The sequence below is a fragment of the Agathobaculum sp. LCP25S3_E8 genome (genome assembly GCF_052117165.1).
Taxonomy (GTDB): domain Bacteria; phylum Bacillota; class Clostridia; order Oscillospirales; family Butyricicoccaceae; genus Agathobaculum.
On record NZ_JBQKJR010000025.1, the window covers coordinates 1 to 44,178 of the forward strand.

Below are 44,178 nucleotides of genomic sequence, written 5' to 3' on the forward strand. Positions count from 1 at the left end.
ACCATAACAAGCGGGTGTGGCTTTTGATATCTGGATTTATGGCCTTGTGGTAAACTTGCGGTTTTTGACTTTCGGGAAGAAATTGTTTTCGACCACAAGCTGTGGAAATGCCGTGCCCACTTGTGGAGTACGGTGTTTTACCGTACCCTTCTAGTGTCTCAGAAATCGCCGGATAACCGCGTAGCATGTTACCATCAATCTGTTTTCAAAGATGTGAGATTTGCGACACACCCTTTTGGGGAGTTGCAGGAATTGCGCACAATTTGTGCGACAGTCCTATTTGCAACCTTGCCCCAACCTTGCCCAAGTTTACCCAAGTCCTTTTTAGGGTCTCAGAAATCTCAGGATAGATCACAACACCCCCTTTCCCTCCAGATAAACCAGCGTCCTCTCCTCGACACTGCCGCCTCCATACTTCCATGCGCTAAGGCCTGTTCCGTGGTATGCGTGTTTGCTTATGATCATTTCGCGGTACTGCCGCAGCCGCTGTATATTTCGACCGCTGCGCAGCTTCCGCATTGCGTCGCGCTCCAGTTGTCCTACACGGCTGATTTACACCGAGCCGCTCCCCAATCTCGGATAACGTCTTTTCCTCAAAGTACCGGGCGCGGATCACAGTCGCTCGGTGTTCGTCAAGCGTGCTGATGCAGTCCTCCAGATCGGCGTGCAGCTGCTCCGTGTAAAGTCGCTCCTCTGCATCCTCGAACTGCCGGCCGGCCGCTGGATCAGGAACAAGCTCACCGCGTGGTGTCTGGCTTCCGTCCTCGCCGCTGATCGGTTCATCAAGGCTGGCACACTGCCCGAGCGGGTCGCGCTTTTGATGCTCAGTACGCCAACCGACCAAGTCAAAAAAGACCGCTTTCACAGGATAGCGCAGGAACGATGAGAACAGCACGCCCCGTTCCGGCTCGTACAGCCGCACAGCGAGTGCGACCGCAAGGAAGAAGGATTGTTCCACGTCCTCCCATGTCACGCCCGTAGCGGCCATTCTCGCGCCAGCCTTGCGTGCAAGCTCACCGAACAAGGTTGCCAGCAATCCGCGATTTTGCTCCCAGAGCTGCGCCAGTGCATCACGATCGCCCGTCTTGGCCTTCGTGACCAGCTCTTCATTTGTCATTGCGCATAACCTCCCGCTCGTGGTAGAATAAGCTCACAAGAGAAAATCGAGCGGGAGAGCGGCAGGCCGTGCAGGGCTTGCCGCTTTTGCTTTCCAGCCAAAGGTACCGGACATTTTGTCGGTACCCCAACAGTCTGCGTTTTGTATTGCTTCACTACACTGCGAAATCATCTACCTGTACGGTTATTTCGCTGTGTTTGCTGAAATGTACAGCATCAAGCAACCTCTCCGCTGTGCTGAGGAGAGGTGAAAAGCAGTCGCATTTCACGACTCCCCTAAATTTATCTCGCGCAAAAAGCACAGGACTTGCATGTCCCCAGCAAACAACCTTTATCCCATACAAGACACGGGTTATTCACCCGCCAAGGCAGGCGGGACCATACTTTGATAGAAGAAGGAATCGTTCTGGACAAATGCGCCGGTCATATCGCTCGTGAGCGCGCCGCTCATTGTTTCGCCCAGAACATCCGCAGCCTGCGCACGCATCGCTTCGGTGTAATATGCCCGGTCAATGTAGATATCGTGGTTGCTTGCATAGTCAAAGATCATGCGCAGCATGGTCATGTTATCAACCGCCGTATACTTGTCCACCAGCGCTTCGATATCGCCTTGCGCAAGCGGGATATTGCCGGTAAACAGCTTTGCGTCATCAGTAATGTCGCCACCTTTTGCACAATACCGAACGGTCAGATCCTGTTTATACCCATTTACGACATCAAGAATCTTGTAGCGCCCTTCATTTAGAATATCTTCTTGCTGCTTTACCAAATCACGACGCTTATCCAGATAAGTGCTCTGTTTGTAATTGGCGCGGTCATGATCGAGCGCTTCAATCTGCGCATTATGAGCAGCAAGTTTATTGATGTATTCAATGGTGGTTTCTCTCAGATTCTTTACAAAATTCATTTTAGACTTCCTTTCTTGTTCTATGTTTTTTGTTTACCTTGTTACCGCTGCCCCAGTTCGGTCAGACTTGTCGCAATATCTTTAAGCGCACAGTTCCCTTCTCCGGTATAATAACGCACATACCATGCACAGTGCTCTTTCAAGCACTCCCGCAAGTGTAAGCTGCCTGTTTCCGTCAGCAGCGGACAGTATTTCGTTTTTTCATCCATATCATCACCCCCGTTTCTCAGGCTACTTCATGATTACCACGTTATTATCGTGTATTGCGATCAAGCTGCACCCTTGTTCAAGCGCCGTGGTAAGCAGACAACCGCCTTCAGGCCGGTCGATATATCGATCCGGGCAGTTATGCTCGCATGGTCGGTTGTCGAGCGGGCAGGTTATGTCCTTGCTCATTTCTCGCCCTCCTCGAATAGCATCCGCTCAAACCCGGCGCAAATGTCATTTGCAAAGTCTACGCATCCGTCTACATCAATGCACATCGGCCGCACCTCCTGCCCCGATACACCATCCTCGACCAGCGCAAGGCAGACCACTGGGGCTATGTACTTCTCATTCTTCCCGCCCTCAACATCGAACTGTGCCCACATGGAGAAAGGCGCGGGAATAATCTGGATAATCTTGTCTTGCATAAATCCTCCTTTTCCCTATTTACCGTTAACCGTTCATACCGTTCATACCGTGCGTATCATTCGTTGTGCAGTAACGGTCATGAACGGTATGAACGGTAGTTTCACATAGTAACGGTTCACGATGAAAACGGGATTTCTTCCTGCTGATCCGGGTCGAGCTCAACGGTATCCTGCGACAATGCAGTATAGTAGAAACGGTGTTTTCCACCACCTGAACCGTGCTTTGTTCGCTCGTGGATAATCCCGTCAAAATTGAACAGTGACCGTTCCAGCTTTTTCACACTGTTGCTCAGCGCCCGCTCGTTGTAATCGATATAGGTCTGCGTGATATACTGCCCGGCCGTAAGGAGGTCTTTCATAGATCCTTCCCACCGACCACCGCCCTGCTCGAGCAGCTTCTTAATCGTCTTGACGATTGGGCTATCCTGATATTCCAAGCGGGTACGTTGCTCTGCGATCCAATCCGCGTCACCCTTGACAGACCACCTGCAGGAGTCTTTGTCAAACGAAATATAAATCTCCTGCATGTCCACATCGCGCCCCACAACAGACAGCAGTGTGTCCTCATCGCTGCGGGATTCTCTCGTCATGACCATGGAAGTATCGACCGCACCCAAGATACCATTTGTGCCACTGATCCGCTCAAAGGGATCGCCGGGGGATCCCATCTTGCGCAAGTGGTGCACAAGCAAGATGCACAAGTTGTTTTCGTCCGCAAACTTCTTCAGTGCGCCAACGTCCCGATAGTCTTTGCCGTACACATCTTTACCGTTTCCGGCAGAACGTACTTTTTGCAGTGTGTCGATAATAATCAGCTTTGTGTCGGGGCGCTTTTCGATAAACCCGCTCAGTTCATCCCGCAGCCCGTTGTCGATCTCGCGGGTATCTGTGGCAAAATAGAAATTATCCGGTGCCTTGCGCCCATTCAGTAGCTTATTCATGCGGGACTTCAGCCGTCGCTTGCTGTCCTCAAGCGCGAGGTACAGCACGCCGCATTTTTGCGTTTTGCGCCCGAGGAATTCTAGGCCCTCAGCGACTGCCAAACCTAAATCCAGTACGAACCAGCTTTTTCCGTATTTCGGCGGAGATGCCAGCATGTTAGAACCCTGCGGGAGCAGCCCCCGCACAATGAACTGTATCGGTGGAAGGTGTTCTTTTTGCAGATCGGCGGCGGAAATCATGGTCAGATTCAGCATGTCGAGTTGCGAGCTGTCTGTGGCCTGTGCTGTACCTGTCTCGCACCTGTTTGCCACTGGTCCGAAGTCCTGCGCAGCACTCGCCTGCTGCCGGTCTTGATAATTCAGATCGTCGTACTCTGCCGTGCGCGTGCAACCCTTGACCGCCTGTTCCGCAGTACGTTGTAAATAATCCTCCCGAATAACCGCTTTCTTCATGTGCTGATGGTCTTTCTGTTGGCAGTGCGGGGACTGCTTGAAAGCATTCATCATCGCCGATGCGTTGCAGTTGCACCAATAGGCCAGCTTATTCATCAGGGCTTGATCGTCCGCACTCTCGTTGCCGTGCGGACGGTGTCCGTCCCACAGCTCACGGAACCTGCTGTCTTTCTCAAGCCCGATTGCAAGATAGTCCTTGCCTACCTTGCTAGATGTCTGGCTACTACCTCCGATCTCCGCGTCCCAGTTGAGCGCGCTCGCCGGTGATTGCTGTATGTGGCTGTCCTGCCGGGAAAACCGTTGTTGCAGCGTTGCTATTGCCGCATCCGCTTCAGCCAGCATACCATACCCGCCGCAGACATTGCCGGTCATAGTGAAGTAGCGCCCTTCGGTATACATCTCGATTTCTGGCTGCTTGTACCGGGTATTGCCGTCCTTGTCGCGTCTGACCTCCCCCGTGGTAAGATCCACATCGACCCGCTTAATCTGGTTGACTGGCAGTTTGACCTTGTTCCACTCAAGAGCAGGCGTTCCCCGCGCTATGATGTGAAAGCCGTAGCCAGACGGTGAAATTTCAGTGTATGAATCGAGTTGGTCGATAATTTCCAACGCGAGCGGATCTGTCCAACCGGTTTCGGGATCACGCACCGTGTCGAGGTCTATGCCCACAAGCCCGTTTTCAGACATGAACTCGAAGCCGATACCATCATAGCCGCCTGTGTTCACTGCCTCACTGAAAGTCGCCCATGTTTTCGGTTGCCGCGCCTTTGCCCGATATCCAGTGCGTGGGTCATAAGGGCATTTTGCTTTATGTACAACCCATTGCGGTAAGGCGCGCAGTTCATCGGGGATTTTCTCATAGCCCAAAGGGATCACCGCCGATCTTGTCCTGTCAGTTCATCCAGTGCAGCCCTGGCGCTTTCCAACGAACGTAGGGTGTTGCTGGCGCGGGTATTGAGCGTGCGAATGAATGCCGCTATTTCAAGCGGGTCATCGGACAGGTAGTAGCCGCCGCCATCTGAGCAGGTGGACAAGATCACGGCACCAGACTGCCGCTCCCGCTCGACTGCCCTTTGCAGCTCCCGCACGGTATCGAAACCAAGCCGCGCCGCAAGTTCTTTGCTGGGAATCGCATTTTCTTTGCCGGTTGGTAAGTAATCGGTAATCTTCATAGGCTCACGCTCCCGCTCGCTCATCAATACGCCGAATGCCACGCACCTGCTCCGGCTTGTCCTCTGCCGGGTTCTCAAGATATGCCAGCAGTGCGTCATAATTGATTAGACGGCCGCGGCCTACCTGAACGCTGGGGATGTCGCCGCGGCGAACCAACGTGCGTATCAGGTTCAATGTAACCGGTGTGTTCGGGTCATCCTTACGCAGCTCCTCTAAAGCTTGCGCAGGAAATCTCATGCGTACTGTACTCATTACCGCCCCTCCTCTACAATATCGGTTACTTCAACTTTAAGTATTTGTGCCACTCTTCCGACCACATCCGGTCGCACGTCGCCGCCCTGTCTAATTTTCCGAAGTGTTTGTGGTGATACCCCTGCCCGCAATGCTGACATTGTCCGGCAGCGCTTTGCTAAGGCAATATCTAGTTTGGTTATATCGATCACCATGCACTCTCCTCCTTTCAATTGTTCCGTTCGGAATGATTTTAAAGTTATGTTATCACTATACAGAACAATTTTCAAGTAATATATGAAAAATAATTGTTCCATTTGGTTCTGATATGTGCTATACTAATTGTGCGAGGTGATTTTATGGAAGTGCAATTTGGAACGCAAATACGAAAAATGAGAAAAGCTTTTGGTCTTACACAAGCAGAATTTGCCGAAAAAAGCGGCATTTCTATGATGAGTTTACGCAGATATGAAACTAATGAGCGCCAACCAACTATGGCGATAATAACCCGCATGGCTGGTGCACTCGGTCTAGAAGTCGGTGAGTTTCTTTGGAATGATCCAGAAAGCAAGCGTCCATATTTTTGGAGCGCTGATTTAGAAATAAAATTGAAGCAAATTGGCTATAGTACTGGCTGGAAAGAAGATGATTGTTTCTTATGGATCAATTATCCTGACGGTGAATTAGAAGTATCTGAGGAAGATTTATGGAATCTTCATGAAAGCACGAACTCTTTTCTTAAATTCAAGCTGGAAGAGCTAAAACAAAAAAATATAGATCATTTTCATCAGCAAAAGAGGTGATCACATGGCCACAATACAGAAACGCGGCGACACCTACCGAATCACCGTATCCTGCGGTTACGATCTGAACGGAAAGCAGCTCCGGCGCACTATGACATGGGTGCCGCCCGATGGCATGACCGCAAAGCAGATCCAGAAAGAGGCTAACCGGCAGGCCGTGCTTTTCGAAGAAAAATGCCGCACCGGTCAAGTGCTGGACGGAAGCATTCGGTTTGCAGACTTTGCCGAAAGGTGGTTCGCAGGCTATGCCGAAAAGCAGTTAAAACCTCGCACGCTTGCCACCTACACCGCCTTGCTGCCCCGCGCCCTTGCAGCACTCGGGCATATCCGACTGGACAAACTGCGCCCGAACCATATCACAGCTTTTTATGCGAATCTTAGCGAACCAGGCGTGCGCGCTGATACAAAATACAGGTGTAAAACCAGCTTCAAAGAATTGATACCTTCAACACAATCTGCATTTGCCAAGTCCGCGGGCGTGAGCATCGGAACAATCGAATCCCTTTCGGCCGGACATAATATCAACCGCCATAGTGCCGAGAAGATAAGCGCCGCCTTGAATCGCCCGCTTGGGGAGGTATTTGAACCAACAGGCAAGGAAACACTGTCAGGGAAAACACTGCTGCATTATCACCGTCTGCTTTCGTCTATGCTGGAAACTGCGGTACAGTGGCAGCTTATCCCCTCGAATCCATGCAAGCGGGTCAAAGCGCCACGCGCTGAACGAAAAGAAGCCCGTTTTCTGGATGAAAAACAGGCTGCTCATCTGATTGCTTTGCTGGTCAACGAACCGATACAATACAGATCCATGATCTTGCTGCTGATCAACACCGGCCTGCGGCGTGGCGAGCTGTGCGCATTGCAATGGAAGGATATAGACTTTGCAAATGCAGTGCTGCAGGTTCGCCGCAACACGGTTTATCTTGCAGGACAGGGGTTGATTGACGATACGCCTAAAACTGCAAGTTCACAACGTGCCATTAAACTGCCAGCAAACTGCATCCCTATGTTGAAGGAGTATCGTGCGTGGCAGAGCAAGCAACGGCTGATGGTCGGTGACCAATGGCAGGATAGCGACCGGGTATTTACCCGCTGGGATGGTGCGCCGTTCAGGCCTGACACCCTAACCAACTGGTTTAGCGATTTTGTCAAGCGCAATGACCTCCCGCCCGTAACGATACACAGCCTGCGTCACACCAACGCAACGTTATTGATTTCAAGCGGGATAAACCTGCGCACTGTGTCGGCGCGTCTTGGGCATTCTCAGGCCAGCACCACGGCGAACATCTATGCACACGCAATCCAAAGTGCAGATGTAGCCGCAGCTGACACGATAAACGACATCCTAAGTCCGCTCAAACAGCAGGCATAGAAAAAGGGCGCTCCCGTAAGCGGGAACGCCCAATTTTGAACCAGATAAACACCAAATAAACACCAATGCACTTTTGCTATTTTACAAAAGGTACAACAAAGTACGAAAAAACCGCTATTTCGATTGAAATAACGGCTTTTCTTGGTACGCCAGAAGGGATTCGAACCCCCGACCTTTTGGTTCGTAGCCAAACACTCTATCCAGCTGAGCTACTGGCGCAAATCATTTACTTGTATTTTTCAGTCGAACTTTTTGCTCAGTTTCGACTGCCTAAATAGAATACCACAACACATCGCTTCTGTCAATCTTTTTTTCAAATTTTTCTTCAATTTCTTTTCATCTTCCACAGACAGTCTCCCATCCCTTCTCTCATTCTAATTAGAGCCGCCGAAAAACATATCCGGCGGCTCGCATAAAACGGATTGTATGGCCTATTCTGTCGGCAATTTCACCGCACCCCGCTCTTCGTTTTTAATCTCCCAGTGAATCAGAACGGTCAGCGCCGCGCGCAGCAGGATAATCGCACCAACCAGACCAATCTCTTTAAACTCGCGCACAATTACGGTGCGCAGAATCTCGCTGCCCAGCTTGAACTCCAGTCCAAGCGACAATCCCTTGGCAAGTGTCAAACGTGTCAGCGGATCGCGGCGCACATAGCGCCAGACGCCCTGTACACCAGCAGCCACTATCACTGCCACGCCAACATATTCAAATAACAGGATGGCCCAGGAAACAACAGATTCGAGCAGATGCTCTGCCATGTCCACGGCAGGCCTCACCTCCATACGAAATGGATTTTATTCCGGCTGTGCAGGCAGCGTGTCAAAACCGACCTGCAATTCTTCATCCGTCGGCACATGGTTGGTCATTGTACCATTGTGATACGCTTCGTATGCCGACATATCAAAGTAGCCCGTGCCCGTCAAACCGAACAGAATGGTCTTGGCTTCACCGGTTTCCTTGCACTTGAGCGCCTCGTCAATCGCACAGCGAATCGCATGGCTGGATTCCGGCGCAGGCAGGATGGTCTCCACCTTTGCAAACAGGGTTGCCGCCTCGAACACATCGGTCTGCTTGGCGGAAACTGCCTCCATGTAGCCATCGTGATACAGCTTGGAAAGAATTGGACTCATGCCGTGGTAGCGCAGACCGCCCGCATGGTTTGCCGCCGGCATAAAGCCGTTGCCCAGCGTATACATGCGCGCCAGCGGTGTCACATGGCCGGTATCGCAGAAGTCGTAAGCATACTTGCCACGGGTGAACGACGGGCAGGACGCGGGCTCGACTGCGACGATGCGCGGATCAGCCTTGCCCAGCAGCTTATCCTGCATAAACGGCGCAATCAGACCGCCCAGATTGGAGCCGCCGCCCGCGCAGCCAATGACGATATCCGGATATTCGTCCAGCATCTCCATCGCCTGCTTGCTTTCTAGACCGATAATCGACTGATGCAGCAACACCTGATTGAGCACCGAGCCGAGCACATAGCGGTAGCCTTCATGTGTGGTCGCCATCTCGACCGCCTCGGAAATTGCGCAGCCGAGCGAACCGCCTGTGTTCGGGTCCTGCGCAAGAATGGCGCGGCCCGCCTCTGTGGTATTGGAAGGCGACGGCGTTACATCCGCGCCAAAGGTCTGCATCACCGCCTTGCGGTGCGGCTTCTGCTCATAGGAAACCTTGACCATATAGACCTTGAGATCCAGTCCGAAATACGCGCACGCTTCGGACAACGCCGTGCCCCACTGGCCCGCACCGGTCTCGGTCGTCAGCCCCTTTAGGCCTTGCTCCTTGGCGTAATACGCCTGTGCGATGGCCGAATTGAGCTTGTGGCTGCCCGAGGTGTTGTTGCCCTCAAACTTGTAGTAAATCTTTGCCGGGGTGCCGAGCGCCTTTTCCAGATTATAGGCACGGCACAGGGGCGACGGACGGTACAGCTTATACATATCCAGAATCGGCTCCGGAATATCGATATAGCGATCCGTGCTGTCCAGTTCCTGATGCGCCAGCTTTTCGCAGAAAATAGGATAGAGCGCCTCCTCAGGCAGCGGCTGATGCGTACCGGGGTGGAGCAGCGGATCGGGCTGTTCCTTCATGTCGGCACGCAGGTTGTACCACTGCTTCGGCATCTGATCTTCGGTTAAATACAATCTGTGCGGAATCTTTGCCATGGTAGGTTCTCTCCTTTTTATATGAAATATGTGGGTCAGCAAAATAAAAAAACTCCTGTCCCATGAAAATCATGGGACAGGAGTTGATAAACAAACTCTTGCGGTACCACCCAGGTTGACGCAGAATACGCCCGCTCACTTTCACATATCCAACAATATGTGCTCCCCGGATAACGGGCGGAGTCCCCGTCGCAGTTACTTGGAGTTTCCTCCGTTCGCCTTGCCCTGCTAAAGTCCATTCACAAGGTCCTTCCCTGCCGCGATCTCACCACCCGCGGCTCTCTTGGAGGTTTGGTCTCCCTGCTACTCGTCTTCGTCATTGGTTTGTCGGTATAGTCACAGTATATTCGCAGCACCCCCATTTGTCAACCACTTTTTGAGAAAAAATATAAATTATTATCCTGATATTTTCTTATTACAAGAAGCATCCGCTGCGGCATGCCCGACATGCCTTGCCGCCCCGCTGTGCCTGTGCTATAATCAATCCAGACGAAAATCATCTGAAAAGGAGGGCGGGACATGCACGTAATCGACGGCGAAAACGACCTTTTACTGACCTGCGTGCGCGTGCCGGACGGCATCGCCGTGCTGCGGTGCGAGACGCGCGATGATACCGTGCGCGTGCCGGACGATATCGATGGCGTACCGATTACACAGCTCGGCCCCTACGCGCTCAGCGAGCGCGCCCCCGACCTTTCCGGGCGCGAGACGTTTTCTGTCCGCATCACCTGCGGCGGGCCGGAGCCTGTGCATGACGCGAACGCCATCCACGCGGTCTCGCTGCCTACCGCGCTGCAAAGCGTGGGTAGTTATGCATTTTACAACTGCCGCCGATTGGAAACCATCACCTTGCCCCACACAGTCACGGACTTCGGCGGCGGCGCGCTGATGAACTGCCGCGCACTGCACACGGTTGTACTGCGGGCTGAGCCGAATACGCCGACCTGCCTGCAAAAGCTGCTGGGTGCGCACGCGGGTGAGCTGGACGTGCGCTTCGACGGCGGCGCGCCTGCACGTCTGCTGTTTCCCGCCTACACAGAGGAACTCGAGGACCTCTCCCCCGCGCATATCTTTCAGCGCCGCATCCACGGCGCAGGCTACGGCTACCGTCAGTGCTTTGACGCGGGCGTCCTCAGTTTCCGACAATATGACCTTGCGCTCACCGGTCTGCTCGAACGGCACGACTTTGCGGTTGCCGCACGGGTCGCAGCACGGCGACTGGCTGTCCCGTATGCTTTGTCGGACGCTGCGCGCGAGGCTTACCTTGACTGCCTGCGCGCACATGGCGGCGTGCTGCTGCGTGAGTGCGCTGCCGCCGGCGAAAGCGCGGCGATTTCCTTCCTGCTGTCGCTCGGCGTGTTGACTGCCGCCGATGTGGAGGCCGCCTGCGATGCTGCCCGTGAAAAGGAACAGACTGCGGCGCTGTCCGTGCTGCTCGCTGCGACCGGCAAAACCGCCGCCCGCGGCCGCGCCAAAACCTTCGACCTGTAAAGGAGCTTTTCCATGCCCCAAAGCGAACGCTGGAACGCCCTCGGGCGCGAGATTTTGTTCTCCGCCCGCACCGAATTATATATGAGTCTGCCCTTTCTGGATGCCGCGCTGTCCGCGCTGGCTGTCTCGGACGGGTTTGATACCGCCACCCTTGCCACCGACGCGCGCAGCCTGTACTTCAACGGTGCGTGGCTGGCGCAGCAGCTCGAACGCGGCCGTTCACGCGTCAACCGCGCGTATCTGCATAGTGTATTTCACTGTCTGCTGCGCCATCCCGCCAAAACGCGCGGCCGCGACCGCGATTTGTGGGATTTAGCCTGCGATGTAGCGGTCGAAAGCATACTGGACACACTGGATTACCGCTGCTTGCAGGCGGACAAGCCCTCTGTGCGGCGGCAAAACCTGTACCGTAACCTGCGTGCGGAGATGCCCGTGCTGACCGCCGAAGCGATCTACCGACAATTCCGACGCGACCGGTTAAGCTCCTATGACTGCGCCACCCTCGCGCGCGTATTCGCGGTCGATGAGCACTCGCTCTGGCCCGAAGAAGGCGACGACGAGCAGGACAAGCAGTGGCAGCGCACCGCCGAGCGCACCCAGACCGCGATGGAAACCGTGTTCTCCAATCAGGCGATGGGCGGCGAAGCCGTGCGTGAGCAATTATCCGTCACCACCCAGCACACCACCGACTATCGCGCGTTTCTGCGACGCTTTGCCGCTCTGCGCGAGGAAGTCGCAGTCGACGCGGACTCCTTCGACTACGGCTACTACGCCTACGGCCTGCGGCACTTTGGCAACATGCCGCTCATCGAGCCGCTCGAAACGCGTGAGGTGCGCAAAATCGAGGATTTTGTCATCGCAGTCGACACCTCGATGTCCACCTCGGGTGAGCTGGTACGCAGCTTCCTCACACGCACCTACGAGCTGTTACAGGACAGCGAGAGCTTTTTCCGGCATATCAATCTGCGCATTTTGCAGTGCGACGACCAGATTCGCGCGGATAAACGCATCACAAGCGCTCGTGATCTTGCCGATTATATGGACCATTTCGAGCTGATCGGACAGTCCGCGACCGACTTTCGGCCGGTATTTGAATATGTTGCCCGGCTGGTGAGCGAGGGGGCGTTCCACCATCTGCGCGGGCTGATTTACTTTACCGACGGACTGGGGATTTACCCTAAAAAACGTCCCAAATACGACGCGGCCTTCGTCATGCTCGAAGGCGGCGCCTACCCCGAAAACGTCCCGCCATGGGCGATCCGCGCCGTGCTGCGTGAGGACGAGATAGGAGAACCACGATGAACATCAAACGAGCCAAAAACGAAATTAAAAACGCGCTGCGCGCCTATCTCGCGCGCGACGAATTCGGCGCTTACCGCATCCCGCCCATCCGGCAGCGCCCTATTTTGCTGATGGGCCCGCCGGGCATCGGCAAAACGCAGATTATGGAGCAGATTGCGGATGAGACCGGCGTTGGACTGGTGTCCTACACACTGACCCACCACACACGACAGTCCGCGCTCGGCCTGCCCTATATCGATCACGAGAAGTTTGGCGGGCAGGAATATACGGTCACCGCCTACACGATGAGCGAGATTATCGCCTCGGTGTACCGCGAAGTCGAGCGCACAGGCGTTTCCGAGGGCATTCTGTTTCTCGACGAAATCAACTGCATTTCCGAAACGCTGACCCCCATGATGCTGCAATTTTTGCAGTGCAAAACCTTCGGCAACCAGCAGCTGCCCGCAGGCTGGGTGGTTGTTGCCGCGGGCAACCCGCCCGAATACAACAAATCCGTGCGCGAATTCGACGTGGTCACACTCGACCGCGTCAAGCGCATCGACGTGGAGGAGGATTTCACGGTCTGGAAGGAATACGCCTACCGCCGCGGCATCCATGGCGCAATTTTGTCCTATCTGGAGATTCGACGCGACCATTTTTACCGTGTGGAAGCGACTGCGGACGGCCTGCAATTCGTCACCGCGCGCGGCTGGGAGGACTTATCTGAGCTGATGCAGGTATATGAAACACTCGGCTTACCGGTCGACCGGCAGGTGGTCGAACAGTATCTGCAATTGCCGCGCGTCGCCAGCGATTTTGCAAATTATCTGCAATTATACGATAAATATAAGCGCGTTTACCGCGTGGAGGAAATCCTCGACGGCTCGTGGGAGCGCGTGCGCGCCTCCGAGCTTGCCGGCGCACCGTTCGACGAAAAGCTGGGCGTGCTGGGACTACTGCTCTCGCGACTGGCCGACAGCGCACGCGAAACCTACCGGCTGGACGGTCTGACCGATGCGCTGCATCAGGACCTCATCCGCATCCGCGAGGGCGAAAAGACGCTCGGCACACTGCTGGACGACAAGCGTGCCGCGCTCTCCCGCCGCCGTGCTGCCGGTTCGACCGACCGCGACGCGCTGTTTATTGCGTCGCGCGAGACCGAACGGTTGGATGCCTTCCGGCAGGGACTATCACTTGAAAAGATTCCGGCTGGATGCGCATTCGACTATCTCAAGGAAAAATTTCAGACCGACGTGCAGGCGCGCGCGGACGCGGCGGACCAAACCGACCACGCGCTCACGAATGCCTTCGCTTTTCTCGACGAAGCCATCGGCGACAGTCAGGAGATGGTACTGTTCGCCACCGAGCTGACCGCGAATTACTTTACCTCGTGGTTCATCCAGAACTTCGGCTGCGAAGCCTATTTTGCACACAACAAACGCCTGCTGTTCGACGATACGCAAAAGCACCTGCTGGAGGAAATCCAACAAACCCGCGCCGCAGAACACTCCAACGAATAAATCGTACCACAAAGCGCTCATATAGCAAAAAGAAGGCCGCCAATGCGGCCTTCTTTTCATATCAGAAAACGCCGCAGAGCCTCAGCACTACGGCGTTTTCCATTCAAAGAAAGTAGAAAAGAGAATCAGGTAATATCAAAAGAAAACATATGCCTGCCTCAGAGCGTGACGCCATCCTTAAAGATGGCGATTTCTCGATAGCCGAGCTGCTCGCTCTTGGACTGCCGACCGCTGGCAACCTGCAAAACCAAATCGAACAGGCGCGCCGCCGCATCCTTAATCGGTTCACCGTCGGCCACCGGGCCGGCGTCAAAGTCAATCCAGCCTGACTTCTTTGCCGCCAGCTGGCTGTTGCTGGCAATCTTGATGGTCGGCGCGGGCGCACCGAACGGCGTACCGCGGCCGGTCGTGAACAACACGATATGCGCCCCCGCCGCCGTCATGGCTGTAGCAGAGACAAGGTCGTTGCCCGGGCCGTACAGCATGTTTAGGCCATGCGCAGTCACTGCATCTCCATAGCCGATCACGTCCACAATCGGTGCCGTGCCGCCCTTCTGCACGCAGCCGCAGGACTTATCCTCCAGCGTCGTGATGCCGCCTGCTTTGTTGCCGGGCGAGGGGTTTTCATACACGGTTTCATGGTGACTGATGAAATAATCCTTGAAGTTGTTGAGCATGCCGGTTGCCTTGTCAAACACCTCACGGCTGACACAGCGGCTGAGCAGCATGCCTTCGGCGCCGAACATCTCGGGTACTTCGGTCAGCACGGTTGAACCGCCGCGGGCGATCACCATATCGCTGAACGCGCCGACAGTTGGGTTGGCGGTGACGCCGGACAGGCCGTCCGAGCCGCCGCACTTCATGCCGATCACCAATTGGCTGACCGGAATGGGCTGGCGGGTAAACTGCGAGGCAAATGCGGCGCACTGCTCCAGCAGCGCACGCCCGGCTGCAAATTCGTCCTCCACGTCCTGACAGGTCAGGAACTTGACACGGTTCTCGTCATAGGGTCCAAGCTCTTCAAGGAACTGATCGTGCTGCAAATTCTCGCAGCCGAGGCTGAGTACCAGCACCGCCGCCGCGTTCGGATGACGCACGAGCGCCGCAAGCAGTTTGCGGGTCTGCGCGTGGTCCGCGCCGGTCTGTGAGCAGCCGTAAGGATGTGTGAAGGTATACAGGCCCTCAATCGATCCGGTCACCAAATCCTGATTGTCCGCGACCATCTTTTTCGCCACATCGTTGACACAGCCGACGGTCGGAATAATCCAGATTTCGTTGCGAACCGCGGCGCGGCCGTCTTTGCGGCGGAAACCCATGAAGGTTTCCGGCTCGACAGCCGATACCGACGGAACAGCAGGCGCGTAGGTATATTCCTCTTCACCAGACAGGTTGGTTTTCATGTTATGGGTATGCACCCACATACCGGTTTCAACCGCCGCTGTGGTGTGTCCAATCGGATAGCCGTACTTGACAACAGACGCGCCCTCTGCGATCGGTTCAAGCGCAATCTTGTGGCCTTGCGGGATGTCCTCGACTGCGGTAACGGTCACGCCGCCCGCGGTCAGCGTCTCGCCCTTGCTGACAGGATGCAGCGCAACCGCTACATTATCCCGCTCGTTAATGCGAATAAGTTTTGTCATAGCATATTTCCCCGCTTACAGACAGGAAGCAAACGCAGCCTCCGCACCTTCCGTGCGGATTTTTTCCAGATCTGCCAGAACCGCAGCTTCCACGCCGTCGATCTTGGTCAGGTCCTGATCCCACATCTGTTCATTGGTCAGAACAGCATGCACCAGATCGGCATCGCTGTCGTCGCGGTGCGCCCAGTAGAACTCGAGCGCCCAGCGGTCATCCGAGCAGGTGTAAGTGTTGCCCTTCGCGCGCTTGCAGACCAAGCCCTTGTCGGTCAGCTCCTGCACGTCGGTCGAATAGAAAGCGATATAGGCAGCAAGACTCATGGTCAGGCATACCGGCAGCTTGCCCTCCTTCTCGATGTACTCCAAAAAGCTGGGCATGTTGCGCGCCTTCCACTTGGAGGTGGAGTTGAGCGAAATGCTCATCAGCTCATGGTCTACAAACGGATTGTTGAAACGGTCCTCTACAGCTGCTGCGAAATTCTCCAAATCATCCTTATCGAGCGGCAGGGTCGGGATAACTTCCTCGTGCAGCATCTTATTCATGAAGCCCTTGATATGCTCGTTATGCATGCAGTCGCGCACGATGTCGAAGCCGGCAAGATAAGCGCCGAGCACAAAACCGGTGTGTGCGCCGTTGAGAATACGCACCTTGCGTTTTTTGTACGGGGTAACGTCCGGCACGACAATGCAGTTGAGCCCGGCCTTTTTAAAGGGCAGTTTGTCTTCCAGCCATGACGGACCTTCGATATTCCAAACACCGAACACCTCGCCCACATCGATCAGCTCGTCGTGATAGCCGTTCTCCTCATCCATTTTAGCCGCCTCGGCAGCGTCCTTGATGCGGCCGGGCACAATGCGGTCGACCAGCGTAGAACAGAACGTGCACTCACCGCACCAAGCCTTGAAGTCCGCTTCGAGGCCCCACTGCTCGATATACTGGCCGACGCACTTCTCCAGTTCCTTGCCGTTGTTGTCAATCAGCTCACAGGACAGGATCACCAGCGGCTTCTTGCCGGCCTGCCAGCGCTTGTACAGCACCTGCGTGAGCTTTGCCGGAAATGAGGACGGCGGGCAGTCATCCTTCCGGCAGGCGGGATCGTAAACGATACCGGCCTCAGTGGTGTTGGAGACGATGTATTCGAGGTCATCGGACACCGCAACTTCCATCATTGCGTCGTAGTCCGCCTTCTCATAGGGGTTGAGACAACGGGACACCGAGGAAATCACACGCTTGCGGTCGACCTTCTCGCCGTTTTCGCGGCCGCGCAGATACAAAGTATACAGCCCCTGCTGCTCATTTATCTGCTTTGCCAGACCCGGCGCGATCGGCTGCACCAGAACTGCCTTGCCGTTCCAGCCCACTTTTTCGTTGGCCATATCAAACCAGTAATCGACAAAGGCGCGCAGAAAATTTCCCTCACCGAACTGAAGGATCTTTTCCGGTGCATTTTCCAAAATATAGCCCGTATAACCGGACTTTTTCAGCACTGCATAATTGAGATTTTCCATCATCATTCTCCTCATACAACCAACCCGGAATCGGCGGAGAAACCTCCGCCGTACCGGACAATCACCTTATGGATGAACCAAAACGTTCAGCCGCCAAACATGACATATAAGCAGCTGACACGCGTCCTCCCTTGTCTTTTATTTATGGCACCATCGCCTTACCGCTCAGGTGAAGTCAATAACAACCTTCAGCATCTTGCCTGCGTTTGCAGCGAATTCCTCAAATGCCTTGGGCGCGTCCGTCAACTTATATGTATTGGTAACGATCTTGTCTAGTGCTACACCGCCGCCCTTGACCAAATCAATCAGTTCGAGGAAATCCTTCTTCATCGCATTGCGTGAGCCATAGATGTTCAGTTCCTTCTTCTGAATGATGGTGAAGAAGAAATCTTCGATGTTGCGCTTGGAAACACCGATTAGAACCACACGCGCGCCGAAGCAAGCGGCGTCAATGCAATTCTGGAAGGTGTTCGGCATACCGACCGCCTCGATAGTCACATCAAAGCCGTCGCCGTTCGTCAGTTCTGCAACTCCCTTTTCAAAGGCTTCCGGCGATTCGTTGAGCAGCTTATGATCCAATTGAAAAGTCTTGTAAGCATAGTCCAGCTTATCCGGCGCGACGTCGCAGATGGTAACCTCTGCGCCTTTCGCTTTAGCTGCGACCGCTGCCAGCACACCAATGGTGCCTGCGCCGACGACCAGCACACGCTCACCAGGCTTGACATCCGCACGGGATACACCATGATAGCTGATGCAGAATGGCTCAATCAGCGCCAACACCTTGGGGTCAAGCCCCTTACCATCATAGATGCGCTCGATCGGCATGGTGATGTACTCGGCAAAAGCGCCTTCGCGCTGCACGCCCATGGTCTGGTTATCCGTGCAGGCGTTGACCAAACCGCGCTTGCAGGAATAGCACTTGCCGCAATTGAAATACGGATTACAAGTGACAATCATGCCCGGTTTGAGGCCCTTGTCATTATCGTCGATCTCCATGATTTCCGCCGAAAACTCGTGACCCGGAACGCGCGGATAGGATACATAGGCATTTGCCCCCCGATAGGAACCCAAATCGCTGCCACAGATACCGCCGTACAGCAGCTTGAGCAATGCCTCTCCCGGTTTGCGGACCGGCATCTCCTGATCTATTATCTCAACCTTTCCCGGTGCTTTAATGCAAATTGCTTTCATTTTTTGTTTCCCTCCAAACTTTCTTTGCATGGGTTTTACCCTTCCAAAGAAATGACGCATCTTGTATATCACTTGTATACAAGTTCTTTTTACTTGTATCTTAGTCGTTGGAATTTGGTTTGTCAATTCCCGTTTCGCGCTTATCTCAAAAATCGTGAGTTTATCCAATCCGACTCAATACAATATGTTTATAATCACGAACATACCGTCTCTTTCTCCTCTTGCAAATTTTCGCCCATCCGATATAATAAATTTATTAGGGTGATTTTCGCCCCTTCGGAGGTATCAACATATATGTCTACTGCAAAAACATCCTCAATGCAGTCACAGGCTTATGATTTTATCAAACAAAAAATCACCATGTGCGAATATGCTCCCAATCAGCTGCTCAGCGAAGCTGTTTTACAGGCGGAACTTGGGTTTTCCCGCACCCCTGTGCGTGAAGCCATCGGCCGTCTGGAGCAGGAAGGGTTGCTTAAGGTGTTTCCCAAGCGCGGTATTGTCGTATCTGGCTTTACCATCAGCGATATCAGCATGATTTTTGAGGTGCGCCGTCTGGTAGAACCTTACACGCTGCGCAACTACGGCAGCCGACTTGATATGAATAAAATTGCAGAGTTCTCCAAAATTTTTCACGAGCATGCCGATGCAGAAGAATTCACAGGGTTTTACGAACTGGATGACCGGTTTCATTCCACACTGGTTTCCGTTCTGCCAAATGAATACCTGCGAGACCTCTATTCCCGCATCCGAACACAGATTATCCGCCTGCGCGTTATGAGCGGCCAGTTAATTGAAAGCCGTCTGCAGCGCACAATGACGGAGCATGCGGAAATTGCGGATGCCTGTCTGGAGCACAACTGGGAATGTGCAGCATTGGCCATGATACAACATCTGCACTATTCCGAAGAGTCCTCTCTGACAACACTGCTCAAGGGCTATAGCAACGCCAGCATTATCTGATTTTGATTCCAGCTCATGTCCGGGCAAGTCCTGCATACAGAAAGAATCGCAAAAATACGAAACCCGACAAAAAAAACGCCCGCTGCGGCCGAAGCCGCAGCGGGCGTTTGCTATTCTGTAGACTTATCCGAAGTGCCCCATCGCACCGTACATTTCCGGTCGACGGTCGCGGAACACGCCCCAACTGCGGCGCAACTCACGGATTTCGTCCAGATCGAAGGTATGCGTCAGGATACCGGTCTCCTCCCGTCCTGCCTGCTCGACCAGCGCGCCCGTCTCATCCGCAATGAAGGATGAGCCGTAAAACGTCAGGCTGGAGGACTGGTTCTGGTTGTCCGGCGAAGGAGACACCGTTTCCGTACCGACGCGGTTGGCCGCAACAAGCGGCATAATGTTCGCCGCCGCGTGGCCCTGCATACAGCGCCGCCAGTGCGGCATGGAATCGCAGTCGAGAATCGGCTCCGAGCCGATCGCGGTCGGATAGAACAGCAGCTCCGCGCCTTGCAGCGCCATGCAGCGCGCAGACTCCGGGAACCACTGATCCCAGCAAATGCCGACACCGATCTTGGCATAAGCGGTATCCCACACGCGAAAACCTGTGTCGCCCGGCGTGAAATAGAACTTTTCCTGATAAAAATGATCGTCCGGAATGTGGGTTTTGCGATACTGGCCGAGAATCGTGCCGTCCGCGTCGATCACCGCCACGGTGTTAAACGTAGTGTTGCCCACGCGCTCGTAATAGCTGACCGGCAGCACTACATGAAAATCATGCGCCAGCGTGCGCAGCACGTTAACCGCCGGATTTTCCTCCAGTGTGGTCGCCAGATGATAGTTTTCGTAATTCTTTTCCTGACAGAAATACCAGTTTTCAAACAGCTCGGGCAGCAGGATGATCTGCGCGCCCCGCGCCGCCGCTTCACGCACCTTTTCCGTCGCGGTTTCCAGCCCATAGGTCATCTGAACCGCAGCTACGGTCACTTTGCTCATTGCTTTTCTTCTCCTTTGTGGTTATCCGTTTCCGCTTATGCGCGGGGAATCTGCTGTGTGATGCAGTGGATGTTGCCGCCGCCAATCAAAATATCGCGCGCGGGAATCGCCACGACCTGACGCGTCGGGAACAAGTCCTGCAAAATCGCCTGCGCCTTTTCGTCCATCGGATCGCCAAAGGCCGGCATAACGATTGCTTCGTTTGCGATATAGAAATTGACATAGCTTGCCGCAAGCCGTTCGCCCGGTGTGCGCGTCGGCTCACCGTCGCACAAATCCAATCCCTCGCACTCCTCGGCCGTGATGGTCACGGGAGCGGGCAGCGGCAGCTTATGCACGCGAATTTTGCGTCCCTTTGCGTCGGTCGCCGCCTCCAGCACAGCCAGACTCGCCGCCGAAAGCGCATACTGCGGGTCGTTTTGATCGTCCGTCCACGCAAGCACAACTTCGCCAGGCGCGGTAAAGGCGCACACATTGTCCACATGCTCATTGGTCTCATCATTATAGATACCGCGCGGCAGCCAAATAACCTTCTTTACGCCCAGATACTCGCACAGTATGCGCTCGATCTGCTCCCGTGTCAAATCGGGGTTGCGCCCTTCGGACAGCAGACACGCTTCGGTTACGAGCGCGGTGCCCTCGCCGTCGACATGGATGGAGCCGCCCTCGCAGATAAAGTCCCGCTTGTCGTAGCAGTCGTTTTCCAGCAGGTCGCAGAACTTGCGCGCCACGCGGTTGTCGCGCTCCCAGCTCGGATATAAGCCATCGAACGATCCGCCCCAGGCATTGAAGCCCCAGTCGATGCCGCGGCGTTCGCCCTTGCCGTTGATGACAAACGTCGGCCCGACGTCGCGCGCCCATGCGTCGTCCGTCTCCATCACGACCAGCCGCACCCGCTCGGGCAGCTGCGCGCGCGCGTTGTCATACTGTCCTTCCGAGCATAAAACCGTCATCTTTTCGCTTGCCGAAATGGCCTCGATCACCTGTAAAAATGCCTTGCGCGCGGCATATGCGCCGTACTGCCAAGAGTCCGCGCGCTCGGGCCAGATCATCAGGCAGCCCTCATGCGGTGCAAACTCCGCAGGCATGAAAAACCCGTCCTCGGCGGGCGTTGTGTGTAAAATTCTCATACCGTTTCTCTCCGTCTTGTATTCTCCCTAATAGGGTACAACATTTCGATGAGACTTGCAAGATTTTCCCGGGTATGTTACACTAAATATACATATACTTCATCGGTTTATCAGGAGGAAATCATGTACAGCTATCCTTATTCCTATACGCATACTTATACATATACCCCGTTTTTCAGCTTCATTTTGCCGATTATTGCAGCGATTGTCGTCATTGCGGGCGGCCTTGCGCTGTACTTCTTATTTGCCCGCAAGGCCAATCATTTCCAGGGCATGATCGCCAAGCTGCATGACGCGCTCAACTTCCGCACCTTCTATACGGAAAAGATCATCCGCGCGCTGTACTGCATCACGGTCGTCGGCATCGTGGTATACAGCGTCATACTGCTGTTCTCGCAATTCTTCACTGCGCTGCTGCTGTTCGTGCTCGGCAATCTGACCGCACGCGTCGTGTATGAGTACGCGCTTTTGCTGCTTGTGCTGTGCCGTAACACGCAGGAAATCAACCGTAAGATGGGACCGCTCCCCGAAGAGCAGCCGATTCCCCCTGCCCCCGGTGCCGGCCCGGCACCGGCTGCTCCGCAGCAGTCTCCCGTAACGCCGGTCAACCCACAGCCGTCCGCCTCTCCGCAAACCCACGCTCCGGTACCGCCGCAGGAAGCTGCTCCGCAGACGCCCGTTCCTCCGCAGGACGGTCAGCAGCCATAACACAAGTTCATACTCCCCTTGGGAATTTTCTCAGCGGTGTGCAGAATGTCGATTAACTTCTGCATGCCGCTGTGCTATAATATACAAGCGAGTATCCACCGGTTGTACGACCGGTCAAAGAGGGGGATTTTTATGCAGTCAAAGCAAGCATCGGGTACCCAAAACACCCATCCGCAGAGCGGTTGGGAGCCGCCGCTCACCGGACAGGCACGCCGTCTGTTCCTCATCGTGCTGGCTTCGGTTGTGATGGCGGTCAACATCAAGAGCTTTGTCGATGCCGGCGGGCTGTTTCCCGGCGGATTTAACGGTCTGACCCTGCTCATTCAGCGCAGCGCACAGCAATTTGCAGGCATAGCGTTACCGTTTACTGCGATTAACCTGCTGCTCAACGCCATTCCAGCGATTATCAGTTTTCGACTCATCGGTAAACGCTTCACCCTTTATTCCTGCCTGATGATTGCACTGACCAGCGTGCTGACCGATATCATCCCATCCATGCCGCTGACCAACGACGTGCTGCTCGTCTGTATCTTCGGCGGCATCATCAACGGGTTTTCCATCAGCCTGTGTCTGCTTGGCCGCGCCACCAGCGGCGGCACGGACTTCATTGCGGTTGCCCTCAGCGAGCGGCTGAACGTGGACGCATGGAATTACATCTTCATCGGCAACTGCCTGATGCTTGTGGTTGCGGGCATGCTGTTCGGCTGGGACAAAGCGCTGTACTCCATCATTTTTCAGTTCGCTTCGACGCAGATCGTCCATCTGCTCGACCCGCGCTTCAAGCGCACCACGCTGTTCATTATCTCCAACCGCGCGCCGGAGATTTACGAGCAAATTAAAGACACTACCCATCACGGTGCAACGCTATTCCACGGCACCGGCCTATACAACGGCGAGGAACGCGACCTGATTTACTCGGTCATCACCAGCGATCAGGTCAAGGGGGTCACGCACGCCGCGCGCGAGATCGACCCGCACGCCTTCATCAACATTCTGAAAACCGATCAGGTGGCGGGCAACTTCTACCGCCGCCCGCATGACTAATCACAAACAACAAAAGCCGTTTCATTCCCAAAAGGGAGCGAAACGGCTTTTTCCATTGATTTCAGTTGCTTTCGCAGCGGTTGAGCAGCTTTTCCCACTGCTCATCAACATACTGCTGCGCAGCTTCGAGCGTCCACTCGTTGCCGGGCTTGAAGCAGTGCTTGAAACGCCCCTGCAATTTCATAAACTCGGTGACCGGCAGCTTGTTTTTCGGCATGTAATTCAAATGCCACTTACCCTCAATGACCTCATAGAGCGGCCAGACGCAGGTCTCGACCGCCATTTTGCAGATTTCGGGCAGCAGTTCGGTCGAATACTGCCAGCCGCGCGGGCAGGGCGACATAACATTGACAAATGCCGGCCCTTCGGTATAAATCGCACGATGCGCCTTCTCATGGAAGTCCTTGAAGTTGCCGAGGAAGGTGGTCTGCGCCACATACGGGATATTGTGCGCGACCATAATCTCGGTCAAATCCTTCTTATTCTGCTTTTTGCCAACCGAAACCGTACCCGTCGGGGTGGTTGTCGCGCTGGCAAAGCGCGGCGTGGATGACGAGCGCTGGATGCCGGTATTCATGTACGCCTCGTTATCGTAGCAGAAGTAAACCATATCGTGTCCGCGCTCCATCGCGCCGGACAGCGACTGGAAGCCGATGTCGTAGGTGCCGCCATCGCCGCCGATGGCAAGGAATTTATAGGTGCCGTCCAGCTTGCCCTTGCGCTTGAGCACATTGTATGCCGCCTCAACACCGCCGCAGGTTGCGGCCGCGTTTTCGAACGCGGAGTGGATGTAGGAATCCTCCCACGCGGTGTAGGGATACAGGAAGGACGAAACCTCAAGGCACGAGGTTGCGTTGCAAACAACCGCCTTGTCGCCCTCGTCGAGCGCACGCAGCATACCACGGCACACCAGACCCGCGCCGCAGCCCGCACACAGGCGGTGACCGCCGACGAAGCGCTCAGGCTTGGAAAGTTCTTTCTTATGATTGTACGCCATGTCAGAGCACCTCCGTTTCGCTACTGCGCTGGCCCATGTGGATGTATTTCGGTCCCTTGCCGCCGTTTTCGGTCAGCAGGAACAAGTGGTCGTACACGCGCGCAATATCCTCGGTCGCCACATCGCGGCCGCCCAGACCGTACACCACGTCAATCAGCACCGGACGCTTGTCCAAATCATAGCACGCGGCACAGGTCTCCGCGTAAATCGGGCCGCCGCAGGCCGAAAAGCCCTCGCTCTTATCCATGACGGCGACCGCCTTGACGTGGCTGAGTGCCTGCGCCAGTTCCTCTGCCGGGAAGGGACGGAACACGCGAATCTTGATAAGACCCACTTTACGACCCGCCGCGCGCAGCTGGTCAATGCAGGCCTTGGCCGTGCCCGCGGTCGAGCCAATCAGCACGAGCGCGACTTCCGCGTCCTCCATCTGGTATTCTTCAAAAAAGCCGTACTTGCGGCCGAAAGTCTTTTCAAAGTCCGCTGCAACGCCGAGAATTGCCCGCTTGGCATTCTTCATCGCCTCGGCCTGCTGTACCTTGTGCTCCATGTAATAGGGCGAAACGTCATATGGGCCGACGGCCAGCGGTGTTTCCCGGCCGATGAGCGCATGCTCAGGATGATATTCTCCGACGAATGCTTTGACCGCATCATCCTCCTCGAGCAGAATGTTCTCGACCGCGTGCGAGGTGATAAAGCCGTCCTGACAGACCATAATCGGCAGGCGCACGTCGGGCGTTTCCGAGATGCGCATCGCCTGCAAATAGTTGTCGTAGGCCTCCTGATTGTTCTCGGCGTACAGCTGAATCCAGCCCGCGTCGCGCGTGCCCATCGAGTCCGAATGGTCGTTGTTGATATTGATGGGGCCGGTCAGTGCGCGGTTGACGCATGCAAGCGTAATCGGCAGGCGGGCGGACGCCGCCACATACAACAGTTCGTACATATACGCAAGTCCACAGGACGAGGTCGCCGTCACCGCACGCACGCCTGCCGCCGATGCGCCGATGCAGGTGGACATGGACGAGTGCTCGGACTCGACCGTCACATACTCGGTATCAACCTGTCCGTTTGCCACATACTGCGCAAAATACTGCGGAATCTCAGTCGAGGGCGTGATGGGGAACGCGGCGAACACGTCCGGATTGATTTGCCGCATGGCATAGGCAACCGCCTCGTTGCCCGAAAGCCGGTCTCGAATGCTCATCACTTTTCCTCCTTCACAAAGTCGATTGCGCCGAAGGGGCACACCTTCCAGCAGATGCCGCAGCCCTTGCAGTGGTCAAAATCAAAGTCCGCGCGCTTGCCGTCACAAACCGGAATGGATGAGTCCGGGCAGAACGGCGCGCAAAGCAGACACTGCTTGCATTTTTCTTCATGCCAGACCGGGATATTGGCGCGCCACTCGCCGGTCATGGTCATGCGGGCGGTACCGCCCTCGTAAATCTCGCCGCCCGGAGTCAAATCCTGCCACGGCGACTGTTCGTTGATATCTTTTGCGCTCTTTGCCATTATCCGCGCACCTCCTTGAGAGACTGGGTCAGGCATTCCATATTGCCTGCGATAACCTGCGGCTTGGTCGCAAACTTATGCTTGAAGGAAACCTCCATATCCGACTGAAAACGCCACGGGTCGAGCACGCCGCTGACCTTGACAATCGCAGCCAGCATGGGCGTGTTGGGGAAATACTTGCCAAGCGTGCGCTCGGAGATCGCGCGCGCGTCGATGGTATAGACGCGTCCCTCATAGCCGCGCAGCAGCGGACGCACCTCGTCGGGCGATTTGTGCGTGTTGATGACGATGGCCCCCTTGGGGTTTAAGCCGTGCGTCACATCGACCGACTGCAAAAGCGTCTCATCGACGACCACGACATAGTCCGGCTCATATATATTGGAGTGAATCGTGCACCGCTCATCCGAAATGCGGTTGTAGGCCGTAATCGGCGCGCCCATGCGCTCCGGGCCGTATTCCGGAAAACCCTGTACATACTTACCCGATGCAAATGCGGCGTCCGCCAGCAGCAGGCAGGCGGTCTTGGCGCCCTGTCCGCCGCGGCCGTGCCAGCGAATCTCCACCATGTTTTTCATGCTGTTTCCTCCTCGTATGTTCTTTGTCCTGTCCATCCAAGCGCGGGGCTTTCCGCGGGTGAAAACAAAAAGGCTTTCGCCCCCGTAAAGGGACGAAAGCCTATCGAAAACTTACGTGTAACCACCCGTTACTGCATACCATCATACGCGCTTCCTGTAACGGGGAAAACCGTCAGCACCTACTCCCCAAAGGGGTTTCGGGCTGCAACTCCGGAGTGATCTTCGGTATCGTCCTACTGGCGCCGGGCTTACACCATGCCCCGGCTCGCTGCGGCGTTGGGATGCGATCCTACTGTCTCCCTCATCATCTTTGGCTCATTTATTGTAACTGCACTTTATTATAATAAAGGGGTGCAGCAATGTCAATCGTCATTTCGCACAAAAACAGATGTTTCTCCTGCGCGGACACGTCAAGCCTTGCCCGAAATCAGCCACGGGGCGGGCTCGGTGACAAAGGTGTGTTTGCTGGTCAGTTTGGAGACGGAAAGCTGGATCACCTCGGTTTCTCCGATGCCGTAGCGTGCAAACAAATCCGGGATGGACGCGGCGCAGCGGAAATCCAGCGTATAAATGACAAACTCCATGTGCGGATTGATGCGCAGCAGGCATTCGATCTCCTGCTCCATGCTTGCGGAAGCGACCAACATGGTAAGCGACGGCACGGGCAGGCCCTTCATCGTCTCGTCGTCCACATGGTCGATGATCTGGATGTTGTTCAGGCCGAACTGCTCGATATTTTCCTCCATCGTGCGGCGGTCGTTCTGGTTGTACTCAACCGCAATGACCGTGCCCTCGCCCGCGATGATCGCGGACTCAACCGCAATCGACTCGCCCGAGATGATGCAAACGGTATCGTCGTTTGCGATGTGCATTTTATTAAGAATGACCGCACGAATCTCGCTGCCGACATAATGAATCGACCCGCGCGAAAAGCTCGAGTTGCGCATGCCGATCTTGTAGGTCGAGCGGGCGTTCGGGTTGAGAATCAGCATGGCCGCCGAGGCATTGATGCCACGGTTAATCATGTCGCGCAGCTTGTTGTGCTCGATCGGGCCGGAGGGGTCTGAGCCGGTATTATACCACACGTCGCATTCGCCCAGTCCCGCGTCCCACATGCGGTAGAAAATGTCCGCGTGGCCGGCCTCGGTGAACACAAGCACCGCGTCGTTGGACTCCACGGTCGGGATCAGGTTCTTATTTTTGCGGGTGATGTCGAGAATTTTGACCTTTTCCAGATCAACCTGCGTGTTTTCCGAAAAATATTGCAGCCAAGCGAGAATCTGCGTATTGTTGAACAGCTGCTTATCCATAGCGGTCACCCCCTTTTTGTCGGTATAATTTATTATAGCACAGCGGCAAAGCAAATGAAAAGCCCCGCAGAAACGTTTTTGTCCTGTTCCGCCGGTGCGCTCCTGTTGCCAAAAAACGCGGGACATGCTAAAATAAATATACTATCCCAAAGCATCAAAGGAGGCCGCCCCCGTGAAAATACAGGAAAGCGCGGAAAACTATCTGGAAGCGATTCTCGTGCTGACGCAGCGCAACGGGCAAGTGCGGTCGATCGACGTGGCCCACTACACCGGTTTTTCCAAGCCAAGCATCAGCCGCGCGGTCGGCCTGCTGCGGGACAACGGCTATGTTTCCATCGACCAAAACGGTTTGCTCGGCCTGACGGAATCCGGTCTGCACATCGCGGAAACCATCTACGAGCGCCATACGGTGCTGACCGAGCTGCTGACCATGCTGGGTGTTTCGCCCGAAACCGCAGCCGAGGACGCCTGCCGCATCGAGCATGTCATCAGCACGGAAACCTTTGACAAACTCAAAGAGCATGCGCGCCGACATCGCGGCGACGCCGCACAATAACTCAAGTGCCCCAAGGCCGGCCGGTTAAGGTCGGCCTTTCGCATACGCCGCAAGGAGGAAACCCCCATGCCGCAAACCATCGAAACCCTGCCGAACGGGCTCAAGTTATGGCAGGATGACCGTTTTTTCAAGCTCGGACAGGACAGCGTACTGCTCTCCGCCTTTGCCAAACCGCGCCGGAACGCCAAGGTACTCGATCTCGGCTGCGGCACGGGCGCACTCGCACTGCTGATTTACCGTCCCGATCTGCGCATCACGGGGCTGGAATTGCAGGAGGAACCGCTTGCGCTGTTCCGCCGCTCAATTGCGGATAACGGCATAGGCGTTACCGCCGTGCAGGGCGATTTGCGCGCAATTCGCACGATTTTCCCGCATGGCACCATGGATTATGTCATCTGCAACCCACCCTATTTCGACCGCACGGCGGGAAAAAGCGCGCCCTCCTCCGAAAAGCGTACCGCCCGGCAGGACGGCAGCTGCACCGTGGAGGATGTGGCGGTCGCCACCTCCTTCGTGCTGCACACGGGCGGCAAGGCCGCCTTTGTATTCCGTCCGGAACGGATGTGGGTGCTGCTCGAAGCGCTCGACCGCGTGCGGCTCGTTCCCAAGCGGCTGCGTTTTGTGCATCAAAACACGGCTGCCGTACCCAGCGCCGTGCTGGTCGAATGCCGTAAGGGCGGCAGTGCGGAGGGCCTGAGCGTTGAACCGCCGCTGCTGGTCGAGAGCGAGGAATACCAAAGAATATACGAAAAATAATTTATTTAGGAAATATTACAATGAGTAAAGCTACATTATATCTGGTCGCCACGCCCATCGGCAACCTCAGCGATTTGTCGCCACGCGCGCGCGAAGTACTCTCCTCGGTGGATTTTATTGCTGCCGAGGATACGCGCGTCACCCAAAAGCTGCTGACCGCTTGTGCGCTGCCCAAAAAGCCGCTAATTTCCTACTATGAGCACAACCGACGCGCGCGCGGCGAGGAAGTGCTCGCTAAGCTGCTTTCGGGCGAAAGCTGTGCGCTCGTGACCGACGCAGGTACACCCGCCGTCTCCGACCCGGGCGAGGATTTGGTGGCTCTTTGCGCGGCGCATGACGTGCCGGTCATCCCGATTCCCGGCTGCTGCGCTGCGGTGTGCGCGCTGGCGGCTTCCGGTCTGCCAACCGGCCGCTGGTGCTTTGAGGGCTTTCTGTCGGTCAACAAAAAAGCGCGGCGTGAGCATCTGGACGCGCTCCAAGGCGAAAAGCGCACCATGATTTTCTATGAAGCGCCGCACAAGCTGTGCGCCACGCTGCGCGATCTTGCAGATGCCTTCGGCGGTGAACGCCGCATTTCGCTCTCGCGCGAGCTGACCAAACTGCACGAGGAAACCCTGCGTTTTACACTTTCCGAAGCTGTGCAGCATTTTGACCAGACCCCGCCGCGCGGCGAGTTCGTACTGATTGTCGAGGGCGCACCCCATATGCCGGACACGCCCGAGGATGCGGATGCGCGCCTGCAAGCTGCCGCAGATGAGGTACGCCGTCGTGTCGCACAAGGGGAAACGCAAAAGGACGCGGTCAAAGCGGTATCCGCCGAAGCTGGCGTCAAGAAAAATGCGCTGTACCGTCTTGTGCTGGAGCAGGAAGAGCAGGAAAACGCAGGCGATTGATCCACTGCTGCGCTGTTAAGACACACAACATTATTTCAAGAAATCCTCTATCCCTTTTCTATTTGTTCACACAACGGACAAACTTCCCCCGTATACTTTGCTATATATCAACACAGAGGTGGGATATGATGTCTACGATTTTAATTGCCGATGACGAGGCGCGCATTCGCCGCCTGGTCAGCGACTTTTTGAAGCGCGACGGCCACAACATTGTGGAAGCCGCCGATGGGAGCGAGGCCCTGCAAATACTGGAAAACCGGCATCCCAGTCTGGATCTTGCCATTCTGGATGTAATGATGCCCGGCATGGACGGCTTTGAAGTGCTGCGTGAACTGCGCGCACAGGAACGCGGGGACAAACACCTGCCCGTCATGCTGCTGACCGCCCGCGCGGAGGATGCGGATCAGGTGCGTGGATTGGAGGACGGCGCGGATGATTATGTCACCAAGCCGTTTTCCCCTATTGTGCTGGCCGCGCGCGTGCGCGCCCTGCTGAAACGAGAAGGCCGCACCGCCGCACCGGTCGAGCAATTCGGCGCGCTGTCCATCAATGAACTTCGCCGCGAGGTATTGGTCAACAACACCCCGGTTGACCTGACCCCGAAGGAATACGAACTGCTGGTCTATTTCAAGAACAACCGCGCTATTGCCCTGTCGCGTGAGAGCATTCTCAACGCGGTCTGGGGCTACGACTATTTTGGTGACCTGCGCACGGTCGACACCCATGTTAAAAAGCTGCGTGCCAAGCTGGGCGACTGCGGTTCGATGATTGCCACTGTCCGCGGTTACGGCTACCGTTTTGAGGGATAAAAATGAAACACGGTTCCATCCGGTTTAAGTTTTTTGCCGCAATCAGCGCAGTTGCGCTGGTCTTTATCGGCATGCTCTTGCTGCTCAACCTGTTTTTTTATGAGGATTACTATATGATGACGCGGCGTAATGAATTGCGCGACGCCTATCAGAGTATCCACAGCAGCTATACGGGCAGTGTGGATGACATCGCTGCCGTGCTGGACAACTACGAAAGTCGCAGCGTAATTCGTCTTTCCATTGTGGCAGCAGACGGTACAGTACGCTATTCCTCTTTCTTCTCTCCGGGCAACGGCGAACCGGCCGGCGGTGATTCCGCTTTGCAGGGCACCTTTCAATTGCCGGATTTTGATTTGTTCGACCAACAGCGACGCGGCTATGCCATCCTGCAAGCCATCGCCCAAAGCGTCAATCCGGATACGCTTGCCAAGCACAACTATCAGTTTTTAAACGTTTCTCTGTGGGACGGTGACCAGTATCTGTGCCTTGCCGGTGCACTGGACAGTCAGGGAGAAAACTGTCTGTTTGCCTATATGCCCTATGCCTATATTGAACAGAACTCTTCGCTCAATCTGGTATTTCTGCTGATTGCCGGCGGATGCGCGCTGCTTATTTGTCTGGTTTGCGGCTATTTTATCTCGCGCCAGTTCACCAGACCACTGATTGATATGGCAGGTGTTGCCGACCGCATGAGCGAGCTGGATTTTTCCACCAAATGTCAGGCCGGTGGCAGCGATGAAATCGGTCACCTCGGGCAATCGCTCAACCGCTTGTCCGCTTATCTGGAACAAACCATCGGAGAACTCAAGCAGTCCAACGATCAGCTTGCGCAGGAAATCGAAAAGAAAGAGCGCATTGACAGCATGCGGCGCGAATTTATTGTCAATGTATCGCATGAGCTGAAAACTCCTATCGCGTTGATTCAAGGCTACGCAGAGGGCCTGACCGCCGGTGTGGCAGACGACCCGGAGGATCGGGAATTTTACTGCGACACCATTGCGGACGAAGCTGACCGCATGAACAAGCTGGTCATGCAGCTGCTGAACCTGTCCAAACTGGAACTGGGCGCAGAGCAAACCTTCTATGAGGACATTGATATCCACGAACTTTGCGCAGAAGCTGTTCAAAAGACGAAAGTGCTTTGCGAGAGCCGCGGATTGATCGTGCATTTTGATGATACCTGTGTTACGGTTCGCACAGACGGCAACCTATTGGAGCAGGTACTGATGAATTATCTTTCCAATGCAATCCGCTACACGGTGGACGGCGGACATATCGAAATCTCTGCAACACGCACGGATTGCGGTATTCGGCTGACGGTATTCAATGAAGGCGAGGGCCTGCCGGAGGAAGAGCTTCCGAAAATTTGGGAGAAATTTTACCGCACCGACCGCGCCCGTACCCGCGAAGCAGGCGGCACCGGTATCGGCCTGTCCTTGGTACATGCCATTGCCGACACTCTGCATGGCTCCTGCGGTGCCGAAAATGTGCCGGGCGGCATTTCCTTCTGGTTTGAACTTCCCAATGCGCCGGAAAACAGCGAATCCAATGAGGAGACATAATAATTTTTCATATTTTTTTATTTTTCCCTTGACAGCAACCATATCCCGTGGTATAGTATATAAGCACTTCAAATGAAGGTCTTATATCGCGGGGTAGAGCAGTTGGTAGCTCGTCGGGCTCATAACCCGGAGGTCGTTGGTTCAAGTCCAGCCCCCGCAACCACATTGTGCGACCAAAAAAGATATCGCACCGGAAAACCCCGAAGCCACAAGGCTTAATAGTGATAAGGTACTATTTAGCTTTGCGAGGGGCAGAGAACGGTGTGACCATAATGGTCACGCCGTTTTTCTGCGTCCAGGGGTAGATTTCGCAACAACAGGCTCGGAAATCACAGGAATCTCTACGTCATCCACAAAATTGAAATAGATTTTTACCTTCTGTACACGCTTGCCGCTGGATTTGTCCGGCGCAAACACCTCAATCTTCTTGATATATTCATTGACTATCGTAGGTGTCAATTCCGGCACATCCACATACTTCTGGGTCAGGGCGACAAAGGCATCTACATCTGCATTCATGGTTTCCTGTGTTTCCAGCCATTCTTCCGTCACTTCGATTTCGAGTTTTAACCGCTCCTGTTCTGCCTCGTAATCGGCGGTCATTTTCTTGTACCGCTCCTTACTCAGATCGCCCAGGACGAAATCCTCATAGAGTCGGGACAGAAGAACATCCAGGTCAGTCAGCCGCTTCCTGGCCTGCTCCACTCGCTTCCGATCTTCACGGATGCTGCGTTCCTGATCGGAACGGCGGCATTGCAGCCATTCTTCCTGAAAGCCTTCCACATCCTGCCGGATATAGGCATTGACCGCACGGATGCGTTCCAACACCAGTTCTCGAAGTACATCTTCCCGGATATAGTGTGCAGAACAGGTGCCTCGGCCGCTTTTGTAGCTGGAGCATACATAATGGTCTTGCTTGCCGTCAAAGCTCTTGCAGGTAGCAAAGTGCAGCTTATTCCCGCAATCAGGACAGAACAGAAGCCCAGAAAACAATCCCTGCCGTTCCGCTTTTGTGGGACGGCGTTTGTTTTTTCGCAACTCCTGCACCCTGTCCCACTGAGCCTGAGAAACGATTGCTTCCTGCGTATCAGGGAAGATACACATATCTTCGATGGCATTGGGAATCCGCTTCTTCAGCTTATAGGACTTGGAATAGGTCTTGAAATTGCAGGTACAGCCGGTGTACTCCATCCGTTCCAGAATACCCGCAACCGATTGACCAATCCAATGGTAAGGGCGCTCCGGCATTTTCTTACGCTTTTTTGGGTCAGGATGGTCTTCCGACTGTTTGGCATACAGCGCCTTGGTAGTCAACACCTTATCCTTCTCCAGTATACGGGCAATCTGTTCCGGCCCCTTGCCGTCAATGGCCAAGTCAAAGATGCGCTTGACTACTGGGGCGGCATCCTCGTCAATGATCCAATGGTCTTTATCGGCAGGGTCAGTGCGATAACCATAGGGCGGTTTTCCCAGATGCTTTCCGCTGGTGCCTTTCTGCCGGAATACGACTCGGACTTTTTTGCTGGTGTCCCGTGGATACCATTCGTTGAACAAATTACGGATAGCGGCAAAGCCGTCGCTGTCGCCCCGCTCACTGTCCACACCATCATTGACGGCGATAAAACGCACATCGTAGCTGGGGAAAATGATGTCCGTGTACTGTCCAACGGTCAGGTAATCTCGGCCAAACCTACTAAGATCCTTGACCAGCCAGCAACCGACAAGCCCCTGCTTAACCAGTGCAAAGCCTTCCTGCACGCCGGGGCGGTCAAAATTGGTTCCCGTATATCCGTCATCCACCAGAATTTTCAGGTTGGTGTAGCCATGCTCGGCTGCGTACCGGGTTAAAAACTCTTTTTGATTCTGTATCGAATTTGATTCTCCATCCAGTGCATCCTCATTGCTGAGGCGGCAGTACAGGATGGTGATTTTCTGCTGATCCAACATAGCGTCCTCCTTTACGGTTGGGTCAGCTGACAGAATCGGTGTGCATGGTGATATTGTAGCATGAATTTGAGTCTGTGTCATGAACAAAGCGCCTCCTTATCCGAGAAAATGAGCCGTTTTACCTTGTGGGTAAGCGGCTCATTTCCGTCACATACAGTCTCCAGCAGATACCAGGTATTTCCGATTTTTCGTTCTACCGTACCTGTAAAAGGATTCATTAGGTTTTCCCAGCGTTTCCGGCATTCTTCCAGAAAATCAATCGGCGGTTCAAAAATCGGGTCAAAGCAGGATTCAATATCGATTTCAGCACAAGCGTTAATCAGCTTTTCCGAAGGAGAATCATCGAGCATCAGCTTATTGAGTTTTGTTGTCAGATTGGTCATAAGCAAAAATTCCTTTCTGTTAAAGTTCCATATCTTGCGATTTGCGGCGGGAAGGTTGATCGTGCTGCCTTGTTTGCCGGGTCCGGGTTAAAATGGCGTCAATAAAAGCCCGCACCTTCTCGGGTGCGAGCTTGACAGCTTCCAGATAGGGCCGCGCCTGTTCTTTCAGCGACTCATATCGCTGTTTCCAGACAGCGGCACTTTTTTGTGCGCTTTGCAGTTTTTCTTCCAAACGGCTGTTTTCCGCCTTGGCACGAATCCCGTTGACCGCATAATCCTTGAGTGTACTGCACTCGGATGGGGTCAGAGTGATGTTGCCGGTGATCGTCTTTTTCCCCATGGAGCGGATTTCCTGTACCGTCAGGGCGGCAGTACGCTGTTCTTTGGCCTGCTTTTGCAGGGATTGCAGCTCCTTGTGCTTTTTCTCAACGGCAGCCTGTGCGGTGTCCAGCGCCTGTTCTGTCTGAGCGATTTGGGCGGTCACATCTTCCAGACGCTGCTGCTCCTGTGCCACCTTGAACTGGGTCACAGTCAGATGTTCTTCAGTGCTGCCACGCTCTCCACGCTCCACATCGGTATATCCGGCAGCTTTCATATAGTTGAAGAAATCGTCTTGCAGGACACTGTACGATGTTCGCAGGACTTTCTTGCCCTTGGCGGTCAGAAGCGGATTGCCCTGTTCATCCAGAGCAACTTTTGACTCCCACTTTTTGCTGCGGCTGACCTGCATGATCGTTTCCTTGACTGTACCCACAAGGGACTTATCCTTGCACCGCTTCGACCAAAGAATCTGTTTTTCCACCACCGGGACATAGACCACATGAAGGTGGTAGTGGTACACATCCTGCCCCAGAGCTTCCGACATGGCCCGGTTGCGTTCATCTGCGTGCATGACGGCAGAGAGGATATACTGCTCACCGCCCACGATCTCTACGGCAGCTTTGTATGCGTCGGTGTAGAATTGCTTGGCATACTCGTATCCACCGTGGTTGTGGAAGTAAGCGGAATTCACATCAAAAATCAGTTCCCCGTATTTCACCGCATCGGCTTTCAGGCCACGGATGGAGATAATCCCATCGGCAATCATCTGATCGAACATAGCGGCATAGCTGCCGGTGGGAGCCTTGAAGTGAATATTCCGGTAGGTCTGGGTAGTATCAATATCCTGGTTGGAGTAGCTGTCCTTTTCTCGTTCATTGTGTTCCTGCACCTTTGCCACATCATCAAGCGTGGGCAAGTCCTGGTTACGGGCAAAGGTGCGGTCGATTCCGTCATTTCTGGCCATACAAATCAGCTCCTTTCCATTGTGCGGCAGACGGCTGGGGGACGGGGATGCACTTCCTGCGGGAAGTGTAATAACCCACTATGACACTTTCATCCCGAAGGGCTGCAAAGTGCCGTGGGCTCTCCGAGGGGGAATGCGGCATCTGCGGATGCCTTGCCGCCTTTAGAGGCTTGTGTGTAGCACCCAAATCCTCAAAAGGCGGTGTGACCGACAGCCTCTCCGCAATCTTGATTGCTTCAATTCTGCCGCCCACAGGCAGAGCAGATTTTGCAAATCCACTCTGCCATCCATCTCCAAATCTGCGGATTTTTCGATTGGGACGGGAGATACGGCGGGTAAGAACGGTGGACATTATTTGTCCCTCCGTTTCTGCCATACGAGGTCATAGCCAAGGGCATCGGCAAGCTGTACCACCTCTACATACCGCAGAGACTCCCGCTGGAGCTTATTGGACAGGTTGGAAACGCTGTCGCTCCAACCGTAATCCTCAGAAAGCCGGTCAACGACTTCCTGCATCGTGTAGCCGGAACGCACAATGTACGACTTGATTTCATTTCTCAAATTGGATTTCATAGAAAATACCTCATTCTTTCGTAAAGTTAGTTTGCCGTGGGGCACACACGCTGCACGGTACAGTAAATCTTGATTGCTTCTTAAAAATTACTCAGGATTGCGCCTGTGAAGAACTGTCCGCAACAGTACCCCATCGACTTTGCGATTAGGTGGGCTTGCAAGCGAAACCGTGAAAACAGCTACCTTTCCGCATACTACCATCACCGTTCTGTAAATCACCGAACGATGATTTGTGTTCTGCTTATGGTAGTGTTTTTCACTGTTTGCACAACCATTGATTGGGAAGTGCGGATTTTAGAGCGCCCTCTGAGCCGAACAATATAAAAATAAACTTTGATTTTTTGCGTTCGTGCGTTCCTTCGTTCCACAGGCTACACCCGATCAGGAACGCATGAACGCACGAACAGAAGGTTTTGAAGTTTCATTACAACTCCATAGGCGAGAGCAGAACATAAATGCCCATATACCCCCGGCACCGCTTTCCGCCGCCGATGTGCAGATTGCTGACCGGTTCCAAATGGTAGCGTTCTGCGTTTTGACTGAGCTGGTTTGCGAAACTCTTTGGGGACAGCGGGTTTTCTGCATTGTCCTCACACCACCGCTTATAGGCTGCATACAGATTTTTGGTGCTGGCTTCATAATCGGCCTTGAATGCCACATAACCCTCAGAATCGAGAAAGTCCAGAATGTTATTGGCATCCCGAACAGCGGAAGAGATATTGTTCTTGGCTCTCTGGCTGATGGTAAAGTGATAGCGATTGGCGATCAGCCGACGCAGCCCCTCCAGCATCCAGAGGAAGATTCCCTCTTTTTCGGCAATCAATTTCTCGGCAAGAAACGGGTCATCGAGCCGATCCGCAGGCTTGTCCTTGGTGGTTAGAATGATCTGGCGGCGAAAGAAACCGTCGCTGCGGTCATGAAGTGCAGTTAATGCCCCATTGCCCAAGCAGAGAAAACGCACATAAAGCAGCCCCTGGTAGCTCTGCTCTCGTTTCCGTTCCAAATCCATCCGCAGTTCTGCGGTCACGATGGATTTTACATAGTTGGTCTTGGTCAAGGCATTCATGTCCAAATCATCGTCCAGCATGAGCAGCTTGCCCTCCAGATCGGCTCTGGCGAAACGACTGTTCTCTACTTTCTGGATGGAAGTGGTGTTCATATTTAGCCCGAAAATGGCGTTCATCACCACACCGATCCGGCTTTTGCCCTCGCCGCCCTTGCCGATCAGCATGAGCATTTTCTGTCCTTTGGTGGACGGAATCAGGCAGTAGCCCAGATACTCCTGCAAGGCGGGAATATCCTCTGGCTCCAACAGTTCCGAAAGGAAACGCAGCCAGTGTTCCGGTGCCGGAGCATCAGCCCGATAGGATACCGACAGACGGTTGCTGCAATACTCTTTTTTCTCCGTAAAGATGCCCTCCAGAAAACAAGTGCCGTTCGCCACATGGATACGGTCACATTGCAGGGGCAACGGGTCTGCGTATGCCGCCAGCTTCAACGCTTTGATTACCTGCTCCACCGTCTGTGCAACCTTGTCATGGAGCCAGGGCGATATTTCCTCATAAATCGTCCGCTTCAATTTGTTCTCATCCGGCAGCGGGCCGTCCACGGTATAAAAACGGTCATTGATACAGCGCATTGGATGCCGGGACAGGAAATCCCGGCAATATTCCGGCTCGATGATTTTCCCTTTCTCATCAATCCAAACAGGGTTGTTCATGGTATCGCTCCTTTCTCAGGCGGGCCTGTAATTTGCGGATGTATCCGTCTGCCGTTAGTTCGCTCACGACTTCGCCTCGTTCATAGGAATCGCCTTGCAAAAGGATGTCCAGCTGATACTCTGCCCATGGCAGACGGTGGCAGGCTTCCACAAACCGCTCGTCCGGCACATCTTCCGGCGCTTGCGGTGCATACCGTTTTTTCCAATCCAGGAGCAGCCGCCGATACTCGTTCAAAACAGAAAAGCACAGCCGCTCGTTCTCACGAAGCTGCTGTGCTCTGGTTTTGTGTTCCTTTTTCCGACGAATGGCTTCCGGCAAGGGCTTGTCCGGCGCAAGGTGAAAGTCCGACGCCAGTTTTCGGGCCGCATCATACAGCCGAAGGTCAAACAGCTTGGCGGTCAGGTCGATCACATCCCCATGCTCCCCACAGGCGAAACAGTGGTAGTGGTCATCCGATACATACAGGCTCGGATGACGGTCATTATGGAACGGACACAGTGCCATGCCATGGTGGTTGACATCGATTCCATATGTCTGCGCTGCTTCCTGTGTGTTGATACTGGCTTTCACCACTTCAAACAAATTCATATAGATTCCCTCCATTTCCTTTTTGATGGGGCAGTTTTCTCACCCCTCTGTATAGGTTATGGGGAAAATCGAAAAAAACAGGCTAATGACATGACAAGCCGTTTTCAAAAAACATGACAAAAATTTAATTGTGTGCTATTATGAAAATAAAAAAACATGACAGGAGGGAGAAGATGGATCAGATCATCAACCATGCAGTTTTGTCGCTGGATTTCTGGCAGGACACCGTGACCTATGAGGGAAGCACCATGCCCACGGGAACCATTGGCTGCGAGGTGCTGAACATTCCAGACAGCACCATTGAGAAGCTGGATACTCCCTGCAATGTGCTGAACCAGCTGCTTCAGGGGATGAACACCGGTTCTTTGGATATGGAGCTGCTGCCACAGGTGCAGCAGGCCACCGGCGAGATCATCTCCTTTTTGCAGGCCACACCACCGTTCTCCCGCCTGAATCGAAGCTATTTTGAGCAAAAACTTGCAGCCATCTTTTCCGAGGAATATATGGAGGACGCCAAAGCCTATTTGCAGCTTACCCAGCAGGAGCAGCTGATTTGTGCTTTGACTGGTCAGCACAGCAAGGCAACAATGCTCGTCCGAATAGCGCAGGTGCTGGGGCATTTGAGTTATTCTCTGGGGCAATACAAGGAGGCTCTGACGAAATTTACAGAGCGGTTGAATGAACCCGGCTATGACCGTACCTCGGACGGTTATGCGGCAATGTTCGGGCAGTTCTTCAAAAGTGAGCCAACTCTGTCGCTGGATAACCCGGCTTGGATGACCCTGACCAATGCTTCGGTGCAGTATGTAGCCGCTACTCGACCCGGAAAGACGGAGCCTCAGCTGGTCAAGCGGATGCACTATGTCTCCTTTGTGGGGATGTTCCGTTCCGATCTGTTTGAGGGGCTTTGTGTGGGCCATGCACCCAAGAAATGTCCCATCTGCGGCAGATGGTTTCTCACCATTGATGCACGGCATACCAAATACTGCGGCGGTCAGGCTCCCGGCGACCAGCGGGGACGGACGTGCCGACAAATCGGCAATCTGAGAGGCCGGGAGCAGCGGGAGCTTGCAGACGATCACCCCATCAAGGCCATTTATACCCGCCGGATGAACACCATCCTGCAAAGCACCCGTCGTGGAAAGCTGGATGAAGGAACGGCAGCAGCTATGAAAAAGCTGGCAAAAGATAAGATGCTCCGTGCGCTTTCAGATCAGCGTTATGCCAGCACTGTCTATGAGCAGGAAATGACCCAGGATGCACTTTTAGAAGCAGTAAAAAAGAAATAAGTAGCAAAATATCAGAAAGGCGGTGAGGGAAAATGGATACAGCGTGGACATGGGATCTGTCTTCTTACTGTGCCAAATACAGCTTTCTGACGGAACCCAGGGGCGTGACCATGCGGGAAGTGGAACGCATCTTTCAGCTTGACCCCGAACCGCCTATCTTGGGAAACCTAAACGACTACATCCTTGAGGCTGTACAGCGCCATAATTTGCGCTGGTTTTCCTTTTTCCTGCACTGCTATGAAAATCGGCTTAATGGCCGTGTTCGCCGTTTCCTGCTGCGGGAGGGGCTGGATCGCTATGACCCGGAACGCTTTTTGTACTACAAAATGGGCTGTGTGCTTGCCATGCTGGATTGTCTCCGGGGATACGATCCCGCACAAGGGGCGGATTTTCTGACCTATGCCCATCATTTTATCGGGAACGCTCTTTTGACCTGCCGGATGCAGGAGGAGGCCGGTTCCTTTGAAAATGTGGATGAGTACAAGGCTGTTCGTGGGATTGCTTGGCTCTATAATCAATCCGGTCAGTCTAAGCAGGAGGCAATCCAGAAATATGCCCAGAAAAATAGTTACACCGAGGAAACCGCAGCAAAATTTTTGGCATTGGCCAAGCTAAACCGAAGCCGTGTTCCATTTTATCAGACCGTACAGGATGAGGATAGCGAAGAAACCGGCGAGGATGTCAGCCGGGATGACCACTGGGATTATGCGGGGATTCTCTGGAACGGCATTCAGGCTGAAGCCATCCGAGGAGCGTTTGAAAAGCTGAATTACCGGGAGCAGACCCTTTTGGAAAAGCGAAATGCCATCTGTATGACCTGTGGACGGGTCAGCCCACTCAGCACCCGGTTGACCTTTGAAGAACTGGCAATCCTCTTTGAGGGCAGCACAGCCAGCGGCGCAGAACGGGCCTACCGCAAAGCTGTGGAGCATTTGGCCTGTTTACTGACAGAAGCCAGGGTACTTCACATGATCCGGCTGAAGCGCAAATCCCACACCAAACGCAAAAAGAAAATCGCCGCCGCTGTCTACCTGTATCAGGTGGACAACGACGGCGAGTGGGGCGAGATTTCGTTTGATTTTGAAGCCAACATCGCAGAGATTGTGCGACTGGCGGAATGGGATACAACGGTAAGCAAGAAATTTGCAAAGGAAATCATCCAATCTCTGCTTTCTCCAAAAAAAGTTTCATTTGTAAACGACAATACGGTTGTGATTTCTTGATGGGATCGGTGTGTACTTACAAATTACTATTTTTACCAGGTGATTTCTCCAGCTGCGTATTGCGATAGAGTTGGTCAGCAAACTCCAGAATGGTTTCTTTTAACTCCAATGATTGCAGGTACTGATTGGGCAACTGCTTCAGTCCAAGGGAGGCTCCCAGCAAATTTCCTGTCACTGCACCGGTGGAATCGCTATCTCCGTTGTGGTTGACCGCTGCACAGAGTGCTTTTCCGAAGTTGTACCGATAGCGGATGGCGCAGTAGACCGCAATGGCCAGCGTTTCTTCTGCCACCCAACCCTCACCCAAAGAAGCTATGGCGATTGTATCGTCAATTTTTTCGTTTGCAAGCAAAATTGCCCGCTCTACCAGTTCCTCCAACACTGCATATTCTTGTGGCGCAAAGGAAAATTTCTTTTTTGCCCACACCAGTCCACTACGAATTGTCTCGACCAGCTCTGTTTTTTCGCCATGAGATAGCCTCGAAATGCACCAGGCTAAAATTCCCGCCGGAAGATACCCCAGAACATGACCATGCGTTTGTGCGGCAACAGTTGCAGCCAGTGTTCCGGCTGTATCAGGCTTGGCAAAGAAAAGACCAATGGGTGCCACACGCATCACTCCGCCACAACCCTTGCTTTGATTGATGGCGTTAGTAATAGAACCAACCCGCCCGGATTCAAGGGCATCCAGGCAGGTGTTACCCGGTGCCCGTCTTTGGTACAGTTCCGGCAAAGAAAGAAGCTGAGATGTGTGAATCTTATTTGGTGAAAATGGTTTCGTTTGGGTAATCAACCAGTCCTGATAACTGGCGGAAATACACGATGGGCAGGATAAAATAGGGTCACTCTGCTGGCATGTACGCAGTAAACCCTCGGCAGTGAACAGTGTCATTTGGGTGTCGTCGGAAATCAATGCCATCCCATCTGTACATTCATAATCTCGAATACCATCTGCGCCATAGCGTGCCCGGATTTCCTCCAACGTCAGAAATTCCACCGTATAGCCAAGCGCATCCCCAGCAGCCCCTCCTACGAGACAGCCTCGATACCGATCCCGCATACTTTTTTCATAGATAAATATCTGCATTGATCAGACCTTCCTTTCGTATGTCCGGACATGATACCATCCTATACTGGCGTAATCCATCCCCGTTCTATAAGCACCTGTTTGCGCTGCTGCAAAATGGTTCTTTGTGCCATCTCTATATCCTTTGTGTTAGCAGAACCGGAAAATTGGCTGCACATCGCTTGGAGTGTCTGTACTCGCTCCGGTGTCACCAGCTGTAAAATGCGTTCTTTTACAGCTGAGCTTGCCCCTGTTAACGCCAAAGCCAGTGTTTCATCTTGGATTTGAGAAAACAGTATTGCGGCATATGGTTTTGAAAATCCTGCCAGCTGGTCAAATTGAGGAACATGGGAAACAGCCCGCTCGTTCCCTAAAGAAATTTGATGATTGCAGCACATAAAAAGAATACCTCCTCTGAAAGTGCAGCCTATGACAAGCTCAGAACTCCGCATTACACGATAAAAGCAAAAGGTGGGATGAAGCCATCCCGCCTTGATTACCCTTTGCGAATCAGAGCGTGATCCAAAATCTGATAGGGCATACTGCCGACCTCGGAAAAATCGTGGCTGACATCATAGGCGTAACCGGTAGCCCACTGTTCGCCCATTTGTGCTCTTTCGTCCTCCCACTCCTCTGGATAGTCCATATCTACAGCCAACATGGTTACAAGCAGTCCCCAAACTGTTTCATTGCAGACAGCGTAGTAGACATGAGCGTGGTATTCCGCTTCGATTTTCTCAACGGCACGGCTTACCTTTGCCTCCTGACTGATTTCGTAATGCAGTACTGCGTTGTCTGCCACTTTGCGAGCAAAGTATCGTTTTCCGGTTTTGTAGCCTTCCACAACGGCTGGATCAAGTCCCTGACCGTGTAAAAGCTCCAATCGGCACATAGCCTCGTTTCTGATTTTATCGTTGTAATCCATAAAAAACTCCTTTCCGTTACTCATACGGTTCACTGATGGTTGGCTATAGTCAGTATAGCATCCGAATATCTGGAATAACGACAATAGTTTGTCATGGTAATTTGCACGACTTCTGCGATGCAAATAGTCTGGGGTGCTTATGAATATTAAAACGACATACTGTTGTCTTTATTGTTGATTGTATATATGCTACGATACAGTCAAACACATTCGTTAGTGAAAAAAGGAGCGTTATGGTTATGCAAATTACACTGGATGCAGGGTATTTATCATCACGGCTGTTATGCAGTCAGGAAGCGAAGCTGGAGTGTATGGAAACCGTCAAACAGTTATGGACACTCAACCAACTCGTCCGTAAAGAGGGGGTGATGGCTATGAGTGAGTTTGCAGATGTGGTGGATGACTCGTTCCTGAGTGCTGCAATGCACACCGCAACAGCCCATACAGAACACCTGGAAAGTATACTGTATGCCAGCCTGATTTCAGGTGATTATTACGGAAAAGACTTTTTGAAAAATCTTCTGATTGTATGTGGACTGCCTGCACTTTGTGAGGGGATTTCTTCCAAGGAATTGATTGCACAACTGCAAGGGTGGTTTGGTATGGACTTCCTTCCATTCTATCACAGTGAAATAGAGCAATTTTATATCAGGATGGCAAAACCTCAAAAACGAGAACAGTCCCTGATTTTGGAGTTTGATGCCTTTCTGACACTCCCGCAGGCCAGTTTTGATGTCGTGTGTAATGCACTGGTATTGGGCGAAGGGATGGATTTACACGACCTGGCCCTTGCACTCAAAGGTGGTGGGGATGCTGTTTGCCAGCGATTTTACAAAAACCTTACTGTGGAGTAGTACCCTGTAAGTGCAGTCGCAAATTCCCCAAAAATCTGTTAAACTGAACGAACAGAGACGGAGGGGATCGCAATGAAACGTTACAGCAAAGAATTTAAGGAAG

At 53.8% G+C, this 44,178-nt stretch carries 48 protein-coding genes and 2 tRNA genes; 17 read left to right on the forward strand and 33 right to left on the reverse strand.

All coding sequences use genetic code 11. The features are described 5' to 3' along the window. The 10 genes from ACTQ34_RS09675 to ACTQ34_RS09720 all read right to left on the reverse strand — a co-directional run. On the reverse strand, nt 1-187 hold a 187-nt coding region (locus tag ACTQ34_RS09675), incomplete at its 3' end, for a hypothetical protein (RefSeq protein WP_441363631.1). Nucleotides 188-424: 237 nt separating this feature from the next. Continuing rightward, nucleotides 425-1,117, reverse strand: coding sequence for a sigma-70 family RNA polymerase sigma factor (locus ACTQ34_RS09680; protein ID WP_441363632.1), 693 nt, complete (start codon nt 1,115-1,117; stop codon nt 425-427). A gap of 351 nt (nt 1,118-1,468) precedes the next feature. After that, complete coding sequence (locus tag ACTQ34_RS09685) at nt 1,469-2,023, reverse strand: hypothetical protein (RefSeq protein WP_441363633.1); 555 nt, start codon at nt 2,021-2,023, stop codon at nt 1,469-1,471. 41 nt (nt 2,024-2,064) lie between these two features. Beyond that, nucleotides 2,065-2,232, reverse strand: coding sequence for a hypothetical protein (locus ACTQ34_RS09690; protein ID WP_441363634.1), 168 nt, complete (start codon nt 2,230-2,232; stop codon nt 2,065-2,067). 22 nt (nt 2,233-2,254) lie between these two features. Then, on the reverse strand, nt 2,255-2,419 hold the full coding sequence (locus ACTQ34_RS09695) for a hypothetical protein (protein WP_441363635.1): 165 nt from the start codon (nt 2,417-2,419) through the stop codon (nt 2,255-2,257). After that, complete coding sequence (locus tag ACTQ34_RS09700; protein WP_441363636.1) at nt 2,416-2,655, reverse strand: hypothetical protein; 240 nt, start codon at nt 2,653-2,655, stop codon at nt 2,416-2,418. Before ACTQ34_RS09700 ends, ACTQ34_RS09695 begins: the two co-directional genes overlap by 4 nt. 116 nt (nt 2,656-2,771) lie before the next feature. Further along, nucleotides 2,772-4,916, reverse strand: coding sequence for a phage NrS-1 polymerase family protein (locus tag ACTQ34_RS09705; protein WP_441363637.1), 2,145 nt, complete (start codon nt 4,914-4,916; stop codon nt 2,772-2,774). A 5-nt stretch (nt 4,917-4,921) separates the two neighbouring features. Further along, complete coding sequence (locus ACTQ34_RS09710) at nt 4,922-5,263, reverse strand: hypothetical protein (protein ID WP_441363638.1); 342 nt, start codon at nt 5,261-5,263, stop codon at nt 4,922-4,924. Beyond that, nucleotides 5,226-5,474 carry an excisionase family DNA-binding protein gene (locus ACTQ34_RS09715; protein ID WP_441363639.1) on the reverse strand — a complete coding sequence of 83 codons (249 nt, stop codon included), beginning with the start codon at nt 5,472-5,474 and terminating at the stop codon, nt 5,226-5,228. Before ACTQ34_RS09715 ends, ACTQ34_RS09710 begins: the two co-directional genes overlap by 38 nt. Next, a complete protein-coding gene (locus tag ACTQ34_RS09720; RefSeq protein ID WP_441363640.1) occupies nt 5,474-5,668 on the reverse strand; it encodes a hypothetical protein in 195 nt (64 codons plus the stop codon). The genes ACTQ34_RS09715 and ACTQ34_RS09720 overlap by 1 nt, the downstream gene beginning before the upstream one ends. 144 nt (nt 5,669-5,812) lie before the next feature. Between ACTQ34_RS09720 and ACTQ34_RS09725 the strand changes: the two genes are divergently transcribed. Together ACTQ34_RS09725 and ACTQ34_RS09730 are read left to right on the forward strand one after the other, a co-directional pair. Further along, a complete protein-coding gene (locus tag ACTQ34_RS09725) occupies nt 5,813-6,256 on the forward strand; it encodes a helix-turn-helix domain-containing protein (RefSeq protein WP_441363641.1) in 444 nt (147 codons plus the stop codon). Between the two features lie 4 nt (nt 6,257-6,260). Beyond that, entirely contained in the window at nt 6,261-7,628 is a 1,368-nt protein-coding gene (locus ACTQ34_RS09730; protein WP_441363642.1) for a tyrosine-type recombinase/integrase, read from the forward strand. Between the two features lie 142 nt (nt 7,629-7,770). Here ACTQ34_RS09730 and ACTQ34_RS09735 read toward each other — a convergent pair. From ACTQ34_RS09735 to ACTQ34_RS09745, 3 genes are all read right to left on the reverse strand, one after another. Beyond that, nucleotides 7,771-7,847, reverse strand: a tRNA-Arg gene (locus ACTQ34_RS09735). 212 nt (nt 7,848-8,059) lie between these two features. Then, nucleotides 8,060-8,395, reverse strand: a complete 336-nt coding sequence (locus ACTQ34_RS09740; RefSeq protein ID WP_441363643.1) for a DUF1622 domain-containing protein — start codon at nt 8,393-8,395, stop codon at nt 8,060-8,062. 30 nt (nt 8,396-8,425) lie between these two features. Next, on the reverse strand, nt 8,426-9,796 hold the full coding sequence (locus tag ACTQ34_RS09745) for a TrpB-like pyridoxal phosphate-dependent enzyme (RefSeq protein ID WP_441363644.1): 1,371 nt from the start codon (nt 9,794-9,796) through the stop codon (nt 8,426-8,428). Nucleotides 9,797-10,315: 519 nt separating this feature from the next. Here ACTQ34_RS09745 and ACTQ34_RS09750 point away from each other — a divergent pair. Genes ACTQ34_RS09750 through ACTQ34_RS09760 form a run of 3 tightly spaced genes read left to right on the forward strand, consistent with a single transcriptional unit; the run spans nt 10,316 to nt 14,088 of the window. Beyond that, on the forward strand, nt 10,316-11,287 hold the full coding sequence (locus ACTQ34_RS09750) for a leucine-rich repeat protein (RefSeq protein WP_441363645.1): 972 nt from the start codon (nt 10,316-10,318) through the stop codon (nt 11,285-11,287). A gap of 12 nt (nt 11,288-11,299) precedes the next feature. Beyond that, nucleotides 11,300-12,589: a vWA domain-containing protein gene (locus tag ACTQ34_RS09755; protein WP_441363646.1), complete on the forward strand. Its 1,290-nt coding sequence runs from the start codon at nt 11,300-11,302 to the stop codon at nt 12,587-12,589. Further along, on the forward strand, nt 12,586-14,088 hold the full coding sequence (locus tag ACTQ34_RS09760; RefSeq protein WP_441363647.1) for an AAA family ATPase: 1,503 nt from the start codon (nt 12,586-12,588) through the stop codon (nt 14,086-14,088). The genes ACTQ34_RS09755 and ACTQ34_RS09760 overlap by 4 nt, the downstream gene beginning before the upstream one ends. 158 nt (nt 14,089-14,246) lie before the next feature. Here ACTQ34_RS09760 and ACTQ34_RS09765 read toward each other — a convergent pair whose 3' ends face one another. From ACTQ34_RS09765 to ACTQ34_RS09775, 3 genes are all read right to left on the reverse strand, one after another. Then, nucleotides 14,247-15,728: a UxaA family hydrolase gene (locus ACTQ34_RS09765; RefSeq protein ID WP_441363648.1), complete on the reverse strand. Its 1,482-nt coding sequence runs from the start codon at nt 15,726-15,728 to the stop codon at nt 14,247-14,249. Between the two features lie 15 nt (nt 15,729-15,743). Continuing rightward, nucleotides 15,744-17,234, reverse strand: coding sequence for a tagaturonate reductase (locus ACTQ34_RS09770; protein ID WP_441363649.1), 1,491 nt, complete (start codon nt 17,232-17,234; stop codon nt 15,744-15,746). A 165-nt stretch (nt 17,235-17,399) separates the two neighbouring features. Next, nucleotides 17,400-18,425 (reverse strand): zinc-binding alcohol dehydrogenase family protein, encoded by a 1,026-nt coding sequence (locus ACTQ34_RS09775; protein WP_441363650.1) that lies wholly within the window; start codon nt 18,423-18,425, stop codon nt 17,400-17,402. 294 nt (nt 18,426-18,719) lie between these two features. Between ACTQ34_RS09775 and ACTQ34_RS09780 the strand changes: the two genes are divergently transcribed. Continuing rightward, the gene (locus ACTQ34_RS09780; protein WP_441363651.1) at nt 18,720-19,388 is read left to right on the forward strand and encodes a GntR family transcriptional regulator; all 669 of its coding nucleotides are present in this window, start codon (nt 18,720-18,722) and stop codon (nt 19,386-19,388) included. A 123-nt stretch (nt 19,389-19,511) separates the two neighbouring features. Here the strand turns inward: ACTQ34_RS09780 and aguB are convergent, their stop codons facing one another. Continuing rightward, nucleotides 19,512-20,375 (reverse strand): N-carbamoylputrescine amidase, encoded by an 864-nt coding sequence (gene aguB, locus ACTQ34_RS09785; protein WP_441363652.1) that lies wholly within the window; start codon nt 20,373-20,375, stop codon nt 19,512-19,514. 35 nt (nt 20,376-20,410) lie between these two features. Continuing rightward, the gene (gene aguA / locus ACTQ34_RS09790) at nt 20,411-21,505 is read right to left on the reverse strand and encodes an agmatine deiminase (RefSeq protein WP_441363653.1); all 1,095 of its coding nucleotides are present in this window, start codon (nt 21,503-21,505) and stop codon (nt 20,411-20,413) included. A 123-nt stretch (nt 21,506-21,628) separates the two neighbouring features. On the opposite strand from aguA, the gene ACTQ34_RS09795 reads away from it, so the two are divergent. Both ACTQ34_RS09795 and ACTQ34_RS09800 read left to right on the forward strand, forming a co-directional pair. After that, nucleotides 21,629-22,213, forward strand: a complete 585-nt coding sequence (locus ACTQ34_RS09795; protein ID WP_441363654.1) for a hypothetical protein — start codon at nt 21,629-21,631, stop codon at nt 22,211-22,213. 132 nt (nt 22,214-22,345) lie between these two features. After that, nucleotides 22,346-23,257 (forward strand): YitT family protein, encoded by a 912-nt coding sequence (locus ACTQ34_RS09800; protein WP_441363655.1) that lies wholly within the window; start codon nt 22,346-22,348, stop codon nt 23,255-23,257. Between the two features lie 61 nt (nt 23,258-23,318). Here the strand turns inward: ACTQ34_RS09800 and ACTQ34_RS09805 are convergent, their stop codons facing one another. The 5 genes from ACTQ34_RS09805 to ACTQ34_RS09825 all read right to left on the reverse strand — a co-directional run bounded on the left by ACTQ34_RS09805 (nt 23,319) and on the right by ACTQ34_RS09825 (nt 27,645). After that, the gene (locus ACTQ34_RS09805; RefSeq protein ID WP_373166157.1) at nt 23,319-24,254 is read right to left on the reverse strand and encodes a thiamine pyrophosphate-dependent enzyme; all 936 of its coding nucleotides are present in this window, start codon (nt 24,252-24,254) and stop codon (nt 23,319-23,321) included. A 1-nt stretch (nt 24,255) separates the two neighbouring features. Further along, nucleotides 24,256-25,455, reverse strand: a complete 1,200-nt coding sequence (gene porA, locus ACTQ34_RS09810) for a pyruvate ferredoxin oxidoreductase (protein WP_441363656.1) — start codon at nt 25,453-25,455, stop codon at nt 24,256-24,258. Next, nucleotides 25,455-25,760 (reverse strand): 4Fe-4S binding protein, encoded by a 306-nt coding sequence (locus ACTQ34_RS09815; RefSeq protein WP_441363657.1) that lies wholly within the window; start codon nt 25,758-25,760, stop codon nt 25,455-25,457. The genes porA and ACTQ34_RS09815 overlap by 1 nt, the downstream gene beginning before the upstream one ends. Continuing rightward, nucleotides 25,760-26,335 carry a 2-oxoacid:acceptor oxidoreductase family protein gene (locus ACTQ34_RS09820; protein WP_373166154.1) on the reverse strand — a complete coding sequence of 192 codons (576 nt, stop codon included), beginning with the start codon at nt 26,333-26,335 and terminating at the stop codon, nt 25,760-25,762. The genes ACTQ34_RS09815 and ACTQ34_RS09820 overlap by 1 nt, the downstream gene beginning before the upstream one ends. A gap of 410 nt (nt 26,336-26,745) precedes the next feature. After that, a complete protein-coding gene (locus ACTQ34_RS09825) occupies nt 26,746-27,645 on the reverse strand; it encodes a precorrin-6B methylase (RefSeq protein WP_441363658.1) in 900 nt (299 codons plus the stop codon). 172 nt (nt 27,646-27,817) lie between these two features. Here ACTQ34_RS09825 and ACTQ34_RS09830 point away from each other — a divergent pair, with 172 nt between their 5' ends. The 6 genes from ACTQ34_RS09830 to ACTQ34_RS09855 all read left to right on the forward strand — a co-directional run bounded on the left by ACTQ34_RS09830 (nt 27,818) and on the right by ACTQ34_RS09855 (nt 32,384). Further along, entirely contained in the window at nt 27,818-28,201 is a 384-nt protein-coding gene (locus tag ACTQ34_RS09830) for a metal-dependent transcriptional regulator (RefSeq protein ID WP_441363659.1), read from the forward strand. Between the two features lie 66 nt (nt 28,202-28,267). Next, entirely contained in the window at nt 28,268-28,957 is a 690-nt protein-coding gene (locus ACTQ34_RS09835) for a tRNA1(Val) (adenine(37)-N6)-methyltransferase (protein WP_441363660.1), read from the forward strand. 20 nt (nt 28,958-28,977) lie between these two features. Next, nucleotides 28,978-29,850 (forward strand): 16S rRNA (cytidine(1402)-2'-O)-methyltransferase, encoded by an 873-nt coding sequence (gene rsmI / locus ACTQ34_RS09840; RefSeq protein ID WP_441363661.1) that lies wholly within the window; start codon nt 28,978-28,980, stop codon nt 29,848-29,850. A 128-nt stretch (nt 29,851-29,978) separates the two neighbouring features. Further along, on the forward strand, nt 29,979-30,659 hold the full coding sequence (locus ACTQ34_RS09845) for a response regulator transcription factor (protein ID WP_441363662.1): 681 nt from the start codon (nt 29,979-29,981) through the stop codon (nt 30,657-30,659). 2 nt (nt 30,660-30,661) lie between these two features. Beyond that, nucleotides 30,662-32,221, forward strand: coding sequence for a HAMP domain-containing sensor histidine kinase (locus ACTQ34_RS09850; protein ID WP_441363663.1), 1,560 nt, complete (start codon nt 30,662-30,664; stop codon nt 32,219-32,221). An 87-nt stretch (nt 32,222-32,308) separates the two neighbouring features. Next, nucleotides 32,309-32,384, forward strand: a tRNA-Met gene (locus ACTQ34_RS09855). 113 nt (nt 32,385-32,497) lie between these two features. Here the strand turns inward: ACTQ34_RS09855 and ACTQ34_RS09860 are convergent. The 7 genes from ACTQ34_RS09860 to ACTQ34_RS09890 form a co-directional block, all read right to left on the reverse strand. Then, nucleotides 32,498-34,249 carry a DUF4368 domain-containing protein gene (locus ACTQ34_RS09860; RefSeq protein WP_441147446.1) on the reverse strand — a complete coding sequence of 584 codons (1,752 nt, stop codon included), beginning with the start codon at nt 34,247-34,249 and terminating at the stop codon, nt 32,498-32,500. Next, entirely contained in the window at nt 34,246-34,551 is a 306-nt protein-coding gene (locus tag ACTQ34_RS09865) for a hypothetical protein (protein ID WP_040212687.1), read from the reverse strand. Before ACTQ34_RS09865 ends, ACTQ34_RS09860 begins: the two co-directional genes overlap by 4 nt. Before the next feature lie 19 nt (nt 34,552-34,570). Then, nucleotides 34,571-35,836 (reverse strand): plasmid recombination protein, encoded by a 1,266-nt coding sequence (locus ACTQ34_RS09870; RefSeq protein WP_441363664.1) that lies wholly within the window; start codon nt 35,834-35,836, stop codon nt 34,571-34,573. Next, complete coding sequence (locus ACTQ34_RS09875) at nt 35,823-36,188, reverse strand: hypothetical protein (RefSeq protein ID WP_441363665.1); 366 nt, start codon at nt 36,186-36,188, stop codon at nt 35,823-35,825. The genes ACTQ34_RS09870 and ACTQ34_RS09875 overlap by 14 nt, the downstream gene beginning before the upstream one ends. Next, complete coding sequence (locus ACTQ34_RS09880; RefSeq protein WP_441363666.1) at nt 36,188-36,409, reverse strand: LLM class flavin-dependent oxidoreductase; 222 nt, start codon at nt 36,407-36,409, stop codon at nt 36,188-36,190. Before ACTQ34_RS09880 ends, ACTQ34_RS09875 begins: the two co-directional genes overlap by 1 nt. A 424-nt stretch (nt 36,410-36,833) precedes the next feature. Then, entirely contained in the window at nt 36,834-38,129 is a 1,296-nt protein-coding gene (locus ACTQ34_RS09885; RefSeq protein WP_441363667.1) for a DNA primase family protein, read from the reverse strand. After that, nucleotides 38,107-38,718, reverse strand: a complete 612-nt coding sequence (locus ACTQ34_RS09890) for a CHC2 zinc finger domain-containing protein (RefSeq protein ID WP_441363668.1) — start codon at nt 38,716-38,718, stop codon at nt 38,107-38,109. The genes ACTQ34_RS09885 and ACTQ34_RS09890 overlap by 23 nt, the downstream gene beginning before the upstream one ends. Before the next feature lie 173 nt (nt 38,719-38,891). Here ACTQ34_RS09890 and ACTQ34_RS09895 point away from each other — a divergent pair, with 173 nt between their 5' ends. Further along, complete coding sequence (locus ACTQ34_RS09895) at nt 38,892-40,007, forward strand: DUF6076 domain-containing protein (protein ID WP_441363669.1); 1,116 nt, start codon at nt 38,892-38,894, stop codon at nt 40,005-40,007. A 32-nt stretch (nt 40,008-40,039) separates the two neighbouring features. After that, complete coding sequence (locus tag ACTQ34_RS09900; RefSeq protein WP_441363670.1) at nt 40,040-41,230, forward strand: hypothetical protein; 1,191 nt, start codon at nt 40,040-40,042, stop codon at nt 41,228-41,230. 16 nt (nt 41,231-41,246) lie between these two features. On the opposite strand, the gene ACTQ34_RS09905 is transcribed toward ACTQ34_RS09900, so the two are convergent. From ACTQ34_RS09905 to ACTQ34_RS09915, 3 genes are all read right to left on the reverse strand, one after another. Continuing rightward, nucleotides 41,247-42,317 (reverse strand): ADP-ribosylglycohydrolase family protein, encoded by a 1,071-nt coding sequence (locus ACTQ34_RS09905; protein WP_242969558.1) that lies wholly within the window; start codon nt 42,315-42,317, stop codon nt 41,247-41,249. A gap of 41 nt (nt 42,318-42,358) precedes the next feature. Then, on the reverse strand, nt 42,359-42,694 hold the full coding sequence (locus ACTQ34_RS09910; protein WP_162611453.1) for a FliG C-terminal domain-containing protein: 336 nt from the start codon (nt 42,692-42,694) through the stop codon (nt 42,359-42,361). A 98-nt stretch (nt 42,695-42,792) separates the two neighbouring features. Next, nucleotides 42,793-43,221: a hypothetical protein gene (locus ACTQ34_RS09915; RefSeq protein WP_441147660.1), complete on the reverse strand. Its 429-nt coding sequence runs from the start codon at nt 43,219-43,221 to the stop codon at nt 42,793-42,795. 239 nt (nt 43,222-43,460) lie between these two features. On the opposite strand from ACTQ34_RS09915, the gene ACTQ34_RS09920 reads away from it, so the two are divergent. Beyond that, nucleotides 43,461-44,075 carry a hypothetical protein gene (locus tag ACTQ34_RS09920; RefSeq protein ID WP_441363671.1) on the forward strand — a complete coding sequence of 205 codons (615 nt, stop codon included), beginning with the start codon at nt 43,461-43,463 and terminating at the stop codon, nt 44,073-44,075. Nucleotides 44,076-44,178: the final 103 nt, after the last annotated feature.

Excerpts from the sequence above, each read along its gene's own strand:
- ACTQ34_RS09680 (WP_441363632.1), bottom strand. The coding sequence starts at position 1,117 with ATGACAAATGAAGAGCTGGTCACGAAGGCCAAGACGGGCGATCGTGAT.
- ACTQ34_RS09685 (WP_441363633.1), bottom strand. The coding sequence starts at position 2,023 with ATGAATTTTGTAAAGAATCTGAGAGAAACCACCATTGAATACATCAAT.
- ACTQ34_RS09690 (WP_441363634.1), bottom strand. The coding sequence starts at position 2,232 with ATGGATGAAAAAACGAAATACTGTCCGCTGCTGACGGAAACAGGCAGC.
- ACTQ34_RS09695 (WP_441363635.1), bottom strand. The coding sequence starts at position 2,419 with ATGAGCAAGGACATAACCTGCCCGCTCGACAACCGACCATGCGAGCAT.
- ACTQ34_RS09700 (WP_441363636.1), bottom strand. The coding sequence starts at position 2,655 with ATGCAAGACAAGATTATCCAGATTATTCCCGCGCCTTTCTCCATGTGG.
- ACTQ34_RS09715 (WP_441363639.1), bottom strand. The coding sequence starts at position 5,474 with ATGAGTACAGTACGCATGAGATTTCCTGCGCAAGCTTTAGAGGAGCTG.
- ACTQ34_RS09720 (WP_441363640.1), bottom strand. The coding sequence starts at position 5,668 with ATGGTGATCGATATAACCAAACTAGATATTGCCTTAGCAAAGCGCTGC.
- ACTQ34_RS09725 (WP_441363641.1), top strand. The coding sequence starts at position 5,813 with ATGGAAGTGCAATTTGGAACGCAAATACGAAAAATGAGAAAAGCTTTT.
- ACTQ34_RS09730 (WP_441363642.1), top strand. The coding sequence starts at position 6,261 with ATGGCCACAATACAGAAACGCGGCGACACCTACCGAATCACCGTATCC.
- ACTQ34_RS09745 (WP_441363644.1), bottom strand. The coding sequence starts at position 9,796 with ATGGCAAAGATTCCGCACAGATTGTATTTAACCGAAGATCAGATGCCG.
- ACTQ34_RS09750 (WP_441363645.1), top strand. The coding sequence starts at position 10,316 with ATGCACGTAATCGACGGCGAAAACGACCTTTTACTGACCTGCGTGCGC.
- ACTQ34_RS09755 (WP_441363646.1), top strand. The coding sequence starts at position 11,300 with ATGCCCCAAAGCGAACGCTGGAACGCCCTCGGGCGCGAGATTTTGTTC.
- ACTQ34_RS09760 (WP_441363647.1), top strand. The coding sequence starts at position 12,586 with ATGAACATCAAACGAGCCAAAAACGAAATTAAAAACGCGCTGCGCGCC.
- ACTQ34_RS09765 (WP_441363648.1), bottom strand. The coding sequence starts at position 15,728 with ATGACAAAACTTATTCGCATTAACGAGCGGGATAATGTAGCGGTTGCG.
- ACTQ34_RS09770 (WP_441363649.1), bottom strand. The coding sequence starts at position 17,234 with ATGGAAAATCTCAATTATGCAGTGCTGAAAAAGTCCGGTTATACGGGC.
- ACTQ34_RS09775 (WP_441363650.1), bottom strand. The coding sequence starts at position 18,425 with ATGAAAGCAATTTGCATTAAAGCACCGGGAAAGGTTGAGATAATAGAT.
- ACTQ34_RS09780 (WP_441363651.1), top strand. The coding sequence starts at position 18,720 with ATGTCTACTGCAAAAACATCCTCAATGCAGTCACAGGCTTATGATTTT.
- aguB (WP_441363652.1), bottom strand. The coding sequence starts at position 20,375 with ATGAGCAAAGTGACCGTAGCTGCGGTTCAGATGACCTATGGGCTGGAA.
- aguA (WP_441363653.1), bottom strand. The coding sequence starts at position 21,505 with ATGAGAATTTTACACACAACGCCCGCCGAGGACGGGTTTTTCATGCCT.
- ACTQ34_RS09795 (WP_441363654.1), top strand. The coding sequence starts at position 21,629 with ATGTACAGCTATCCTTATTCCTATACGCATACTTATACATATACCCCG.
- ACTQ34_RS09800 (WP_441363655.1), top strand. The coding sequence starts at position 22,346 with ATGCAGTCAAAGCAAGCATCGGGTACCCAAAACACCCATCCGCAGAGC.
- ACTQ34_RS09805 (WP_373166157.1), bottom strand. The coding sequence starts at position 24,254 with ATGGCGTACAATCATAAGAAAGAACTTTCCAAGCCTGAGCGCTTCGTC.
- porA (WP_441363656.1), bottom strand. The coding sequence starts at position 25,455 with ATGAGCATTCGAGACCGGCTTTCGGGCAACGAGGCGGTTGCCTATGCC.
- ACTQ34_RS09815 (WP_441363657.1), bottom strand. The coding sequence starts at position 25,760 with ATGGCAAAGAGCGCAAAAGATATCAACGAACAGTCGCCGTGGCAGGAT.
- ACTQ34_RS09820 (WP_373166154.1), bottom strand. The coding sequence starts at position 26,335 with ATGAAAAACATGGTGGAGATTCGCTGGCACGGCCGCGGCGGACAGGGC.
- ACTQ34_RS09825 (WP_441363658.1), bottom strand. The coding sequence starts at position 27,645 with ATGGATAAGCAGCTGTTCAACAATACGCAGATTCTCGCTTGGCTGCAA.
- ACTQ34_RS09835 (WP_441363660.1), top strand. The coding sequence starts at position 28,268 with ATGCCGCAAACCATCGAAACCCTGCCGAACGGGCTCAAGTTATGGCAG.
- rsmI (WP_441363661.1), top strand. The coding sequence starts at position 28,978 with ATGAGTAAAGCTACATTATATCTGGTCGCCACGCCCATCGGCAACCTC.
- ACTQ34_RS09845 (WP_441363662.1), top strand. The coding sequence starts at position 29,979 with ATGTCTACGATTTTAATTGCCGATGACGAGGCGCGCATTCGCCGCCTG.
- ACTQ34_RS09850 (WP_441363663.1), top strand. The coding sequence starts at position 30,662 with ATGAAACACGGTTCCATCCGGTTTAAGTTTTTTGCCGCAATCAGCGCA.
- ACTQ34_RS09860 (WP_441147446.1), bottom strand. The coding sequence starts at position 34,249 with ATGACACAGACTCAAATTCATGCTACAATATCACCATGCACACCGATT.
- ACTQ34_RS09865 (WP_040212687.1), bottom strand. The coding sequence starts at position 34,551 with ATGACCAATCTGACAACAAAACTCAATAAGCTGATGCTCGATGATTCT.
- ACTQ34_RS09870 (WP_441363664.1), bottom strand. The coding sequence starts at position 35,836 with ATGGCCAGAAATGACGGAATCGACCGCACCTTTGCCCGTAACCAGGAC.
- ACTQ34_RS09875 (WP_441363665.1), bottom strand. The coding sequence starts at position 36,188 with ATGTCCACCGTTCTTACCCGCCGTATCTCCCGTCCCAATCGAAAAATC.
- ACTQ34_RS09880 (WP_441363666.1), bottom strand. The coding sequence starts at position 36,409 with ATGAAATCCAATTTGAGAAATGAAATCAAGTCGTACATTGTGCGTTCC.
- ACTQ34_RS09885 (WP_441363667.1), bottom strand. The coding sequence starts at position 38,129 with ATGAACAACCCTGTTTGGATTGATGAGAAAGGGAAAATCATCGAGCCG.
- ACTQ34_RS09890 (WP_441363668.1), bottom strand. The coding sequence starts at position 38,718 with ATGAATTTGTTTGAAGTGGTGAAAGCCAGTATCAACACACAGGAAGCA.
- ACTQ34_RS09895 (WP_441363669.1), top strand. The coding sequence starts at position 38,892 with ATGGATCAGATCATCAACCATGCAGTTTTGTCGCTGGATTTCTGGCAG.
- ACTQ34_RS09900 (WP_441363670.1), top strand. The coding sequence starts at position 40,040 with ATGGATACAGCGTGGACATGGGATCTGTCTTCTTACTGTGCCAAATAC.
- ACTQ34_RS09905 (WP_242969558.1), bottom strand. The coding sequence starts at position 42,317 with ATGCAGATATTTATCTATGAAAAAAGTATGCGGGATCGGTATCGAGGC.
- ACTQ34_RS09910 (WP_162611453.1), bottom strand. The coding sequence starts at position 42,694 with ATGTGCTGCAATCATCAAATTTCTTTAGGGAACGAGCGGGCTGTTTCC.
- ACTQ34_RS09915 (WP_441147660.1), bottom strand. The coding sequence starts at position 43,221 with ATGGATTACAACGATAAAATCAGAAACGAGGCTATGTGCCGATTGGAG.
- ACTQ34_RS09920 (WP_441363671.1), top strand. The coding sequence starts at position 43,461 with ATGCAAATTACACTGGATGCAGGGTATTTATCATCACGGCTGTTATGC.